At 52.9% G+C, this 57671-nt stretch carries 42 protein-coding genes (1 of these 42 running past the window's edge); 24 read left to right on the top strand and 18 right to left on the bottom strand.

What is annotated here, in order from left to right; all coding sequences use genetic code 11:
• Nucleotides 1-748, bottom strand: the 5' portion of a protein-coding gene (locus CX650_RS16025) for a PfkB family carbohydrate kinase (protein ID WP_039033251.1). 344 nt of this gene lie to the left of the window's left edge; only the first 748 of its 1092 coding nucleotides appear in the window; its start codon is at nt 746-748; its stop codon lies beyond the left edge, outside the window.
• Between the two features lie 713 nt (nt 749-1461).
• Between CX650_RS16025 and CX650_RS16020 the strand changes: the two genes are divergently transcribed.
• Nucleotides 1462-4053 (top strand): PDC sensor domain-containing protein, encoded by a 2592-nt coding sequence (locus tag CX650_RS16020; RefSeq protein WP_101096395.1) that lies wholly within the window; start codon nt 1462-1464, stop codon nt 4051-4053.
• A 219-nt stretch (nt 4054-4272) separates the two neighbouring features.
• Here CX650_RS16020 and fadR read toward each other — a convergent pair whose 3' ends face one another.
• Nucleotides 4273-4992, bottom strand: a complete 720-nt coding sequence (fadR, locus tag CX650_RS16015) for a fatty acid metabolism transcriptional regulator FadR (protein ID WP_101096534.1) — start codon at nt 4990-4992, stop codon at nt 4273-4275.
• 303 nt (nt 4993-5295) lie between these two features.
• On the opposite strand from fadR, the gene nhaB reads away from it, so the two are divergent.
• Nucleotides 5296-6885 carry a sodium/proton antiporter NhaB gene (nhaB, locus tag CX650_RS16010; RefSeq protein ID WP_101096394.1) on the top strand — a complete coding sequence of 530 codons (1590 nt, stop codon included), beginning with the start codon at nt 5296-5298 and terminating at the stop codon, nt 6883-6885.
• A 138-nt stretch (nt 6886-7023) separates the two neighbouring features.
• Nucleotides 7024-7536, top strand: a complete 513-nt coding sequence (gene dsbB, locus CX650_RS16005) for a disulfide bond formation protein DsbB (protein ID WP_039033253.1) — start codon at nt 7024-7026, stop codon at nt 7534-7536.
• An 81-nt stretch (nt 7537-7617) separates the two neighbouring features.
• Here dsbB and CX650_RS16000 read toward each other — a convergent pair whose 3' ends face one another.
• The 3 genes from CX650_RS16000 to CX650_RS15990 are packed head-to-tail and all read right to left on the bottom strand — an operon-like array spanning nt 7618 to nt 9386.
• Nucleotides 7618-8058 carry a YcgN family cysteine cluster protein gene (locus tag CX650_RS16000; protein WP_101096393.1) on the bottom strand — a complete coding sequence of 147 codons (441 nt, stop codon included), beginning with the start codon at nt 8056-8058 and terminating at the stop codon, nt 7618-7620.
• A gap of 47 nt (nt 8059-8105) precedes the next feature.
• Nucleotides 8106-9083, bottom strand: coding sequence for a lytic murein transglycosylase (locus CX650_RS15995; RefSeq protein WP_101096392.1), 978 nt, complete (start codon nt 9081-9083; stop codon nt 8106-8108).
• 15 nt (nt 9084-9098) lie between these two features.
• Nucleotides 9099-9386: a YcgL domain-containing protein gene (locus CX650_RS15990; protein WP_039033317.1), complete on the bottom strand. Its 288-nt coding sequence runs from the start codon at nt 9384-9386 to the stop codon at nt 9099-9101.
• 122 nt (nt 9387-9508) lie between these two features.
• Here CX650_RS15990 and minC point away from each other — a divergent pair, with 122 nt between their 5' ends.
• The 3 genes from minC to minE are packed head-to-tail and all read left to right on the top strand — an operon-like array spanning nt 9509 to nt 11274.
• Nucleotides 9509-10174, top strand: coding sequence for a septum site-determining protein MinC (minC, locus tag CX650_RS15985; protein WP_101096391.1), 666 nt, complete (start codon nt 9509-9511; stop codon nt 10172-10174).
• A gap of 26 nt (nt 10175-10200) precedes the next feature.
• The gene (gene minD, locus CX650_RS15980; protein ID WP_039033257.1) at nt 10201-11010 is read left to right on the top strand and encodes a septum site-determining protein MinD; all 810 of its coding nucleotides are present in this window, start codon (nt 10201-10203) and stop codon (nt 11008-11010) included.
• 3 nt (nt 11011-11013) lie between these two features.
• Nucleotides 11014-11274: a cell division topological specificity factor MinE gene (minE, locus tag CX650_RS15975; protein WP_039033258.1), complete on the top strand. Its 261-nt coding sequence runs from the start codon at nt 11014-11016 to the stop codon at nt 11272-11274.
• Between the two features lie 256 nt (nt 11275-11530).
• On the opposite strand, the gene CX650_RS15970 is transcribed toward minE, so the two are convergent.
• From CX650_RS15970 to CX650_RS15960, 3 genes are read right to left on the bottom strand one after another with little or no spacing between them, the layout of a single operon-like run.
• Nucleotides 11531-12070: a BsuPI-related putative proteinase inhibitor gene (locus CX650_RS15970; RefSeq protein WP_101096390.1), complete on the bottom strand. Its 540-nt coding sequence runs from the start codon at nt 12068-12070 to the stop codon at nt 11531-11533.
• Nucleotides 12070-13905 carry an AsmA family protein gene (locus CX650_RS15965; protein WP_039033259.1) on the bottom strand — a complete coding sequence of 612 codons (1836 nt, stop codon included), beginning with the start codon at nt 13903-13905 and terminating at the stop codon, nt 12070-12072. Before CX650_RS15965 ends, CX650_RS15970 begins: the two co-directional genes overlap by 1 nt.
• Nucleotides 13906-13945: 40 nt before the next feature.
• On the bottom strand, nt 13946-14440 hold the full coding sequence (locus CX650_RS15960) for a putative 4-hydroxy-4-methyl-2-oxoglutarate aldolase (RefSeq protein ID WP_101096389.1): 495 nt from the start codon (nt 14438-14440) through the stop codon (nt 13946-13948).
• A 222-nt stretch (nt 14441-14662) separates the two neighbouring features.
• Here CX650_RS15960 and CX650_RS15955 point away from each other — a divergent pair, with 222 nt between their 5' ends.
• The 3 genes from CX650_RS15955 to CX650_RS15945 all read left to right on the top strand — a co-directional run bounded on the left by CX650_RS15955 (nt 14663) and on the right by CX650_RS15945 (nt 17676).
• Nucleotides 14663-14980, top strand: a complete 318-nt coding sequence (locus CX650_RS15955; protein WP_039033261.1) for a hypothetical protein — start codon at nt 14663-14665, stop codon at nt 14978-14980.
• Between the two features lie 375 nt (nt 14981-15355).
• A complete protein-coding gene (locus CX650_RS15950; protein ID WP_039033262.1) occupies nt 15356-16354 on the top strand; it encodes an ABC transporter substrate-binding protein in 999 nt (332 codons plus the stop codon).
• Nucleotides 16351-17676 (top strand): GGDEF domain-containing protein, encoded by a 1326-nt coding sequence (locus CX650_RS15945; RefSeq protein ID WP_071476060.1) that lies wholly within the window; start codon nt 16351-16353, stop codon nt 17674-17676. The genes CX650_RS15950 and CX650_RS15945 overlap by 4 nt, the downstream gene beginning before the upstream one ends.
• A 26-nt stretch (nt 17677-17702) precedes the next feature.
• Here the strand turns inward: CX650_RS15945 and msrQ are convergent, their stop codons facing one another.
• Together msrQ and msrP are read right to left on the bottom strand one after the other, a co-directional pair.
• Nucleotides 17703-18317, bottom strand: coding sequence for a protein-methionine-sulfoxide reductase heme-binding subunit MsrQ (gene msrQ / locus CX650_RS15940; protein ID WP_101096388.1), 615 nt, complete (start codon nt 18315-18317; stop codon nt 17703-17705).
• Complete coding sequence (gene msrP, locus CX650_RS15935; protein ID WP_101096387.1) at nt 18314-19309, bottom strand: protein-methionine-sulfoxide reductase catalytic subunit MsrP; 996 nt, start codon at nt 19307-19309, stop codon at nt 18314-18316. Before msrP ends, msrQ begins: the two co-directional genes overlap by 4 nt.
• Before the next feature lie 280 nt (nt 19310-19589).
• On the opposite strand from msrP, the gene rmuC reads away from it, so the two are divergent.
• From rmuC to CX650_RS15880, 11 genes are all read left to right on the top strand, one after another.
• Nucleotides 19590-21086, top strand: coding sequence for a DNA recombination protein RmuC (rmuC, locus tag CX650_RS15930; RefSeq protein ID WP_039033265.1), 1497 nt, complete (start codon nt 19590-19592; stop codon nt 21084-21086).
• Nucleotides 21087-21130: 44 nt separating this feature from the next.
• Nucleotides 21131-23080, top strand: a complete 1950-nt coding sequence (locus CX650_RS15925; protein WP_101096386.1) for a transglycosylase SLT domain-containing protein — start codon at nt 21131-21133, stop codon at nt 23078-23080.
• A gap of 170 nt (nt 23081-23250) precedes the next feature.
• Nucleotides 23251-23967 carry an EAL domain-containing protein gene (locus CX650_RS15920; protein WP_039033267.1) on the top strand — a complete coding sequence of 239 codons (717 nt, stop codon included), beginning with the start codon at nt 23251-23253 and terminating at the stop codon, nt 23965-23967.
• 13 nt (nt 23968-23980) lie between these two features.
• A complete protein-coding gene (locus tag CX650_RS15915; RefSeq protein WP_039033268.1) occupies nt 23981-24883 on the top strand; it encodes an AAA family ATPase in 903 nt (300 codons plus the stop codon).
• Complete coding sequence (locus CX650_RS15910) at nt 24771-25871, top strand: DUF58 domain-containing protein (RefSeq protein ID WP_229799922.1); 1101 nt, start codon at nt 24771-24773, stop codon at nt 25869-25871. Before CX650_RS15915 ends, CX650_RS15910 begins: the two co-directional genes overlap by 113 nt.
• Nucleotides 25868-27931, top strand: coding sequence for a transglutaminase TgpA family protein (locus tag CX650_RS15905; RefSeq protein WP_101096385.1), 2064 nt, complete (start codon nt 25868-25870; stop codon nt 27929-27931). Before CX650_RS15910 ends, CX650_RS15905 begins: the two co-directional genes overlap by 4 nt.
• A gap of 51 nt (nt 27932-27982) precedes the next feature.
• Entirely contained in the window at nt 27983-31612 is a 3630-nt protein-coding gene (recC, locus tag CX650_RS15900; protein WP_101096384.1) for an exodeoxyribonuclease V subunit gamma, read from the top strand.
• A gap of 1 nt (nt 31613) precedes the next feature.
• Nucleotides 31614-35267, top strand: coding sequence for an exodeoxyribonuclease V subunit beta (gene recB / locus CX650_RS15895; protein ID WP_101096383.1), 3654 nt, complete (start codon nt 31614-31616; stop codon nt 35265-35267).
• On the top strand, nt 35264-37267 hold the full coding sequence (gene recD, locus CX650_RS15890) for an exodeoxyribonuclease V subunit alpha (RefSeq protein WP_101096382.1): 2004 nt from the start codon (nt 35264-35266) through the stop codon (nt 37265-37267). Before recB ends, recD begins: the two co-directional genes overlap by 4 nt.
• Nucleotides 37268-37463: 196 nt before the next feature.
• Nucleotides 37464-38474 carry a D-alanine--D-alanine ligase gene (locus CX650_RS15885; RefSeq protein WP_101096381.1) on the top strand — a complete coding sequence of 337 codons (1011 nt, stop codon included), beginning with the start codon at nt 37464-37466 and terminating at the stop codon, nt 38472-38474.
• A 151-nt stretch (nt 38475-38625) separates the two neighbouring features.
• A complete protein-coding gene (locus CX650_RS15880) occupies nt 38626-39018 on the top strand; it encodes a VOC family protein (protein WP_101096380.1) in 393 nt (130 codons plus the stop codon).
• A 110-nt stretch (nt 39019-39128) separates the two neighbouring features.
• On the opposite strand, the gene CX650_RS15875 is transcribed toward CX650_RS15880, so the two are convergent.
• Genes CX650_RS15875 through CX650_RS15855 form a run of 5 tightly spaced genes read right to left on the bottom strand, consistent with a single transcriptional unit; the run spans nt 39129 to nt 43170 of the window.
• The gene (locus CX650_RS15875; RefSeq protein WP_025009645.1) at nt 39129-39716 is read right to left on the bottom strand and encodes a cytochrome c3 family protein; all 588 of its coding nucleotides are present in this window, start codon (nt 39714-39716) and stop codon (nt 39129-39131) included.
• A gap of 8 nt (nt 39717-39724) precedes the next feature.
• Entirely contained in the window at nt 39725-40207 is a 483-nt protein-coding gene (locus CX650_RS15870) for a nitrate reductase cytochrome c-type subunit (protein WP_101096379.1), read from the bottom strand.
• 13 nt (nt 40208-40220) lie between these two features.
• Nucleotides 40221-42710 (bottom strand): nitrate reductase catalytic subunit NapA, encoded by a 2490-nt coding sequence (gene napA, locus CX650_RS15865; protein WP_101096532.1) that lies wholly within the window; start codon nt 42708-42710, stop codon nt 40221-40223.
• A 2-nt stretch (nt 42711-42712) separates the two neighbouring features.
• Nucleotides 42713-42970 carry a chaperone NapD gene (locus CX650_RS15860; RefSeq protein WP_101096378.1) on the bottom strand — a complete coding sequence of 86 codons (258 nt, stop codon included), beginning with the start codon at nt 42968-42970 and terminating at the stop codon, nt 42713-42715.
• Between the two features lie 38 nt (nt 42971-43008).
• Nucleotides 43009-43170, bottom strand: a complete 162-nt coding sequence (locus CX650_RS15855) for a nitrate reductase (protein ID WP_039033272.1) — start codon at nt 43168-43170, stop codon at nt 43009-43011.
• A 620-nt stretch (nt 43171-43790) separates the two neighbouring features.
• Here CX650_RS15855 and CX650_RS15850 point away from each other — a divergent pair.
• A complete protein-coding gene (locus tag CX650_RS15850; protein WP_229799941.1) occupies nt 43791-45104 on the top strand; it encodes an ammonia-forming cytochrome c nitrite reductase subunit c552 in 1314 nt (437 codons plus the stop codon).
• A gap of 213 nt (nt 45105-45317) precedes the next feature.
• Here the strand turns inward: CX650_RS15850 and hrpA are convergent, their stop codons facing one another.
• The 3 genes from hrpA to CX650_RS15835 form a co-directional block, all read right to left on the bottom strand.
• On the bottom strand, nt 45318-49193 hold the full coding sequence (hrpA, locus tag CX650_RS15845) for an ATP-dependent RNA helicase HrpA (protein ID WP_101096376.1): 3876 nt from the start codon (nt 49191-49193) through the stop codon (nt 45318-45320).
• 109 nt (nt 49194-49302) lie between these two features.
• Nucleotides 49303-49719, bottom strand: a complete 417-nt coding sequence (locus CX650_RS15840; protein WP_039033326.1) for a CBS domain-containing protein — start codon at nt 49717-49719, stop codon at nt 49303-49305.
• 198 nt (nt 49720-49917) lie between these two features.
• Entirely contained in the window at nt 49918-50952 is a 1035-nt protein-coding gene (locus CX650_RS15835) for an isoaspartyl peptidase/L-asparaginase family protein (protein WP_071476073.1), read from the bottom strand.
• 127 nt (nt 50953-51079) lie between these two features.
• On the opposite strand from CX650_RS15835, the gene CX650_RS15830 reads away from it, so the two are divergent.
• The 3 genes from CX650_RS15830 to CX650_RS15820 all read left to right on the top strand — a co-directional run.
• Nucleotides 51080-52936 carry an autotransporter assembly complex protein TamA gene (locus CX650_RS15830; protein ID WP_101096375.1) on the top strand — a complete coding sequence of 619 codons (1857 nt, stop codon included), beginning with the start codon at nt 51080-51082 and terminating at the stop codon, nt 52934-52936.
• 44 nt (nt 52937-52980) lie between these two features.
• Nucleotides 52981-56925, top strand: coding sequence for a translocation/assembly module TamB domain-containing protein (locus CX650_RS15825; RefSeq protein WP_157823060.1), 3945 nt, complete (start codon nt 52981-52983; stop codon nt 56923-56925).
• Between the two features lie 185 nt (nt 56926-57110).
• On the top strand, nt 57111-57671 hold a 561-nt coding region (locus CX650_RS15820), incomplete at its 3' end, for an IS4 family transposase (protein WP_208622117.1).

Raw genomic sequence — 57671 nt, 5'->3', positions numbered from 1 at the left:
TGCCGGAGAGGTGTTCGGCTTCCTTGAGGTTGGGTTTGAGGGTGTGGATGGCGTTGAGATAAGGCTTGATTTTCATCGCCTTGACACAGGAAACCGTGTCAATAAATACCGGAACTTGAGGAAAGTTGCTCAAAAGATAGGATAAGGCGGCTTCAGAAAGGTTGGTATCCAACACCAGAAGTTCGGCGCGGCGCAGCATATCTTCCAGCCCTTTGAGCACTTCAGGGCCCAATCTTTCAAGAATGGCCATGTCATTGATGGCTACATGCATATCGGCGTCGCCATCCAATACCGAAAGATAGGTGGAGGTCACCGCGTCTTCAAACTGCAAGCTGTTGCCCATATCGACGCCGGCCTGACGACACTGGGCGGTAATCATCTCACCATAAGCGTCTTTGCCTATCGCCGTCACCAATCGAGTATCTGAACCCAGGCGCGCCAGGTTTTCGGCAATGTTGCGCCCAACACCGCCGGGTGAGCAACTGACGCTGCCAGGATTGGAATCCCCTACCCTTAGCTTGGAAGTCGGCCGACCAAGAATATCCATATTGGCACCGCCTATCACGACAGCATAGGGGTTCTCCACCAGGATATAACCCTTACCACGGATCACACCTTTATGAGTCAGGTTCATGATATGACCTGCGACTGCCGAGCGGGTTATGCCCAATTGATCAGCTAGTTTTTGTTGTGGGATCAATGGGTCAGCTTTAATCAGGGCCAGAATTTCGAGTTCACGTTCTGTCATTGGCGCGCTCCTGCACAAACATTTGTTTACGTGACAAACTTTTGTTTGCACAATAAACACTATATGAAGTGTAGGCAAGTAAAATTTAACCCTGAATGATAACTTCGTGATCCACCCAACAAATCCCAACAAATAGGAAACAAGGTTTAACCACTACATATCAGTGAGTTGCGTTATAAATTACACCTAAGATTAACAAGTGCTTTGGGGGGCAAAGTTAACCGCAACAAATTAGAGGCTGAGCTATGCTGTTGATTAAAGAAACTCAACAAAATGGGAGACTTCGGCGAGTAAAATAAATTGCCGGACAGCCTCTTCCGCCAAAGAGTTGGTAGTTCCATTGCTGCAGAACTCAACTCGCTTTCATTCAGATACCTTGACAGCCATTTGGAGACAACCAAAGCCGGTGACCCTTTTTCGCATCAAAGTAACAGAGCTCTGATGAGACATAGAAAAATGGCGGGTTTTCTCAATAGGTTATACTATACCTTTCCATATCAGGGTTTATTCAGTCACGAAAATGATGAACATATATACACCTTTTACAGATCGCGTCGGCTACACGTCAGCCGTCTGATTACACGCCCATAGTCTTGTTATAACCCTCAGACACTAAACGATATAATTTAACTGGGGGCAAGTTTCCGGGAAGGCTAAGCTCCCATCAGGAATTATATTAAGCAACTGATTTAAAGGCTTATTACTGAGGATATATGCAAGGGAACCAGGCGAAGCAACAATCCAACCCATTACCTTGGCTTCCCGGCTGGTTGAAACGCCTGCCGGTTAAATTTGCCCTCAGCCAGTTAATTATCAGCGCTCTTATCGTTATCAGTACTGTACTTGTACTGCTCAGCATCCAACGTAACCAGTTGCTTAGCCAACAAAGAGCATTGAATCAAAGTTATGGTCAAGTCGTTACCGCAAGACTGCAGGAAGTCACCTCCCAAATAGAAAGCCTGGTCAGTACCATGGCGAACCTCGGAGCTCTGTATCGTGGCAACGAATTTGAACTTCAGGCCAGTATCAAATCCGTGTTGGAATTAGATACCCAAAAGGAAATGATTACCGGCGGCGGTATTTGGCCCGAACCAAGAGCTTTTGAACCGGGAAAAATTCTTGACAGCCTCTTCTGGTATCGAGACGATTATGGCGAATTGCAGCAACTCAACAGTTATAATGAACAACCCCAACAAGGTTACCATAACGAAGATTGGTATAAACCGACACGCTTTTTCCCGGCAGACAGAACCTTCTGGTCAAGTGCCTATCGTGATCCTTACACTGCAGAAGCCATGGTCACAGCGTCTGTTCCTATTTGGCAAGATCATGAATTTATTGGTGCCGCCACTGTAGACATTAGCCTGGGAGGCCTGAACCGTTTCTTTAGAGGCGCCCTGAAAGATCTTAGTGGTTATGTGTTTGCCCTTGATTATCGCAACCACTTACTCGCATCCCCCTGGGAAGATGAGTTTCAAGACAATACTCGAGAAAAGCCGCTGAGTTTAGATGATTTTCAACGTTTGGAACGCCTTTTCCCAGAATTCCAATTCGTTGGTGAAGCGCTTCGCAGTGCGGATCAAGTACTTATCCAACAGGCAAACCAACACAAAGCCTTTAGCAATCAACAATTGGCATCCTTGTTGGGGGACCGTGATGAAACAGACGCTGCGTTACTCAATACTATAATCAATAACTCTGCCAGAGAATGGCCAGCAAATGCCAAACTTTTGTTAACTCAAGAGCTTAATCAAGACCCCTTACTCAAGGAACCTGCACTGGTTTCGGTATTTTTGATGCCAAAGACCTATTGGAAAATAGTAATAGTTACGCCACTGTCCTCGCTCAAGAAAGATGCAACCTTAATAGCCGGTAAAGTGGGTATCTATCTTATTGCAATTCAACTGCTGGCGCTGTTACTGCTGTTTCTGGTTCAACACAGGTTATTTATTAAACCTATTAGCCGTATGGCCGAGGCGCTCAGAGAAAACAACCCTGCCCGTTTGGAGTTGGATGCCAGAGATAGAGAAGATGAACTGGGGATATTAGCCGGCAGCTTTATCTCCCGTACCCGGCAGTTGGAAACAACTATGGCTAGCCTGGACGCCAGTAACCTGGCGCTGGAGCAACAGCTGGAAGTACAGTATAAGGCCCAACAAGTCCTAAAAATACGTACCGAGCAGCTGAACGCCTTAATGAATCACTCACAAAATATAATATATATCAAAGATTTGACTGGTAAATACACACTAGTTAATGATAAATACTGCGAAATAACCGCCCATGAACGCAATCAATTTATCGGCGCCAATGATACTCAGGTATTTCCGCTTGGTTTGGCGCAAATATACCAGGCCAATGATAAAAGAGTGATAAACAATCACAGTCCGTTCTGCTCTGAAGAACCCATAGCAACCCCTCTGGGAGATGTGACATTTCAAGTAACCCGCTTCCCAATTCGGGATGAATTTGCCGAGATCTGCGGCATAGGCGCCATAGCATTTGACCTTTCCAGTCACAAACGACAAGAGCGACAACTGGAACAGGCCCTGGAATTGCAAGTTGATCTCAATAAGCGTAACAAACGTACCATCCAACAACAGCAGCAACAGCTTGAGCAGTTGGAAACCATGTTGCAACAAGCACAAAGCAAGTCCCAGTTACTCAGCCTCAGCACAACATTGATGCAGGAACAGGAATTACAACTCCCCAATTTATTTGGTCAGCTCATCTGTGAGCTATCTAGCGCTTTTGATCACTTGGGATCCCGACTGTTCGAGCCTGACATAGGCGAAATACAACAAGAGTCCAAAGAGCTTATCTTGGCTGAGTCCGCCAGATTACGCCATCTTTTGGCCTTGGTTAACCATCCTCAAACAGAAATCAAAGCGCTCTACTTCGACGAGTTTGTCTTCCATATGCAGGCTCTGTTGGCATCTGCATTTACTGAAGCCAATGTTGAAATGAGAATAATTATTGAAGAAAAGCTTCTACCTGGCGCCAAACCATGGCAATTATTATTGCTCTTCTACCCTTTGTTGAGACAAATATTACATGATACTCCCCAAGGTTCATGCATCACGCTCAACGCCACCAAAATAGATGAACATCATTTCGAGACTAAGCTAACCAACAGAAGGGAAACAAATCCTGAGCATGTAGCGAAAGAACACAGCGCAACAGATTCCCTTGTCAACTTGCAAGATTACGTTAGATTAAAGTTGCTTGGGGAGATGACCATAAGCGTCGATGATGACAAATACAGCCATATAAGGCTGGTTATTCCTTTAGAATCAATGAGCTAAAACATAAGCTGTATATTGAGAAGTTGATATTAACTCAAAGTATTTAACCAAGCACCCTGAGTTAACAAAGGTCACTTATCATATCAGACAAGTAACATAGCAAGTGTTTACAGGAACCCAAACTTAGGGAAAAGGATAGGCCATTTGCTGATTACACTGCTTGCATCCAGCCCTGCAAGCAGTGCATACATGGGACTTATTCGCACTTTCTTTAAATATTTATTGATTATCCTGAGCCATTTCCAACGGCATAGCATCACGTAATTTTTGCCACATGATGCCACTATCAATACCATAAGATCGCATCAAGGCCGGTACTTGAGTATAATTTTTGTCCTTGGCCAGGATTTCAAGTTTTTGATAGAAAGCCAATGCCAAGGCCCGAGCCTCGGAGCTGCTGAAATAGTAGCGTCCGACTCTGGCATACAACCCTTTGAATCCGTTTAGGATAAGCACATACAGAGGGTTCCCCGATGAAAACGCTAGGGTGTGATGCAACTGGTAGTCAAACTCGGCATAAGCCTCTGCTTCATCTTCCAGATCATGGATTTTAGACAGTGCCTCGACCGCAGTATCCGGGTTATGCCGTAGCGCTCCACGAAAATAGATGGCACTGACATTAGTTCTGGCGGACAAGAGCTGATCAACCAGTACAGGAAAACCTTCCGGGTTGAGATCGGCAATCGTCTCCAAAATGTTAAGTCCTGAGGTTTCCCAGAAATTATTCACTCGGGTGGGTTTGCCATGCTGAATAGTCAACCAACCGTCGCGGGCCAAACGCTGTAACACTTCTCTTAAAGTCGTACGGGTAACGCCAATAAGCTCTGATAATTCCCGTTCCGCAGGAAGTATGGAGCCGGGGGGAAACTTATTTTCCCAGATTGAACGCACTATATATTTCTCTGCAAAACTTGCAGGTCCTTTGGCATTGATTATCATCAGCCCGGTTTTCCGATTGTTAGCATTATTCTGGCCACAGATCATACCAGAGCGACGAAAAATGAAAACCATCAGATCACAGATGGGAAATCCAACCCTGTAGAGTTCTCAATAATTGCTATAAAAGTGACCAAGTTCAAATCAGCAGTCACTGAATTTTGCGCTCGAGATCCGCTTTTTGAAATCCCTGTATACCCTAATCATTACATTGAGTTTATCTTTAGGCTAGACTGAACTACGCAAATTTTACCGTTCGTCAAACAATGACGTTACAACCACTTATAACAGATTAGAGAGGAAGACATGCCTGCTACACCGATTCAGGCTTTTATGAGTAACTTCTTGGGTAACTCACCCAAGTGGTACAAGCTTGCAATACTGATTTTTCTTGTCATCAACCCGATACTCTTCAGTATCAATCCCTTTGTTGCGGGCTGGTTTTTGGTCGTGCAGTTTATCTTCACTCTGGCCATGGCACTTAAGTGCTATCCTCTGCAACCAGGCGGTTTATTGGCGATTGAGGCCGTATTCATCGGAATGACCAGCCCCAGCCAAGTGTTACACGAGATTGAGGCCAACCTCGAAGTATTATTATTGTTGGTATTTATGGTGGCCGGTATCTACTTCATGAAGCAGTTACTGCTTTATGTATTTACCAAGATGATCACCAAGGTGCGTTCCAAAACAGTTGTATCCTTGATGTTCTGTGTCGCCTCTGCCTTCTTGTCGGCGTTCCTCGATGCCTTGACGGTTATCGCAGTGATCATTGCCGTGGCAATAGGCTTCTACTCCATTTACCATAAAGTGGCGTCCGGTAAAGACTTCAGCGCCGATCATGACCATACCTCGGATGGTAGTGAGCAACTCAATGCCCAAGAATTGGAGGCCTTTCGTGGTTTCCTGCGTAACCTCTTGATGCATGCCGGGGTTGGTACTGCCCTCGGTGGCGTGTGCACCATGGTGGGTGAGCCACAAAACCTGATCATAGCCGCTCAGGCCAATTGGCAATTCTCCGAATTCGCCCTGCGGATGTCGCCTGTGACTGTGCCAGTGTTCTTTGCCGGTATCATTACCTGTATGCTGGTAGAAAAATTCCGCATCTGTGGTTATGGCGCCCAACTGCCTGAGGCTGTGCACAAAATTCTGGTGGAATTTGCTGCCCACGAAGATGCCCACAGAACCAGTAAAGATAAGATGAAGCTGGTTATCCAAGCTCTGGTTGGTATTTGGCTGATTGTCGGTCTAGCCTTCCACCTGGCATCAGTTGGTCTCATCGGTCTGTCAGTGATAATTCTGACCACGGCCTTCAACGGTATTACCGATGAACACGCCCTGGGTAAAGCCTTTGAAGAAGCCCTGCCATTTACCGCACTGCTGGCGGTATTCTTCGCCATTGTGGGTGTGATTATCGATCAAGGCCTGTTTGCCCCTGTCATCCAATGGGCTCTCGGCTTTGAAGGCAATATGCAGCTGGTTATCTTCTATGTGGCCAACGGCTTGTTGTCCATGGTCAGCGATAACGTGTTTGTGGGTACTGTCTATATCAACGAGGTGAAAGCCGCGCTGATTGATGGCCAGATCACCCGCGATCAGTTTGACCTGCTTGCCGTTGCCATCAACACTGGGACCAACCTGCCCTCTGTAGCGACTCCTAACGGTCAGGCGGCCTTCCTGTTCCTGCTGACCTCAGCTCTGGCTCCGCTCATCCGTCTCTCATATGGCCGTATGGTTTGGATGGCCCTGCCATACACTATCGTACTGTCCATTGTTGGTGTACTGACCATTGAGTTAGGCTTCCTGGAGCAGATGACCCAATACTTCTACGACTCAGGTATGATCCTGCACCACAGCGCTCAAGAAGTGCTGGGTAAAGGTGCTGCTGTAGGTCATTAGTCGATTATTGACTGAACCTTTGGGTTTCAGTAGAGTCCAAAAAACGCCCCTTGGTGGGCGTTTTTTTATGGGGTTGGCACCCATCTTAGGAATTATCCCACCTCACCCCGGACTGATGGTCATCAATGGAGAATAGATTTGACTGCAATGATACGTTTCGCCCACTCCCGCATAGCTTGGGGAGTTCTGGCGCTCAGCGCCCTGTCTCTGGAGCTTGCTGCACTGTACTTTCAGCACGTAATGCAACTCGAGCCTTGCGTTATGTGTATCTACCAGCGCCTGGCGGTGTTGGGTTTACTGCTGGCCGGCATCATAGGTTTTCTGGCGCCGGGAATACGTACCGTACGACTGCTTGCCGCCTTGCTATGGGGGTTTAGCGCCAGTTGGGGACTGAGGTTAGCCATTGAACTCAATGATATGCAGCAAAACCCTTCACCCTTTTCCACTTGCTCATTTCTGCCGGACTTCCCTTCCTGGATGCCACTGCATGAATGGCTCCCTTCGGTATTTATGCCAACAGGCATGTGCACCGATATTCCCTGGAGCTTTATCGGCATCACTATGTCGCAGTGGATGATTGTTGCTTTTGCCACCTACCTGTTGGCACTACTGCTCTACGCTATGCCAATTCTGAGCAAGAGACGCAACTGATTGCTTCCACAATAAAGCTTTCAGGTTTTCTAAATATAAAAAAGCCAAACATGATTTGTTTGGCTTTTTTATATAAATAGTTTAATCCAAATCTTTCAGCGGCCAAAGCACAATATGCTCTTCCAGATCCCTGACTTTAGTTTCACTCAATGTCTTATCTTTCACCGACATCCCCACTTCATGCATAGCATTCTTGGAACCGGTCAAAAGCGGATGCCAGGCGGGTAATGGTCGTCCCTGATACAAACGCCGGTAAGCACAACTATCCGGTAGCCAGTCCAGCTCCCCGATATTATTCGCCGTCACCGCAGTACATTGGGGAACAAATTCAAAGCGCTTTTCATAATGAATACAGCTGCAATCTTTATCAGACAATAACTTACAAGCCGCATTGGTATAGTAGAGTTCATCGGTTTCATCATCAATGAGCTTGTTGAGACAGCATTTGCCACAGCCATCACAGAGAGACTCCCATTCATCGGGAGTCATTTCGGCCAGGGTCTTGGTTAACCAGAAGGACATAAACTTGTTGATTCGTTCTTGAAAACTTGCGTAACCGCTATTTTACACTATTTTGAGGATGGATACTTGATCCGTTCGGAAAGATAGGCCGCTGCCAAAGCGAAATAATCTGAATCCTGCCAGCTTCGCAAGGCACGATAATTCTGATACACGAGATAGTGACGACCACGTTTGCCATCAGGCATGATCAGTGACACTTGCATATCAGTTCGGCCTGGTAGATCACCACCATCGTAACGACGAACGCCCAACTTCTGCCAGTGACTGAAACTCGCCTGATAACCTACACCCAATTGGTCATTCTTTATCGACTCGGGTGCTTTAACCTGACGTCCCCAGGTTTGCGTGTCATCCCAGCCTGCTTGCCGCAAATAGTTAGCCACAGATGCCAAACCATCAGCAAAACTATTCCAGATATCGACCTTGCCGTCGCCATCGCCGTCGCTGCCATATTGAAGGTAGGTACTTGGCATCAGCCCCAAAGACCCCATTGCGCCGGTACTCGAGCCTTTAAGCTCGTTAAAGTCGACCGATTGTGACGCGAGAATTTTCAGTGCCGAGATGAACTCTTTGCGATAAGCCTCTTGCCCCTCATAGGCCAGTGACGCTGTCACAGACAGCACAGGATAACTACCCTGCTGATTGCCAAAATCCGACTCGAGTCCCCAAAGGGCCAGAATAAACCTGGGTTGCACCCGGTATTGTTTTCCCAGCCCAAGCAACAGCGGCCGATACTCTTCAGCCAATACCCGTCCCTTGACCACCATCTCTTCATTGATAATCCGGGGGATATAATGTTCCAAATCCTGTGGAGGCTTTGGAATGGCCTTGTCATCATTTGAGGCCTTTTTAAACAGCTTTATTTGACTGAAGGCCTTATTCAAGGTGAATTGATCTATCCCTTTCGCTGCCGCGTCCTGTTTTAATATATCAAGATACTGCTCGAAACTGCCCTCGGTGGCCACGCAGACCTTGGTCAGCGACGCGCCCAGCAGCGAAATAAACACCAGGGAAAGTCTATCCATAAAATGCGTTATTCCTTAAGCAGAGTGATCATCCAGGCCCTTGCTAAGTCTCAGCTCCTTCAGCATATCTACCGGAGGCGGCGGTAATTGCAAATAATAGCCCTTTTCCGCCAGTTCTGCTTTTACCTTGTTAATATCAGCGATGCCCAGTTGCCGCCTCTTTTGCAACGGTAACAACATGACCAATTGTGGTGGTCCAAATACCTGCATCAAGGGTGCTGGTACATCATCAAACTGATCTTTCTTGTTGACGAATAAATAGGTGTCGGCTTTTTTCAGGCTTTTATAGACAGCACAGATCATAATTGTATCAATTTCCATGGGTTCAAACTTGCCACTTATCAGGGCACACTATAACATGGACGCCTTGGAATATAACGCTGTCACGCAATCTGACTGCTCATTTTCTGGAGAATGATGCCGGGATGCCAAAACCTAGTCTAGAGCTAAAAGGCTCTTCTTTTACGCTCTCTGTACTTCACATCAACACCCCTGATCTGGACGCCCTTTTCAAAGAGCTCGATGGCAAGCTCGCCCAGGCTCCGCAGTTTTTTATTAATGCTCCATTGGTGCTAAACCTGAGTCAAGTTAATGGCACAGATATAGATCTCCAAGGACTGCGCCAGGGACTGACCGACAGACAGTTGGTGATAGTTGGGGTAACTGCAGCCGATAAGGCTCTCAATGAAGCCGCCAAAGCCCAGGGGTTAGCCAGTATCAAGGCAGGAAAGCAATCCGAACTGCCACCGCCTCCCCCGAGGGTCACCAAGATCGTCAAACAAAACGTGCGTTCAGGGCAACAAATCTACGCCAAAGACGGTGATTTAATCGTTTTTGGTGCAGTAGGGAATGGCGCTGAAGTCATTGCTGATGGTAGCATTCATGTATACGGGGCACTGCGTGGTAAAGCCATGGCGGGAGCCAACGGCGATAAGCATGCCGTGATCCTGGCCCAGTCCATGGAAGCTGAACTGGTTTCGATTGCGGGACAGTACTGGTTGACTGAAAACCTGCAGCAACACTGTACCGCCAAGAGTGGTTGTATCAGGCTCAGCGGTGAGTCATTAATCGTTGAATCGCTGCCCGGATAAGGCAGATGGAAAGGATAAAATAGAACATGGCACAAATTATTGTTGTCACCTCAGGTAAAGGCGGTGTGGGCAAGACCACATCGAGCGCGGCTATCGCCACCGGCTTGGCGCTCAAAGGACATAAGACAGTCGTTATCGATTTTGATATTGGCCTTCGAAATCTGGATTTGGTCATGGGCTGTGAACGCAGGGTTGTTTACGACTTTGTCAATGTCATCAATGGTGAATCCAATCTAAATCAAACACTTATCAAAGATAAGCGCTGCAATAAACTGTTCGTTTTACCTGCATCCCAAACCCGGGACAAGGATGCCCTGACCCGGGAAGGTGTCGGCAAGGTACTCGATGATTTGAGCAAAGACTTTGATTACATCATCTGTGACTCCCCTGCAGGTATCGAAACCGGCGCTATGATGGCACTCTATTTTGCCGATATAGCCATAGTAACAACCAACCCTGAGGTCAGTTCGGTCAGGGATTCAGACAGAATTCTAGGCATGCTGCAAAGCCGTAGCCGCCGTGCCGAACAAGGGCTTGAGCCTATCAAGGAGTATCTGCTGCTGACCCGCTACTCCCCTGCCAGGGTGAAAACCGGCGAAATGCTCAGTGTGGAAGATGTGCAGGAGATCCTGGCAATAGATCTGCTTGGAGTTATTCCTGAGTCCCAGGCAGTGCTCAAGGCTTCCAACTCTGGTGTGCCGGTGATCATAGATCATGACAGCGATGCAGGGCAGGCCTATGAGGATACTGTGGCTCGTCTGCTGGGTGAAGAGCTTCCGCTACGCTTTGTCGCGGAAGAAAAGAAAGGATTCCTTAAACGAATATTTGGTAGCTAAATTATGTCATTACTCGATTATTTCAGAAGCAGCAAGAAAAGCAGCACCGCGGCAACTGCCAAGGAACGTTTGCAGATCATCGTTGCCCATCAACGCGGTGAGCGCGGGGCACCGGATTACTTTCCGCAGATGAAGCAGGAGATAATTGAAGTGATCCGCAAGTATGTGCACATCTCTGAAGAGCAAGTATCTGTGCAGTTGGATCAGAACGATGACAACCTGTCGGTACTCGAACTCAATGTGACACTGCCGGAACGCCCCTGATTAAAGGGCAAACCAATGTAAATAATGCCGTTTCTGTAAAGAGACGGCATTTTATTATCTGGTCATTGCCAATACAATTCCCTCTGCCAAGCGCTGTTTGCAGGCCACTCAAAAAGCTATTTAATGATGGTTTCAGTAAAAAGCAACTTTGGAGAACGGCCGACAACACCCATAAAAAATCCGATGAGTCTGTATCATCGGATTTTGGATTTCAGTTTCAGCTTTGCCAGAGCTGCATTTGATTTATCCTAGGGGATCAGCGCCTGGCCACCGGCACTTCCAACATAGCCATAGCGGCCATACTGGATTCCAGAGGTTTACCTTCAAAACGTGCCTGGAAACTGTACCCCTCAGGACCAATACGCTCAAGCGCCTTGGCAGGCACCTTGAACATCACCTTCAGTGTCTGCCCCGGCTTGACGCTGGTATCTCTGATTGCTTGAGTGAACATCATTTCGTCTGACCAAGCCCAGACTCGCTGTTCCTTATCATCCACCAACCAAAGATCAGCTGTCATCCCAGAATTGAAGCGGAGCCCAATCGCGTATTCTTTGGGATTGTGGATCTCCAACATCACCTGCAAAGGTTGCTTATCAACCACATCGCTAAACGTCAGCTTACCTTCAAACAGTGCCGGTGTAGGCGCTTTCTTGATGGTACCAAAGTGCAGTGTCGGCATTCTGAGTTCCTCCATCCCTGTCGGGCTCTTTTGAGGCACAGGCTGAGTAGTTGCGGCATTGGAGCCGCTGCAACCAGCGAGTGCCAAGACCGCTAGCAAAGGCAAAACGGCGCGCATCAATTACCTCCTCCAAGTTTTTTGAAGATGCTGTCTTTAAGCTTGTCTTTCACCTTCTCGGTCTCTTCCTTGAGCTTGGAATCAAACAGCGCCTGAGTATCGAGTGCAAATTTGGGTTCCTGGAATGAACCGGAAATCATCAGCGGAATTTCGACACCGGCCAGATCATTCTTGCCTTCACCGCCCTGGCCCTTGAGGCTGCCGACTACTGAGGTTTTCAGCTTATAGTCCAGCTGCTCACTGATAAGGTTGGCACTACCTGCACCCGCCAAACGAATGAGTGGTGATGCCATCGCCAGATCCGGGTTATTGGCCAGACCATTTTTCAGACTGAAACTGCCGGTCAGGCTGGAGAAATCTGTCTTGCGTTCGCCCTCTTCCTGAGCCGACAAATCACCTTTAAGCTTGGCTTGGGCACTGCGGATCATATAAGGGATATTCACCCCATAGAGCGCACCATCGCTGATTTCAAACTTGCCGTTGGCGTCCAGGTTCTGCTTGATGTTATCCGGAATTAGGCTCTTGCCTTTACCTTTGACATTAAAAGCGGTGGCCCCGGCCAGAATTTTCAAGTCGGCCGCATCCTTGAGTAAAGGTTGAATTTTGACGCCATTGAGCTGAGTATCAAAATTGTAGCTGGCAACCTTATTGCGACCGTCAAGCTGTGCCTTGGTCATCAGTTTGCCCTGATACAAGTCAGCACTGAGCTGCTTCATATTCAGCACGCCATTGTTCAGTACCAGATCCATCTGCCAGTTTTCAGTGGTCAAACCGGCAACTTTAATGGCCTTAACCGTTAAATCCATGGCGAAGTTGACCTGCTTCATTGCACTCAAGTCAGGTTCACTGCTGGCCTTGGCGGCCGTTGCCGATTCAGTGGTTTTGGCTGCGGCTTTGCCTTCCTCACTGGCCGGCAGCAACTTGTCGAGATCAATTTCTCCCAAAGCCAAGTTGGCTTTCACATCCGGTATCTTGCCGCCGAAAGCCACTTTGAGATCCCCTTTGCCTTCAATATCAGCCACCTTGAGGCTACTCAATACCAACTCGGCATTTTGACGATTGAGATCCAATTTCACATCAGCATTCAGAGCGGCGCTCAACTTACCGCCGGGCATACTCTTGCCTTCGACACGATTGTCAATGGCAAAGCCGGTGATCTCCAACTGCTTCATGTCCGCTGAGATTTTCAATTGCCCTTTACCCTCGCTGACAATTTTCATCTCCGGCATGCTGCCGCTGAACTTATAGGCCAGAGGGGCAAATTTACCCAGCGAAAACTCGCCCAGAGTCAGGGACTCAAGTACAAAGGTTTGGTCACTGCCACTGCGCTTGTCGAGCAGATGAATTTGGGTATTGGTGATATTGATGCCGCCTATATTGAGACTGGCCAGCCCCTGAGCACTGCCTTCGGTATCCTTGGGTTGCTCTTTAGCCGTACCTGTGTCACCACTGAGCCCATCCAGACTGGTACGGCCGTCCTTCTGGGTAATGAGATCCAGTTTCAAACCATCGAGGTTTAATTGGGCAATTTCCACTTCTTTACGAAACAGTGGCATCAAGGCCACTTCAGCGACAACCTGGTTGACCGCCAACATCTGTTTTTCATCAAATCCATCAGGGTTACTCAGGCTGATACCGCCCAATTCAATTCCCAGAGTCGGGAAAAAAGTCCAGTTGAGATCTTGACTGATGACCAATTCACGCCCTGTCTGTTTTTTTACCGCATCGACAATCTGAGGTTTAAAGTCGTTGGGATCAAACAACAAGGTCAAATACAGAACCAGACCGAGAAACAATACCGCGAAAATACCCAGTATCCACTTAACCACTTTCATAATAGTTTCCTTGTTCAACAATAAGGACTAAGGCGCTTGTTCAACTGATAAAGGCCATATTCAGGGGATTTTGACTAATTGCGATGCCATTATCGTCAGCATAAAGCATCATTCCGGGGGTTATATGCACATCTCCGATGTAAAGTGCACAGTTTATTTCTCCTGCTCCCTTGCGCTCGGTTTTAATGGGGACTGGCGCCAGAGCCTTTACCCCTAGCGGCATAGTTGCCAAGGTGGCAACATCACGCACAGCGCCGTAGATCACCACTCCCTGCCAACCATGGTCAATAGCACTCTGGGCAATGAGATCCCCCATAAGGGCCTTGGCGGTAGAAGCGCCACCGTCCACCAACAGTACTTTACCCGTACCATCGGTTGCCAACAGCTGTTTCACCTTGGAATTATCCTCGAAACACCTGACGGTAACGATTTCGCCCCAAAAAATCGATTTGCCACCAAACTGACAAAAGACAGATGGCAGCAACGTGAGATCATTTTCATAATGATCAAAGAGATCCGGTAACAAATCCAGCATAGAGGCCTCCGTGCAAATACTGCTTTCTAGGTTAACGCCCTTATCCTGTCACCACAAGTTCCATGATAGCAGAACAGCTGTCTCCAGATTTATCTCATCCAATAAACGGTGAAATGCTTGAGTAATTTCAGAAATATACTATAGACTATTATAGGTGACAGCTTTGCGTTCCCTTTATCCTGTCCCCCCTTTCGGGCAAAACTTCGTTTTAAGTGAACATACATGACAAAAGATCTCGATTTGCAGAGTGCTATTGCGGCACTCGATGCATATGGATATGAAAAAAAACACTCAACGGATCTTGAGCAAGCCAGAAACAAACAGCAGATGACCCGCTATTTGAAGTCTTTGGACTTTAGCCTTAGGCGTCTGAAGCTTCTTCAGGAAGCGGTCAATGAATTGGTTGAAGATACGCAAAACAACTTGCATAAACAGGAGCAAGTACAAACCTTTAAGACCAAGGTCATCAATTTATCCCGCGAACTCAACATGTCCTATGATGAAGTATTGGTCTATATGGCCAATCAGGGTAGTAAGTAAGGATGTGAGTTTAATATCGATTACAATATTGTTCGATATACCAGAGTTGTTCGATATCAGAGAGGCGCAGACAATATCTGTGCCTCTCTTTTTATGGGACAAGGATGTGCGTTATCAACCCAAATAATATTTCACAACTTATTTCACTTTTTGAATTCCATCGCGTTATTGTTCGCTTACTACACTTAACCAAAGAAATAACTGTCTTCCGCGATCGGTTTCACTTTCCAACCGAATACCACAAATAATCCCATGAAAAATATGAGCCTTTTTATAGCACGCCCTTCTGTTTGCACTACACTTAAGAAAGTTGAAATCACCTGATTGAACAAAACCAGGGCTTCAGACTATGACGAATGGAGGACAGCAATAACCATGGGAAAAATGCTAGTGCCTTTGGCTCTATTGCTATTCTTGTTTATCTGGCTCAGCATACCCAGACAGCCAAACTCCCCAATTTTGCTCAACCAGACTCCGGTTCGCATCGCCGTATCCACCTCACTGCTTTCAGCTCCTGTCATTATTGCCGACAAGCTCGAACTCTTTGCCCGCGAAGGCGTCTATGTAGTGCTGCAACCACTTCAAGGAGGCGATCTTTGCTTCGAAGCTCTGCTCAATAACAGGGCTGATCTGGCCACCAGCTCTGAATCCGTAGTGATGTTTAATAGCTTCAAGCGAACCGACTTCACCGTGCTGGCAAGCTTTGCCGAATCGGATAACGACATCAAACTGTTAACCCTACATAAGAGCGGTATCACCACTCCGACCCAGCTGGATGGTAAGCGCGTTGGCATCGTCGCCGGCAGCGCCAGCGAGTATTTTCTTGATACCATACTCAACATAGCCGGACACCCGTCCTTGGCGCCGGTTCGGGTGGATATCCGCCCGTCTGCTTTGGCGTCGGCGCTGCTTGCAGGCGATGTGGATGCAATTTCGGTTTGGGAGCCATACGGATTTCAGCTATTGCAACATCAACCAGGCAAGATAAACGAATTTCCCAGTCGCGGTTTGTATAGCCTGTCTTTTAATCTCATCAGTCGTAAGGGCGACAATCAGACGCACTACGAACACCATGTTCGGATCCTTAAGGCGCTGAAACTCGCCAGTGAATTTATCGTCCTGCATCCACAGGAAGCCCGTCAGTTGGTTGCCGAATATCTGCACCTACCCACTGAAGAAGTCGTCGCTCTATGGCCGGACTATCTGTTTCGTCTGTCATTGGGTAATAGCCTGCTCAGTAATCTGCAATCACAGGCTCGCTGGGCCATGACCAGCGGCACCATAGAAGCCCAGCAGTTGCCCGACTTCAGAAATGTTATCGCTCCCAAAGCACTGGATCAGATACAACATATGTCATTGGTGGAACAGAGATGAAATTATCCAGCCGCCTCAGCATTCTGGTCATTCTCTGCATCACCCTGACACTGGTACTGGCGCTGTCACTGTTGCAACAACGTCATTTCTCCCAGCAGACGTTTCAACAGATGCACAAACTGGTTGAACTGCAACTACACCTGGATCTGCTCAGGTCCAACTTATGGCTGCTGCAACAATACCGGGACACCCAAGCTGTGGAAAACACCCAAAGGGATCTGCTGCGCCTAAACGCCCTCTTGACTACCACTCAGGTCGATGATGAACAGCAACAACAGCTATTGGCTAACCTCAAACGCCAAAGCAACAACATCAGCACCCTATTGGAGCATTCTCTGCCCAAGCTGTCTCTGATAGCAGATGATCAGTTGGTCAGTAGTATGTTGCTGTCAAGATACAATATGAGCATTCAATCCATGAGCGAAGATCTGTTTCGCTTTCAACATCACACTATGGACAGAGCCCGTGTGCTGCAGCTCAGCCATCTCTATCTCAACGGTGCCCTGCTGCTGGCCATTGCCCTGTTGGTGACAGGCTTTACCCTGCATACTCTGAGACGTTTTCGGCGCCATTTGGGCAGTTTAAAACGCGGCATACGCGATCTGGCCAAGGGCGATCTTCATAGCCGTATCAGGCTGGAACAACAAGATGAACTCTCTGAACTGGCCCATGAATTCAACAATATGAAACAGGCATTGATGGAAGCAACCGAACGAAAAGAGCAATTGCAATTAGAGGTAGAAGTGCAAACCCAGCAGTTGCAACTACAGCAAGACAGGTTACGATATCTGGCAGATCATGACGATCTCACCGGCGCGCTCAATCGCGGCGCCGCCACCACTGAACTGGAACACGCCATAGTACGTTGCCAACGTCAACAGCTTAAGGCTGCGTTGCTATTCATTGATCTGGATAAATTCAAACCCATCAACGACAATTTTGGCCACAGCGCCGGTGACGCAGTGCTGGTGGAAATTGCCAAAAGGCTGAAGGAGACATTAAGACGCTCGGATTTGGTGGCCCGTATCGGCGGCGATGAATTTATCATCTGGCTGGAGCCGATAAATAGCCGCGAAGAAGTCTGTGCCGTGTTGGAAAAGATTCATGCCTTGGGTGCCGATATCCCCTGGCAAGGGCAACAACTTCAGGTTGGCCTGAGTACCGGCATCAGTCTCTATCCCGAACATGGCGACACCCTGGCCGAACTCATCGGCGCTGCCGACAGTGCCATGTATCAGGCCAAGCAGGCACAACCTCAGGCTTCCATGGAACTGGCACTAAAGAAGCGCTACAGCTTTGCCTCACCCAGTGCCGATGCCTGACTTGCCCGGCCACACACGCCTGAACTTCAAACTGTCGGCCAGAGGCGCCTAAACCAGTTGAATCTCGGCAGTCTTATCGCCAACAACAGCAACATGGCAGCAAGGTAAAGACTGGGCTCAATGATTTCAGACTTCACCGACCAGTAATAATGCACAGGTACCAACAAGGCTATGGCATAAATACTGTAATGCAGTTGCTGCCAGCGCCGCCCCATACGGCGCTGCAATGCCTTGAACGAGGTCAGCGCCAGCGCAGCAAGCAACAACCAGGCGCTGGCCCCCACCAAAATATAGGGACGCTTGATAATTTCACTAAATAGCAGCTCCCAGGCAAACAGCAGATCCAGGCTGAAATAGCTGAGAATATGCAAGCAGGCCCAGGCAAATATCCAGAGTCCGAGCAAACGCCGAGTCTGCATCAACAACCCCAATTTGAATTTTCTGGCAACTGGCGATACCAACAAAGTGGCCACCAAAGCATTGAGCGCCCCCTTGCCGGTGAAATGGATAATATATTGCACAGGATCGCCACCGGCCCTGTCTGTCACCACTTGCAGGACCAAATAAAGCAGGGGCAAACCGGCGGCCAGATGCAGCAACGCCTTTAACCAAGGCAGTTGCTTGGGAGCTAGACGCATCAATAGTATTTCCTTAAATCCAGATCCCGGTACAGATGCGCGACCTGCTCACCATAGCCGTTGAACATCTGGGTCGGGATCCGTTTGGCAGAGAAGATCCCGCCTTCGGCAATCCGCCGCTCTGTCGCCTGTGACCAACGAGGGTGATCCACTCCTGGGTTCACATTGGCATAAAAACCGTATTCATGGGGTGCCAGTTGATTCCAACTGGTCGGCGGCTGTTTGTCCAAAAGCCTAATTTTCACGATAGATTTAATGCTCTTGAAACCATATTTCCAGGGCACCACCAAACGCACAGGAGCCCCATTTTGCGGCGGCAGCGTCTTGCCATAGAGGCCGACCGACAGGAAGCTCAACTCGTTCATCGCCTCATCGAGTCTTAATCCCTCCACATAGGGATAATGAATGCCGCCGCCCATCAAGCGATTGCGTTGCCCCGGCATCTGCTCGGGATCAAAAAGGGTTTCAAAGGCCACATGAGTCGCAGAGGATTTGACTCCGGCCCTGGCCAGCAAAGCCGCCAGCGGAAAGCCAACCCAGGGGATCACCATGGACCAGGCCTCGACACAGCGCAAACGATAGTGGCGCTCCTCCAGGGGAAGCAACTTGAGCAGGTCGTCATAATCCAGCGTTAAGGGGCGCTCGACCTCGCCTTCGATTTTAAGCACCCAGGGATTGACCTTGAGGCTCTGACTATTTTCGAAGGGATCTTGTTTGCCGGTGCCAAACTCGTAAAAGTTGTTATGGCGGATCACCTTGTCAAGGGGTGTCAGGCTCCCAGGTAATTGAAAGTCCGGGTTGCTGTGATAATTGAGATTTGAGGTGACAAATGCCTCGCTCTCACGCTTGTCACCGAAAAGGTCAAACAAGCCGGCCTGAACATGGCCGGGAATACTGGCACCTATAACGCCGAGCCCCAACGCCTTGACTATGTTGCGCCGATCGCGAAATACGGCTTCCGGCGTGACTTCAGTTGCCGGCAACTCCCAGGGCATTTGCCTGCCAATCCCTAGTTTAAATTTTTTATTGCTCACAGTGACCTCTCAATAGCTGCAGTCAATTCAGTTTATAAGACCCAGGCAGGCAAAGAAAAATTTCCTGCTGGAATAATTCCTGCAACTCCATTGGCTGAACCTTAACTGACAAGAGGTACAAAATGGGCAACTCTTAGCCATTTATCCTGAGTCTACACGTCCTAGCCCTTGAAGGCCCTGACTCATTCTGCGACTCTATTCGGGTTTTCCGCTCCTCTTTTTTGCACTCAAGGGACATGATATGGACTTGGCCACTACAATTTCCGCGCCTCAACTCATTGCCGCCGCGGCCCTATTACTGCTGGGTATCTTGCTTGGCGCCCTCTTTAATCAGCGCATGACCCGCGGCCGCTGGCAACAGATCAAAGACCAGTTAGTGCTGCAACATGAACAAAGATGCAGCGAACTCAACGAACAACTTGGCAGCAGCCAGGAAAAAGCCGAATGGCTGGTGTCCCAGCTCGGTAAAGCAGAAGCCATTGCCGAGCGGGTGCCCGACCTTGAACAGCAACTCAAGGATGCTCAGCGCAAGCAATTGGAAACTCAGTTAAACCTGTCAAAGTCCAATGCCATGCAGCAGACAATCAGCGCTCGCTTCGACGCCGAGCAACAGGCGCTCAACGATAAAATCGAACTGCTTGAGCGCAGTGAAGCCCGCTTAAAAGAGCAGTTTGAAAATCTCGCCAACAAGATTTTTGAAGACAGAAGTGAAAGACTAAAATCCCAAAACCTATCGCAGCTCGATGGTGTTCTCGGACCACTGAAACAACAACTTGAAGGTTTCAGAAGGCAAATTCATGAATCCTACTCACAGGAGCAGAGTGAACGTTCATCATTGAAACACCAACTGGAAGATCTCAAGCAACTCAACCTGCGCATGAGTCAGGATGCGGTCAATCTCACCAAGGCGCTCAAGGGCGACAACAAACAGCAAGGCAACTGGGGCGAAGTGATCCTGGAGCGGGTACTGCAGGAAAGTGGTCTCAGACAAGGACATGAGTATGACGTGCAGCAGGATCTGAAAAATGATGCCGGCAAGCGCTTTAAACCCGATGTCATAGTCCATCTGCCGGCCAATAAGGATGTGGTAATAGATGCCAAAATGTCACTGCTGGCCTATGAGCGCTACTACAATGCCGAAACCGATGAAGAGCGCTCCCTGGCGCTGCGTGAACATATCAACTCTATTCGCGGCCATATCAAAGGCCTGAGCCAAAAGGACTACCAGCAACTGCACGGCATCAAGAGCCTGGATTATGTATTGATGTTTATTCCGGTGGAACCCGCCTTCCTGCTGGCACTGGAACAAGAGCCGCAGCTGGTGAATTTCGCGCTCGAAAACAACATCATGCTCGTCAGCCCAACCAATCTTTTGGTAGCACTGCGCACCATCAATAACATCTGGCGCTACGAATACCAAAACCAACACGCCCAAAGGATCGCCAAGCAAGCCGGTAAAATTTACGATAAACTCTGTGGCTATCTGGAAGATATGGACAAACTCGGGCGCGCGCTGGACAATGCAGAGAAGTGTTTCAACGGCGCCATGAATAAACTGGCTACCGGCAGGGGTAACCTTGTCCGCCAGGCTCACCAGATGCAACAGTTGGGCGTTGAAACCAGTAAACAACTGGATAAACAATTACTTGAAAAGGCGATGACAGAAACGCCCTTGCCAATAGGCAAGGAGGTTAATGCCATAGAAAATACAGAGAAGGACGGCGAACTAACCTCCTGAATTCAGCCTCTCAAGTGAAACAGGCCATCAACAAGGAGTTTTAGATGCGCAAAGCCTTGACCCGAATAGCCCTCGCCGGCAGCGTTGCCTTGAGTGCAGTGACAATATCCACCCCTTGGATACTGTTTCCCGGGATAAGCCATGCGGCCAAGGCGCCTACCTCTTTGGAACAACAACGCCAAAATTACCTAAAGGCCAGAGAGGCGCTGGATAAAGGCCAACTTGACGAGTATCGCAAGCTCAGGGCCCAACTCAAGGATTACCCGCTCAATATCTATCTGGATTTTCACGCCGAACTGGATGACATAATGGCGCTTGCAGGCCCAGAGGCACAAAAGGCAATAGACAAATTTGAGCATTCGCCCCTGCATGGCAGCGCTCGTCACAGGTATCTGCTGCGAGCCGGCGGCGACAAACGCTGGCAGGATTTTCTGGCCATTTCCCCGGAACTGCCCAGAGCCACTGAGCTGCAATGTTACTTTTACCGGGCCCAGCTTGGCCAAGGGAATAAACAGCTAGCCTGGGACGGTGCCCGTCAACTCTGGCTCTATGGTCGCTCCCGTCCCAAGGAGTGCGATCCCCTGTTCAATGCCTGGAGCAAGGCCGGGCACCGCACTCAAGAGTTGATCTGGTCGCGGATGATGCTGGCCTTTGACGCCGGACAAAGCGGTCTGCTGCAGTATCTGGGACGCAAAGTTACCCAACATCAGAATCAGGCCAAAATGCTGCAGGCGGTCTATAAAGATCCCAACCGCCTCAGGCACATGAATCAGTTTGATGGCGATGCCCCCATCTACAGTGATATCGTTTCTGCCGGACTAAAGCGCCTGGCCCGTAGAGATCTGCGTCAGGCGGTGCGTTTGTACGTCAAGTATGAAAAGGCCGGCAGATTCAGCGACTTCCAGGGGCGGCAACTAAACCGTTATCTGGTCAGGCGAGCGCTTATCGTCGAGGACGAGGGGCTGAGAGATCATATCGACACCATGCTGCCGCTGCTCAAGGCTGACGATCTGACCGAGCGCCGTTTGCGCTGGGCGATTGCCGAGCAAAATGATGCCGATATCCGCCGTTTTCTCCCCTTACTTAGCGATCAAGGCCGCAACGATGCGCGCTGGCGCTACTGGCACCTGAGGGTCAATGGCCGGGACGATGCTATGCTCGAAGCACTCAGCCAAGAGCGCAATTTTTATGGTTTCTGGGCCGCAGCCGAGTTAGGCCTAGCCCCCAACCTGGCACATGTGCCGACTCAACCCCAGGCGCAAATGCAGGCAAGACTCGCTGATGACAAGGCGCTTGCCCGGGTATCTGAGCTGCTGGCACTGGATAAACTGGTCGATGCCCGCATCGAATGGAGCCAAATGCTCGCCCGCCACAACAAGCAGATGCGCGCCCAGTACGGCGTCTACGCTCAGCAGCAAGGTTGGGACGCGCTGGCGGTTGAAGCCAGTATTCAGGCCCGGCTATGGAATGATATGGAGATGCGCTTTCCCTATGCAGCAGACCCTTTCTTTACCCGGGCAGGCAAAGACTTCAAGGTCAATGTCAATGAAATTCGGGCTATTTCCCGCCGCGAAAGCGCCTTCTACCCTTATGCGACTTCGTCAGTGGGCGCCAGAGGCCTGATGCAGCTGATGCCGGCCACCGCCAAGCAAACCGCAAAAGAGTTCAAACTGGCGTTCAACGGCAGTCGCAGTCTGTACGACCCGGCCATCAATGTGCCACTCGGTAGCGCCTACTACACCAAGCTGCTGGAACAGTTTGACAACAACCGGGTGCTGGCCGTTGCCGCTTACAATGCTGGCCCCCACAGGGTAAAGCGTTGGTTGAAGCAGAGCGATGGCAAACTGGATGTGATGAGCTTTATCGAAACCATCCCCTTCAGTGAAACCCGCTCCTATGTGCAGGCCGTATTCACCTACCGGCAGATTTATGAGCTGCGTCAACAGCAAGCTCTGCCACAGTTCAGTGAAACAGAACTGGGCCGCCGCTATTGAGGCGGCGGTGAATTGGCACTGAGTCAAATTCCCAACACTTTGATATTAAAGAGCTTGTTCCTAGACGTATTTTTCAGCGCTCGATGCTTTAATGGGGTAAATTGACTTGTTATCTTGACACCATAATGGGAATAATTAGCATTCATTTAGCTAACTCCGTTGATAACTGCATGGATCTTTCCCCTCCGCGACACATTGCCTGTGAATATCAGCCGCTTGTCTGTCCCCGAACTTTGGCCATTCAGGGTTATGAAGCCCTGGCCCGCTTTTACGATCACCAAGGCGCCTCCTTGGCACCTAATCTGGTATTCGACTGGCTGCATAAAGACAGCCGTGCTCTGGCAGCGGTAGAGTTGCAGGCCAAACTATTGCAACTCAGTCAAGCGCCCAAGACCCCCAGACTCAACGTCAACCTGGATCCTCACGCGCTGGACAGCGCCAATTGTCAATGCATGATGCAAGCGCTGGATAAGTATCAGCAGCAAACCGGAGGCTTAACTGTGGAGCTGATAGAAAACACCTGTGTCAACGATGCCGACAAGGCACAAACATTACTCAAAGAGCTGCACCGGCGCGGAATTACCGTAGCCCTTGATGATGTCGGCGCACCCCATGCCATGGTATCACTGCAACTGCTGACCGCCGTAGACTGCATCAAGCTCGACCGTCACTGGCTCAGTGCCATCCAGGTACCACTCATGGCTAAGCTTCTGGAAAACTTGCTTAATTTTGCCAAGTCCTGCCAAAAAATAACTATACTCGAAGGAATCGAAACCGAGCAGCAGCTGTCTCAGGCACTGGCGTTGGATGTGGATTTGGTGCAAGGTTTCTACTTCAGACCTCAGTTCATCCAAACCGAGCCGGAACTGATTTCAGTGACCATCTAACAAGGAAGCCAATGTGTCCAGGAGCCAGATAATCCAGGTACTGCAGCAACTCGAGCAAGTTTTGATAGGCAAGCCCAGGGTAATACGGCTGGCGCTGGCCTGCATTCTGGCTCGCGGCCACCTGCTGATTGAAGATCTACCGGGTATGGGCAAAACCAGTTTGTCCCATGCACTGGCGCAAACCTTAGGCCTGAGTTATCAGCGGGTACAGTTTACCAGCGACATGCTGCCGGCGGATATTCTCGGGGTTTCCATCTTTGATAAGCAGCAATCTGAGTTTGTATTCCACCCTGGCCCTATCTTCAAACAGATGGTGCTGGCCGACGAAATCAACCGTGCCAGCCCCAAAACCCAGAGTGCCTTACTCGAGGCGATGGCAGAGCGACAGATCACAATCGATGGTATAACCCACAGACTGCCGCATCCTTTTTTCGTGGTCGCCACCCAGAACCCCACCGATCAATCAGGCACCTTTCCACTGCCGGAATCCCAGCTGGACCGCTTTATGATGCGCCTCTCCATTGGTTATCCCAGCCAGGATGCCGAGTTGGCCATGCTCAAAGGACAGGAACGCAACCAACCCCTGCCCCAGTGTTTGAGCGCGCTCGAGCTGGATCAACTGCAGCAGGAGTGCGAACAGGTGGCGGCTTCCGATGCCCTGCTTAACTATATTCTGGCACTGGTGGAAGCTTCCCGCAGCCAAAACGAAGGCTATGGCCTTTCCCCCAGAGCCACCAAGGCGCTGCTGGCGGCAGCCAAAGCCTGGGCCTGTATCCAGGGGCGTCAATATCTGGTGCCCGAAGATGTGCAAGCTGTGTTTGGCGCCGTTGCCGAGCACCGCCTGCGACATTCGAGCCAACTTCAGGGCGAGCAGTTATCGACCAGGTTACTCGGCACCATCAATCCCATTCGGTGACGGCGAGATGGCCTCTGTGACCGCCCTGTTCTCTGCCCGGCTCAACCGCTGGTTGTCACGGCGTATTCCCGCCGCCAAAGAGCAACGTTTGAGTCACAGAAGCATCTTTATTCTTCCCAGCGGCTTCGGCGTTATCTGGCTGGCGCTGGTGCTACTGCTGTTTCTGTTCGGCACCAACTATCAAAACAACCTGGTGATAGGCCTGGCCATAGTATTGGCCAGCGTGTTTCACACCTGCATCATTCACAGTTACCGCAACTTAGCGGGACTGAGACTCAGTGCCCGTAAGCCTCCCCAAGCCTACGCCGGCGACAGTCTCTCCTTCCCTGTGACCGTCAGCGCCGACAGAAGCCTGTTTCGGCTCGGTTTCAGCTACCCGGGAGAGCGGCAAGTCTTTGTCTCCCGTGTCGATAACCAGGAGCAGACGGCTCTGGTGCCCATGCAGCCAAGGCCCAGGGGCCTATGGCATCCAGGTAGGCTCAAGGTGGAGTCATGCTACCCTCTGGGGCTCTGCCGTGCCTGGTCTCATCTGGATCTCGACACCCGTCAATGGGTGTTTCCAACGCCCGTGGTCAGCACGCCTAAACTGGGGCGCAGTGAACACGCCCCCGGATCCCAAGACAGTGGCGAGTGGCTCAGCGGCGTCGATGAATACGCCGGGCTTAAAAGCTATGTCCCAGGCGAATCGCTCAAACAGGTGGCCTGGAAACAGTGGGCTCAGGGCCGAGGCATGCTCAGCAAGGAGTTTGCCGAGCCTCAGGGGCCGCCTTTGTGGCTGGAGCTTGATAGCAAATTAACCGGCGATGAGTTGGAACAGCGCCTGGGTGAGCTGAGCTATCAGGTCAATCAATTGGCCCATTCCGGCCAAACCTGGGGGCTTAAGTTAGCGGGCAGAACCATAGCGCCTTCTCAAGGCGAAGCTCAGCGTCAGGAGTGCCTCAAAGCCCTGGCACTCTATCCGGCCAAGGCTGAAGGTACCGGCCGATGAAAGCCGCTCGCTTGCAAACCGCGCTCAAGGAGTCCTCGGAGGAGATCATCGCCCGCCGCACCTTGCTTTGGCTGCTGTTCACCAATCTGGCAGTGCTGGCGCCGCTTGCAGGCAAAATCACCTTGGGAACCCTGGGGATCTGCGCCATCTGTTTTGTCTGGCGCTTGGGGATCTATCTTGGCAAGGTCGCCAGGCCCCCCAGAGTGCTGGTGACTGTGCTGGCCATTGCTGCGGCGCTGACGCTGGCGCTGGTGAGTCGCGAACTTGGCCTGCTCAATGCCTTGGTCAACTTATTGATCCTCGGCTATTCCCTTAAATATATCGAAATGCGCAGTCGCCGCGATGTCAAAGCCGTGGTACTAGTGGGCTACTTTCTTATCGCCCTCACCTTTATCGACCATCAGCAGATGCTCAACGCCCTGCAACTCTCGCTGGTGGCGGCGCTCAACACCTGCGTGTTGGCAAGCCTCTACCACGAACAGGCCTCGTTCAATCGCCAGATCAAGCTAACCCTGGTGCTGCTGGCACAGAGTCTGCCGCTGGCGCTGCTGCTTTTTGTGGTGCTGCCGCGTTTCAGTCCGCTTTGGATGGTGCCGCAGATGAAAAGCAGTACCACAGGGCTGTCCGATGAACTTAGCTTTGGAGATATCTCGCGCCTGACCAAGTCCAACGAGCTGGCATTTCGCGCCAGTTTCAAGGGCCAGATACCGGCTCCCGAAGACAGGTATTGGCGCGCACTGGTATTGGAGGAATATGACGGCAAACGCTGGCAGCAGTCGCGGGGGATAAAGGCGCTGCAGCAAGACAGCTTTATCATAAATCGCCGCCCCGAACCCGGCGTCCCCAAAGGGCCTTTTATCGATTACAGCATCATAGCCGAGCCGAGCGGCCAGCATTGGCTGTTCGGCTTGGATCTCGCCTACAGCATGGATCCGCGCCTGGTGAATCTGCCGGACTTTCGCCTCTATGCCATAAGGCCGGTAGAACAAAGGTTGCAATACCGGGTGATGAGCTATCCGGATGCCCCCCTGGATAACCGCTTGAGAGCGCCACTGCGGCAGCTCAACCTGAATCTCCCCGATGAAATCAACCCCCGCAGCCGCAAACTTGCCGCCGATTTTGCCCGCCGTTACCCGCAAACCGAGCAGCGCTTGACGGCCATGATGCAGTATTTCAACAGTCAGCCCTTTTTCTACACCCTGACACCCCCGCCGGTGGGGCCGCAGCAACTGGACGACTTTTTGTTTGAAAATCGCGCCGGTTTCTGCGTTCACTACGCCTCGGCATTCACCTTCATGGCCAGAGCCACCGGCTTGCCCGCCCGCATTGTCACCGGTTATCAGGGCGGCGAATACAACCCGCAGGCCGGTTACCTCAGCGTGTATCAATATATGGCCCACGCCTGGAGTGAGGTCTATCTCGAAGGCAAAGGCTGGGTACGTTACGACCCCACCGCCATGATAGCGCCCGAACGAATTGAGCAGGGTTTCGACTCCCTGTTCAGCCCGGAAGAAAGCTACCTTTCCGACCGTTCTTTTGCCGGGGTGCGGGCCAGCAACTGGTACAACAGCCTGAGACTCAGGCTCGCCAGCCTGGATTACTACTGGAGCGTCTGGGTGCTGGGTTTTGACAACGAGCGCCAGCAAGAAGTGCTCTCCAAACTGCTGGGAGAAGTGAGTATCGGCCGTCTGGCAACCTTGGTACTCGCGGTAATGGCTCTCACCTTTATCGTCATTTTGTTCACTACTGGCCTGCTGCGGCTTAAAAGAGGCCCGGACAGCATCAACCGTCACTATCTCAAGGTATGCCGCCAGGCTGCCAGGCTCGGGCTGCCAAGGCCAGCCTCTCTGGGGCCTATGGATTACGCCGCGGCGCTGGCCGCACGCTGGCCGGCGCTGACAGAGGAGATCGAGAGCTGGACCTCACTCTATATTCAGCTCAAGTATCAAGGCGCTTCCAAGGAGTCGGCGAGACTTAAACGCCGCTTTATCCGTCAGTCCCGCGCTTTGTGGTTCAAACTGCTGAAACAAGATTTGCAACCCGATAAATCAAGCACCTAGAATAGAGCACCAAAGCAATAAACGGCCCAAAGCCAGGTAACCCTGCTGCCTATGTTTACTCTTATCCAGTCCAACAAGATGGAATTGCTGTCGGCCACGCTGGCAGACCGGCTTCGCGATGGCGTGCCCGGCATGTCGCCGCTGAGCTGTGAGCAAATTCTGGTGCAAAGCCCCGGCATGTCCACCTGGCTCCGCCTGGAGCTGGCGCGTCACAATGGTGTGGCGGCGGCGCAGGAGTTTCCGCTGCCGTCCAGCTTTATCTGGCAGCTCTGTTATCTGCTGCTCGATGACGTGCCCAAGGAAAACCCCTTTACCAAGGCGGCGATGACCTGGAAACTGATGGCGCTGTTGCCCTCCCTTCTGGATAGAGACAATTTTGCACCGCTCAGACATTATCTGGGCGACGATGTTGAGCTCAAACTGTTTCAACTCAGCGGCCGTATCGCCGATATTTTCGATCAATATCTGGTATACCGTCCGGAATGGATCCTCGGCTGGGAGCAAAATGAATCCCCGCTGGAGATAGCGCCGCAGCACGCCTGGCAACCCGAACTTTGGCGCGAGTTGGTACGTTACAACAATCAGGAGTTGCAACAGAGCCATTACCACAGGGCCAATCTGCACCAGGCGCTGATCGAAACGCTGACAGGCGGCAGCGATCATGCCTTGGAAGGCCTGCCGCCCAGGTTGTTCGTGTTCGGGATCTCCTCGATGGCGCCGCAAACCCTGGATGTACTCTATGCGCTCGCCAGTCGCATCGAGGTAGTGATGCTGAGCCTCAGCCCCTGTCGTCACTACTGGGGCGATATCATAGAGCCCAGGGCGCGGGCGCGAATGGCACTGGCTTTTGAGGGCAAGAAACAGTTGCCCGAACTCTGGGAAGACAAGCTGGAAGTGGGCAACCCCATTTTGGCCAATAACGGCCGTCTCGGCCGGGAGCTGCTGGATATGGTGCTGGAGCTGCCACCCGAGCGGCTGGAACTGGAAGAACTGTTTCACCCCGGCAACACAAATACCCTGCTCGGCGGCATTCAAAATGACATTCTGGAGATGGAAACCTTAGGCGAGCCCCTTGGGCCGGATGTCAGCAAATACCTGAATATCGCCCGGCGCAGGCCCTTGGCCGCCAACGACGACTCCATCACCCTGCGAAGCTGCCACAGTCCGCTGCGGGAGGTGGAAACCTTACACGATCATCTGCTGCATCGCCTGCGCAGCGACCCTTCGCTTGCCGCCAAGGACATCATGGTGATGCTGCCCGATGTGGCCGCCTACGCCCCCTATATCGATGCGGTGTTTTCCGCCAAGAGCGGCGATCATTTCATCCCCTATGCGATAGCCGATCGCGGCGCGGCCCAGGAATCCCCCTTAATTGCCGGTTTTCTCAACCTGCTGGCGCTGGACAAGAGCCGCTTTGGCCTGACAGACATCATCAGTATTCTCGAAGTGCCCGCTGTGCTGGCTCGCTTTGGCATAGCCCAAGAGGAACTGGAGCAGCTCAAGGGCTGGCTCAAGGCCGCCGGTATTCGCTGGGGCCGCGACAGTCACAACCGTGAAGAGCTGGGCTTGCCCGGGTTTGACAAACACTCCTGGGCCTTTGGGATCCGTCGCATGCTGCTGGGCTATGCCCTGGGCGATGATGCCGAGCTGTATCAGGGCGATCTGCCGCTGGCCGGTATTGAAGGCCAGTCGGCGCAGGCGCTCGGCAAGTTGTTGAATTTTATCGAAGCACTCGATGACTTCAGGGAAGAGCTCAAGCAGCAAACCCCACCGGAAGAGCGGGTGGCGCAGCTTAACGCCCTGCTCGATGCCTTTTACCTGGCCCAGGAAGACGATGCCAGGGAAGAGATCAACGACATTCGCCAGGCCATAGACAGATTCGCCGAGGAGCTGCGACTGTCGGGCTTTAGCGGGGTATTGCCGCTGACAGTGGTTTGGCAATGGTTCAACTCAACCTTGAGTGAGTCCAGGGTAGGTCAGCGTTATCTCGCCGGCAGCGTCAACTTCTGTACCCTGATGCCGATGCGCTCCATCCCTTTCCGCCAGGTGTGTTTGCTGGGGATGAACGATGGCGTCTACCCCAGGGTGCAACATCCTGTGGGATTCGATCTCACCGCCCATGAAAAACCAAGACGCGGCGACCGCTCAAGACGCCTGGATGACAGATACCTGTTTCTCGAAGCCTTGCTGTCGGCCCGGGATCAGCTCTATATCAGTTACATAGGCCACAGCGAGCGCGATAACAGTGAGCGTATTCCCTCCATGCTGGTATCGGAATTGCTGGAATACATTCAGCTGTGTTACCGCCCGGAAGAGGCGCAATTTACGCCGCCCGCAGTGCCCACAGATGCCGATGAGATTGCCGCCCTTGGCGATTTGGCGGCCGATGCGCTGATGCAGCACCTCATCATTCAGCAGCCGTTGCAACCCTTTGATGCCCGGCTCTACAGTAACAGCGAGCTGCCCGGCAGTTTTGCAACCCAGTGGTGCCCGCGGGAGATGTTTGCCGCTCAAAGCCCGGCGCCTTTTATTGAGCATCAGCTGGGCGAGGAAACCGGCCTCAAGGAGCCGGAGCTTGAACTCTCGGCGCTGATCCGCTTTTTCCGCAACCCGGCGCAGTATTTCTGCCAGCGGGTGCTGCAGCTGGACTTGAGGCTGGATATCGACAGTCAGGACAATGATGAGCCGTTTGAGCTCAGCGCCCTGCAACGCTATCAGCTGCAGCTGCTGATGATGCAGGATGCGCTGGAAGACGAGCACGGAGAGCTGGATGAAACCCTGCTCGACAAGCTCAAGGCCGAAGGTCTGCTGCCGATAGCGCCGTTTGACGATCTGCTGCTGGATCAATATCGCCGCGATATCGCCCCGGCGGTGGAGCGTACCCGTTTTCTTCGCGCCGAATTGCCCAAGCCGGATGCCGTTGAAATAGCGCTCAAGCTCGAGGTCAATGGCCGCGAGATGCTGCTCTGTGGCCGCATCGAAGACTGCTATCCCAAGGGGCTGGTCAACTTAAGGCCGGGTACCACCAAGCCCAAGGATCTGTTGAGCCTCTATATTCGCCATCTGTGCCTCAATGCCAGCGGCATTCACAGGCACAGCTATCTGCTGGATGCCGGTCACTTCCACGCCATGGCGCCGCTCAAGGCCGAGTCCGCCAAGGCCTTGCTGGGTCAGTTGGCCGCCTTGTTTGAGCTCGGGCAACACAGGCCGCTGCCCTTTATGGCGCAAACCTCCCTGGCGTACTTCAGCGCCGAGGTAGAAGATGGCTTAAGCGTTGACACTGAACATCAGCTGCGGCTTGTTGAGGCCGAGAGCGCCTGGTTGGATGACGCCGGGTTCGGTGACGGCCAGGATCCCCATAACGCCCGCCTGTTCCGCTTTCCGGAAGATTTTGGTTTAACCCTTGATGACAGCGCCTATGCTGGCACGACGACGGATTTTGGGCGCAAAGCCTGCGAACCTAAGTTAAGTGAAGATGAGTTGAGTGAAAATGAGTTGAGTGAAGATGAGTTTACCCTGAGCAACATGAGTGCAGGGTTGCCAGGCGGTTGGCAACTCAGACTCCAGCAGAGCCTGAGTTTCCCGGCGTTGGCCGAGGGGATTTTGGCGCCGCTTATCAGCCTTTACCACAAAGACAAACTGGCCGCCCTGGCCGATTTTACCCAGATGGGACAGGAATAATATGCAAGCACTGGAGCCATTGAGTTTACCGTTGAGCGGCCGGCGCCTGATTGAGGCCAGTGCCGGAACCGGCAAGACCTACACCATTTCCGGCCTCTATCTGCGCTTATTGCTGGGTGATTTTGAGCGCCCGGGCCTTAGCTGTGAGCAGATCCTGGTGGTCACCTTTACCAACGCCGCCACCGAAGAGCTGCGCGACAGAATACGCAAAAGGATCCGCAGCTGTTATCAGCGCTTTATCGGCCTAAGCGTCAAAGACGATTTTATCGAGCAGCTTTATCAGCGCTGCCCGCCAACGCAGCGTGCAACCGCCCTCAAGCAGCTGGATCTGGCGCTCAAGAGCCTGGATGAAGCCGCCATTTTTACCATTCACGGCTTTTGCCAGCGGATCCTCTCGGATATGGCCTTTGAGTCGGCGCTGCTGTTCGAGTCGGAATTTACCCTGGATGACAGCGAATATCTGCGCCAGAGTGTGCGCGATTTCTGGCGCCATGTCTGCTATCGGCTGCCGACAGCGCTGGCGACCGCGATAGCCGCCCATTATGCCACTCCGGATGCGCTGGGGCGCGAATTGAGACCACTGCTCGGCGCCAGTCAAGCGAGCGCCAACCGCGACCCGGGGAAATTCGACCAATATGCAGAGCAGTTGCAGACTCAGCTCGCAAGGCTGCGACTGAGCTGGCCAAGAGAAAGGGACGCCACCGAGGCCCTGCTCCACAGCCTGCCGCTCAACGGCACCAGCTATGGCAAGCAAGCCGATGGCTACCCCAAGCTCACGGCCATGCTGGAGCAGATGGACAACTGGGCCAAGTATCATCAGGGACTGCCGACACCCAAGCTGCTGGACAGCCTGGCTCTCGGGTCACTGAAACTGAGAAAAGGCGGCGAAATCCCCACAGCGCAACAGGCGCCGCTGCTGGCGCAGATAGAAGCGCTCAGAGACAGCGTAGACTCGCTTATTCCGGCATTCCTCTATCAGGCAAGAGCCCAGATAGCCGAGCGTTTTGCCGAGCTCAAGGCCGAGCGCAACCTGCTGAGCCCGGACGATCTGCTGCTGACCCTGGCCAAGGCCATAGGCGGCCTGACCCAGACGGCGCCGGATAGCGGCCTTGCCATCGGCGAGCAGCTCAAGCAGGAGATAGGCAAACGCTTCCCCGTGGCGCTTATCGACGAATTTCAGGATACGGATCCGCTGCAGTTTGCAATTTTCTCCGGCATCTACCCGGCGCAATTGCCACAGCAGGATGCCGGCGCCGAGCCTGAACCCAAGCCCGAGCCTGAGCCAAGTCGAACTCTGTTGATGATAGGCGATCCCAAGCAGGCGATTTACGCCTTTCGCGGCGCCGATATCTATACCTATATCGAGGCCAGGCGCAATACCGCCGATCACTATAATCTGGACACCAACTACCGCTCGGCCAGCAACATGATTGCAGCGGTCAACCGCCTGTTTGCCAACCACAGCGACCCTTTTATCAGCGACGCCATCCCGTTCGAGCCGGTCAAGGCCAAGGACGCCGGCAGCAAACAGCTGCTCGCGCCCGGCACAGACTCGGCGGCGCTGCAGCTCAGGCTGCTCAAGGAAGATCCGGACAAGGGCCTAAACAAGACCCAGGCCCGTAAACTGCTGGCCGAAGATGCCGCCGCCGAAATCGTGCGCCTGCTCAATGCCGCCAACCGCGGCGAGTGTCGCCTCAGTGGCAATGAGCAGCCGCTGCGCGCCCGGGATATCGCCATTTTGGTGCGCGACAGAAACGAAGCCGCCGTCATGCAACAAGCGCTCAATAGTCGCCAGATCGGCGCCGTGTTCCTCAGCCGCGACTCGGTAATGGTCACTGAGGAAGCGCGGGAAATCGCCCTCATCCTCAAGGCGCTCGCCAGCCCCAGGGATGAACGGGCGATTCGCTCGGCACTGGCCTGCCGCTTGCTGGGCTTCAGCGCCAATAAGATCCATGAATTCAACCAATCTGAGACACTGCGCGCCGAAGTGCTCGATACCTTCATGTCGCTGCATGAGCTCTGGAGCCGCCGCGGCATCATGCCGGCGCTGCTCAATCTCGCGGATCACTGGCAGCTGCTGGAACGGCTCGGCCGAGAGGCCAACGCCGAGCGGCGTCTCACCGATTTTCGCCATCTGGCGGAACTGCTGCAGCAAAAATCCACCGAGCTCGAAGGCATGAGCGCCCTGGTCAACTGGTTTGAGCAGGAACTGCTCTCCGGCCAGAGCCGTGAAGAGCAGCAACTGAGGCTCGCCAGCGAACAAAACCTGGTGCAGATAGTCACCATCCACAAGAGTAAGGGGCTGGAATATCCTGTGTGCTTCATCCCCTTTGTCAGCCTGGCCCGCGACGGCAGTCGCCGCCCCTCGCCCATGCTGTACCACAAGGACAATCAATTAGTCTGGGATCTGGACGCCAGTGACGAAGGCTGGGAAGCCTGTAAACGCGAGACGCTGGCCGAAGATCTGCGCCTCTTGTATGTGGCGCTGACCCGGCCCGTATATCGCTGTTATCTGGGGCTGGCCAATCACTGCCGCATGAACAAGACGGGCATCAACAGCTTTTTGAAAGATACCGCCATAGGCTATCTGCTCGGCATTGAAGACAAGGACTGTGACGGCGATAGGTTGCAAAGCGCCGCCGCATCCCTTGCTTGCGAGGCCATCTCCTTGACCGAGATAGGCGATGCAGATCCAAGTCACCTTCAAGGCACTGAAAACCACTCCCAAAGCCCACTTTGTGCCCAGGTGCCGGCGGCGCGTCAAGGCGCGCCCTGGCGGGTCGGCAGCTATTCCGGCCTGGTCAAACATCTGCCCCACGAGCGGGTGTTGCCGGGCGCCGGTGATGAGGAGTTTGAAATCGAGCCCGCCTCTGTCTATGAGCCGCAGGATGTCTTGCAGGCCAACCGCTTCAGCTTCGAGCGCGGCGCCAATGCCGGTTCTTTTATGCACCTGGTACTGGAGAAAATCGACTTTACCCAGGCCGAGGAGGAACTCTTGCTGCATCTGCCCCAGGCGATGCAGCAGTACGGCATCGACAGCGATTGGCAAGATGTGCTTTATGACTGGTATCGGGATCTGCTTAACGCCGAAATCGCTCTGCCCCAGGGGCAGAGTCTGCGCCTGGGCGACCTCAGCAAGCGCCAAAAGCTGGTGGAGATGGAGTTTTATCTGCCCCTTGGCGGCGATACCCATCTTATCGATACCGAGCTCAGCCGCTTGCTGGCCAAGCACGGTTATGGCGGTGAACTGCGCTTCGATGCCTTCAAGGGCATGCTCAAGGGGTTTATCGATCTCACCTTTGAATATCAGGGCCGTTTCTACATTGCCGATTATAAATCCAACCATTTGGGGGATGATTTCAGCGATTACCGCCAGGACAAGATGGCCGCAGCCATCAGCGAGCACAGATACGATCTCCAGTACCTGCTCTACAGCCTGGCGCTGCACAGATACCTGAGCCTCAAACTGCCGGACTATTGTTATCAAAGCCATTTCGGCGGCTGCTGTTATCTGTTTTTACGGGGCATGTCCGCAGCCCATCCCGGCGCCGGGGTGTTTGTGGACAGACCGGATGAAGCGGTGATCCTGGCCCTGGATGCCTTACTCAAGGGCGAGTCGCCCTCGAGCGCCCCTCAGTTGGAGTTGAGTCTATGACAGATAGCCCATCAATACTGCACAGCAGCCAAGCTGTTACTGCGCTGCTCAAGCAATGGGAAGAGCAGCGGCTGCTGACGGCGCTCGACCGCCACTTTGCGCTGCAGATGGCCGCCATTCACCGGGAGCCATCGCCGCTATTTCTGCTGCTGTGCGCCCTGCTGAGCCGCCAGTTATCATCGCAGCACGCCTGCCTGCCACTGGGGAGCATAGCGTTTGATAATCCGCTGGCAGAGCCCCACCCCAGTGTGCGCCTCAATACCGACCCGGCAAGCCTTGAGCTGGCGGTGGCCAATTTTGCCGCCGTCGGCGCCCCGGGTGAAGACAAACCCTTGATCCTCGACGCTGGCCGCCTCTACCTCAAACGTTATTATGATTTTGAGTGCCGGGTCGCCCGGCGACTCACCGCCATGGCCGCCACTGAATACCCCGCCACCGACGAGGTGCGACGCGCGCTGGATTGCCTGTTTTTGCCGCCCGCCAGCCATACAGGCCAAGCGACTAATGAGGCAGCTCAAACTAATAGTGAAGCTCAAGCTAATAGTGAAGCTCAAACTGATAATGAAAATTCCGGCAAACGTGATTGGCAAAAAGTCGCCACCGCCACCGCCTATTGTCGCCAATTGGCGGTGATCACCGGCGGCCCGGGCACAGGCAAGACCACCACAGTCACCAAGCTACTGATGCTCCTGTGTCTCGGCAGTGAAATGAACATACGTCTGGTGGCCCCCACGGGTAAGGCGGCGGCGCGCCTGACCGAATCGATAAAGGCCTCAAAACAGCGCCTGGCAAAAGAGCTTATGCCCTTTGCCGCCGAGCTTGACCTTGGTGCCATAGACAAGATCCCGGAAGAAGCTGCCACTGTGCATCGACTGCTGGGGGTGATCCCCGGCTCGCACAAATTCCGTCATCACCAAGACAACCCGCTGCATCTGGATCTGCTGATTGTCGATGAAGCCTCCATGGTGGACTTGCCTATGATGGACCGGCTGCTCGATGCCCTGCCCGCCAATGCCAGATTGATACTGCTCGGGGATCAGGATCAGCTGGCCTCTGTGGAAGCCGGCGCCGTGCTCGCCGATATCTGCGCCGGTCTGCGCCACCAGCAGGACTGGCGCATGCGTTACAGCGCCGAGTTTGCCGCAACACTGACAAGGCTCACCGGCTTTGACCTCAGCGATTGCGTCAATCTCGCCCCCGGCATAGGCAATAATCTTTGTATGCTGCGTCACAGCCACAGATTCCGCGGCGATGCCGGCATAGGCGTGCTGGCCAAGGCGGTCAACCTCAGTGATGGCGCCGCGATGACTGAGGCCTGGAATGGCGGTTATCAGGAGCTTGAGTGGCTGGAAATCGGTAAACAGCAGCAGGGGCTGGCTCAGCTTCTCAGCCAGGCCTGTGAGCACTACCGCGACTATTTGGAAGTGGTGCACAGGCCGGACATCGGTGCCGATGAGATCATCGCCCGTTACAATCGCTTTCGACTGCTGTGCGCCACCCGTGGCGGCGATTTCGGTGTCGAGGGGATCAATCGGCAACTGACGCAAGTGCTGAAACAGGCCGGATTGATCGCCCCGCAGCAGGAGTTTTATCCGGGCCGACCGCTGATCATCCAAAGCAACGATTACAACCTGGGGCTGTTTAACGGCGATATCGGCGTTATTCTGCCCGACCGAGACAGCAACAGGCTGCTGGCGCACTTTATTCAGGCCGATGGCAGTGTGCTCAAGGTGTTGCCGGCGCGTCTTCCCGGCCACGAGACCTGTTTTGCCATGACAGTGCACAAGTCCCAGGGCAGTGAATTTGATTCTGTGGCCTTGGTGTTGCCGCCGAGCCCGAGCCCGGCGCAGCTGCAACTGCTCACCAAGGAGCTGATCTACACCGCCATTACCCGCGCCAAACAGCATTTTTGCTGCCTGGGCAACAGCTCAGTGTTTGACGGCGCCTGTCGTCGCCTCACTCGCCGGGCCTCGGGGCTGGCCGATAGGCTATGGCAGTGATTGTGGCAGAGATTATGACTGTGGCCGGAACTATAGCGAAAGCAGCAACCGGGCCCAATGATTTACGGCCCGTTTCACTCTGGCGGCAAAATAACCAGATGAGAGCCTGCGTCAGCTGCCGTTATACTCAAGGCCTGTCTAAGCAGGCATAATATCGGCCAAGGTTATTTATCAGGCCGCTCAGTCAGGAGAATTCATGAGCAAAACCCATATCTTGTTACTCTGTGGCGGCGGGGCCGCCGAGCACAGTATCTCTTTGATGTCGGCTGACTATATCGAAAGCTGCCTGGCAAATATTCCCGACATGGAAGTGCTCAGGTTGGAGCTGGACGCCGCCGGCCACTACCACACCAAGCAGGGCCAGGTTTGCGAGCTGACCAATCGCCGTGAAGTGCGCTTCGATGAGGCCGAGCCCAGCTGGCCGGTGGACTATGTGATCCCCTGTATTCACGGCTATCCGGGCGAGACCGGCGATATTCAGTCCTATTTCAATCTGATCAACCTGCCCTATTTCGGCTGCGGCTCTGAACCCAGCAGCAACTGCTTCAACAAGGTCACGGCCAAGATGTGGTTCAGTGCGCTCGGGATCCCCAATACCCCTTATCTGTTTCTCAGTGAAGCCGGTGAAGCGGCCAACAGCCGCTGCCGTGAAGCCTTGAATGAATGGGGCTCACTGTTTATCAAGGCAGCATCCCAGGGGTCATCCGTCGGCTGCTACCGGGTGGACAACGGCGATGATATCCCCTCGGTGCTGGAGCAGGCCTTTAGTTACTCCCCCTACGTGGTGGTGGAAAAGACCATCAAAGCCAGGGAGCTGGAAGTGGCCGTATATGAATACCAGGGTGAAGTGATTGCCACAGTGCCGGGTGAAATCATCTGTGCCAACAACACCTTCTACAGCTTCGATGAGAAGTATGATGCCAAGAGCAAGGCGGTGACCAAGGTCGAGGCCGAATTGAGCCAAGCGCAAATCGATACCATACGCGATTATGCCATTCGCGCCTTTAAGGGCATGAAGCTGTCCCACCTGTCGCGTATCGACTTCTTCCTTACCGATGAAGGCGAGATACTGCTCAATGAGATCAATACCTTCCCGGGCATGACACCCATCTCCATGTTCCCCAAGATGCTCAGCAACAATGGCCATGATGTCAGCGAGTGGCTGGTGAGTAACATAAGACGCCAGCTGAGCGAACCGCTCAAGTAAAGCACCCGTCCTGAGCCAAGCTCCAACCGGACCGAAGCACCAACCGGACTGAAGCACCAACCGGACTGAAGCAAAACCACACCCGCCACTCGCGCGGGTGTTTTTTATCCTGCTAAGCTGAAAATAGGTGTGACGGCATGCAGGAGAACTTATGTTCAGTGCGATAGATATAGATCATCTGGTGTTGATCTGCAGCAGTCTGGAAACCAGCCAAGCATTCTATACCCAAGTGCTGGGGGCTCGTTTCGAGCGGCGGCTCGACTCCCCTAGCCTGCTGCAACTGAGATTCGGCGGTGCCCTTATCGATCTGGTGCCAAGAAGCGATCAACCTTTAGGCCTCAATATGGCGCACTTCTGCCTTAATATTGCCGCCAAGGATGAAGCCTCAGTGCTGCAACACCTGGAGCAACACGGCGTGCACCATGAAGGCTTTTCGGAAAAATATGGCGCCCGGGGATACAGCCGCTCTATCTATATTTACGATCCCGACGGCAATCAAGTGGAGCTTAAACTCCTGAGTCGGCAACAGGAAAACTGCCAATAAGGCGTTGCTTAATCGTGGATTTTTACTGGTGATTTAACAGATAAAAAAGCGCGCCGGAAAGTTCGGCGCGCTTTTTCATGAAGCAACAGGCTATGCCCAAAGCTTTGGGCTTAGAAGCCTTCCACTCCCTGCATATCCGGCAGGTGATGGGCTATCCCCTTGTGGCAGTCGATACAGGTCTTCTCACCGCTTGCCAGCGAGGTGGAGTGCATATTGGCCGCTCGCTGTGACTGACGGGTGAAATCCATATACTGGAAGTTATGGCAGTTTCGACACTCCAGCGAGTCGTTGGCCTTGAGTCTGGCCCACTCATGCTCGGCCAGTTCACGCCGCTTGGACTCGAACTTCTCCCGGGTATTGATGGTGCCGAACACCTTGCCCCACACCTCCTTGGAAGCCTGCATCTTACGGGCTATTTTGTCGGTCCAATTATGGGGAACATGACAGTCCGGACAGGTCGCCCGCACCCCGCTGCGGTTCGTGAAATGTATGGTGGTCTTCAGCTCCTGATAGACGTTGTTTTCCATCTCGTGGCAACCGATACAAAAAGCCTCCTGGTTGGTGGCTTCCAGGGCAGTGTTGAAACCACCCCAGAAGATGATCCCGGCGACAAAGCCACCCAGGGTCAGAAAACCCAGACTGAAGTGAACACTGGGCCGGTTCAGCACCCGCCATATCTGTTTCAGTTTCTCAAACATAGCGACTCCTAATGGCTGGATGGGTTCTCAGCCCCGGACTTGAGCAAGTGATCCATATCGACAAAGTCATTCTCCACCATCAATCTGGCGTCCAGTTGCGGCACATGGCACTGGGTACAGAAATATCGTCTGGGTGACAGCTCGGCCAGGAAGTTGTTGTCTCTGTCCATATAGTGAGTCACGCTCACCATAGGCGCCTGCGATTCGCCGGTGCGACTGCGGGCATGACAGGACATGCACTTGTTGACCTTAAGATCCAGCTGGTAGCCGTCTATCTTGTGAGGTATGACCGGCGGCTGCATCGGGTAGTTACGGGTCTGTTTGATATCCGTATTTCTCACCTTCTGCATCACAGGTGGCGTCGGTTGGCTATTGAGCGGCGCCTGACGCAAAGTCGCCACCTTGTCCTCGGGAACACCGGCAGCATTGGCATTGACGGATAGCGCGGTCATCAGTGCAGCAAAGGCCAACAGGGTATGATTCGATTTCATCTTCTTATCCTCCTCAGGCCTTCATCACTTTCACGGCACACTTCTTGAAATCGGTCTGCTTGGACAGCGGATCCGTGGCATCCAGAGTCACCTTGTTGATCAACTGACTGGCGTCGAACCAGGGCACAAACACCAAACCCACCGGCGGCTTGTTGCGGCCGCGGGTTTCCACCCGGGTCAGTATCTCGCCGCGGCGGGACACCACCTTGACCTCATCACCTCGGCGCAGTCCGCGTTTCTTGGCATCATCCGGGTGCATAAAGCACACGGCATCCGGGAAGGCGCGATAGAGCTCGGGTACCCTCTGGGTCATGGAGCCTGAGTGCCAATGCTCCAGCACCCGCCCGGTGGAGAGCCAAAGATCATATTCGGCATCTGGGGATTCTGCCGCCGGCTCGTATGGCAGCGCGAAGATAACCGCCTTGCCGTCTTTTTTGCCGTAAAACTCAAAGCCTTTGCCGGGTTTAACGTAAGGATCCGAGCCCTCACGGTAGCGCCAGAGGGTTTCTTTGCCGTCAACCACAGGCCAGCGCAAACCATGAGCCTGGTGGTACATTTCAAAGGGAGCCAAGTCATGACCGTGACCACGGCCAAAGGTGGCATATTCTTCAAAAAGCCCTTTTTGCACATAGAAACCAAAGTGCTTGGCTTCGTCGTTCAGATACTTGTTATCGCTTTCACTGAGAGGGAACTTGTCAACATTGCCGTTCTGATACAGCACTTCATACAAGGTCTTGCCCTTGTATTCGGGATTGGCCGCCAATACAGCCTCGGACCAGACTTCGTCTGTGGTAAAGCGCTTGGAGAACTCCAGCAACTGCCAGAGATCCGAGCGCGACTGTCCGGGCGCTGTCACCAACTGGTGCCAGAACTGGGTGCGGCGCTCGGCGTTACCATAAGCGCCCTCTTTCTCCACCCACATGGCGGTGGGAAGAATGAGATCCGCGGCCTGGGTGGTAACCGTTGGGTAAGCATCGGACACCACAATAAAGTTTTCCGGGTTACGGTATCCGGGCAAGCCCTCTTCGTTGATATTGGGGCCGGCCTGCATATTGTTGTTTACCTGCACCCAGTAGCAGTTGAGATCGCCATCTTTCAATCGCCGGTTCTGCTCTACCGCATGGTAGCCTGGCTTGGGCGGAATGATCCCGGAAGGGATTTTCCAGATGGTCTCGGCAATCTTGCGGTGCTCTGGATTATTCACCACCAGATCCGCCGGCAAGCGATGGGAGAAGGTGCCCACTTCCCGCGCAGTACCGCAGGCTGAAGGTTGACCTGTGAGTGAAAACGGACTGTTGCCCGGGGTAGCTATTTTGCCGGTCAGCAAATGGATATTGTAGATGAGGTTGTTACACCAAACCCCGCGAGTATGCTGGTTAAAGCCCATGGTCCAGAAGGAGGTCACCTTCACCTCGGGATCGGCGTAGAGTTTCGCCAGCTCCAGCAATTTATGCTCGGGTACGCCCGAGAGCTTGCTGACCTTTTCCAGGCTGTAATCGGCGACAAAGGCCTTGAACTGCTCAAAGTCCATCGGGGTCGATTCACCGGCGGTGGCCACGTTCTTGGCTTTTTGCTGCAACGGATGTGAGGGCCGCAGGCCATAGCCGATATCGGTTGTGCCTCTGCGGAAGTTCACATGCTTGTTGACGAAGTCCCAATTAACCTTGTCATTGCTGATGATGTAGTTGGCGACATAGTTGAGAATGGCCAGATCGGTTTGCGGCGTGAAGACAATCGGCAAGTCGGCCAAATCAAAGCTTCTGTGCTCGAAGGTAGACATCACAGAGACTTTTACATGGGGCGCGCTGAGGCGTCTGTCTGTGACCCGGCTCCAGAGGATTGGGTGCATCTCGGCCATGTTGGAGCCCCAAAGAACAAAAGCATCGGCAGCTTCAATATCGTTGTAGCAACCCATAGGCTCGTCCATGCCAAAGGTACGCATAAAGCCGCCCACGGCTGAAGCCATACAATGACGGGCGTTGGGATCGATATTGTTGGAGCCGAAACCCGCCTTCATCAGCTTGGAAGCGGCATAACCTTCCCAAACCGTCCACTGACCTGAACCAAACATGCCCACCGCCGTCGGCCCTTTGGTCTTGATGGTGTGCTTCCACTTCTCGGCCATGATGTCAAAGGCCTGATCCCAACTGATAGGGGTAAATTCACCGTGCTTGTCGTATTTGCCGTCTGTCATCCGCAGCATGGGAGTCTGCAGCCGGTCATGGCCATACATGATCTTCGACAGGAAGTAGCCTTTAATGCAGTTGAGGCCGCGGTTGACCTCACTGTTGGCATCGCCATGGGTCGCCACAACCCGGCCTTCGCGGGTGGCCACCATCACAGAGCAGCCTGTACCGCAAAAGCGGCACGGCGCCTTGTTCCAATTTAACTGGGTGTGCTCTGAACTGGTGATCAGGTTGCTGGCTGTGGCAGGTAAAGCCAATCCGGCGACCCCGGCTGCCGCCATGGCGGCATTGGCCTTCATGAATTCGCGTCTGTTCATTTTCATTGCTCTTCCTCTTCGAGCTGTTCACACTGGTGATACACCATAGCGGTGGAGATCACGCCCTTGAGGGCATTGATCTTGTCCATGGTGGCGAGGATCGCCTGTTCGGTCGGGCCTTCCAGCACCACAACCAGCTTGCTTTCATCGTTAACCGATAGCTCGGCATTGCCGAACGACAGAATTTGCTGACGAACGCCGGCCATCTTGGATGGCATCACCTGAAGGATCAGGCTGCTGACATGCAATTCCCTACTCATCTCGTTCCCCTGTTTTAAGGACTCTCGTTATGCTGGCGTTAACCGGCTCCCGGTGGGCCGGTTAAGATTTGGCTGAACCAGATGGCAAAGCCCAGACCGCTAACCAGCAAAACCGACAATAGCGGCGCCAAAAAAACCGTCAGGAAGATAAATATCTTCAGCTCCAGACGTTTTTCATCAGTATTCGGTGTCTCACTCATGGCTCCTCCCTAGGCGCTATGAAGATGGCTTGCTGCTGTGCTGTTTCAGGGCAACGGCCGCCAAGCCCGGCAGATTAAAGCCGCCTTTTAAATGCAACTTGTTTTCGGTTTTGATCATAAAGCCAAAGTGTTAACAAACTGTATACCCCCAAGTTGGTAAACACCTGATGCCGTTGATCTGGATCATAAAAATAGCCGCCAAAAGACGGATATCACCCATTTCAACCGTCTCAATCGATTGTAATTTCGACATTTTCCGCTTTTAGCTATTCAGGCTTACATGAAATACAGCAAAGAAGTGGCCATTTCGCCAATAAAGAACGGTCAAAAAAACAACGAAATAAGCAAAATATCTCTTAGGGAGTAGAGCCCAGACAGGGCGGGCTTTAAAGCGATAAAACGGCTATAAAAGGAGAAACTGAATCCTGTTTCAGGTCACAGAATTCAGTAAAAACAATATCTTGCGGTTGCAACGACTAACAGAGCTCCTTAGCATTATCATGCATTTTATTTGTGTCTTTTTTTGTTTTCAGGGACCAAACTTCAAACGCCTGTTTGTGCGTCGTCCCAATCTAGGAGAGCCTTTAGTGAACCCCTTTACCCACCCTACTACACTACCCATTGTGCTAGGTCTGAGTCTGTCATTTTCCGTTGTCGCAGCAGACAAAACATCAAGCCTGCAATATCAGACCTGGGCCCAAACCTCAGAGGAGCAACAGCGGGAAGATATGCTTGAGAAAAACCCCGCCAGCATCATCCTCTGGGCAGGCTCGGCTTATGCCAAGGAGTACCATAGCCCCAGAGGGCATCACTTTGCCGTCGCCGATGTCAGCCACAGCCTACGCAGTGGTGTTAGCCCCAAGGCTGGTGAAAAAGGACTGTCGGCCAGCTGTTGGACCTGCAAGACACCGGATGCACCCAGGCTGATGAAAGAGCTGGGCGTCGAAGGCTTCTCGGCCAAGAACTTTGCCGAGCTGGGTCCGGAAATCCAGAACCCTGTGTACTGCTCCGATTGCCATACCCAAGGCTCAGCTGAACTGACACTGCCAAGACCTCATGCCCAGGACGCCATGGCCAAAGTGCACAAACCCTTTGGTGAACAAAATCATTCGATGCAGCAATCACAGATTTGCGGCCAGTGCCATGTCACTTACTACTTCCAGCCTGAGCGTCAGGACAAGGTCAATATCCCCTGGATCTTCGGCAACAGCGCCGATGAAATAGAAAAGTATTATGATGCCCGGCAGTTTTTCGAGTGGGTGCACCCGGTATCGAGAACGCCGCTGGTGAAAGCGCGCCATCCCGAGTTTGAGCACTGGAATCGCAGCGCCCACGCCAAGGCTGGTATCAGTTGTGTCACCTGTCATATGACCCAGGAAACCAGCGCCGACGGCAAATCTTTCACCAACCACAAGATAACCAACCATCTGCCGGACTTTGAAGCGGCCAATTGCAGCAGTTGTCACCAGAGCCAACAGCAAATTACCCAGCTGATTGCCGACAATAAAGCGCTACTGGAGACCAAGGCGCAGCTGTTACAGGAATTACTTATCAAGGCCCACTATGAAGCCGGCGCCGCCTGGAAGGCCGGTACCCAGTGGCAACAGATAGGAGACGCCATTATTGGGATACGCCATGCACAGTGGCGCTGGGACTTTGCCATGTCATCCCACGGTATTCACGCTCACAACGCCAAAGAGGGTGAAGCCTTGCTGGACAAGGGCTTAGAGCAGATCCGCGCTGCCAGAGAGATATTGCGCAAGCTGAATGCCGATCTTGGCATCACCCGAGTCGATTATCCGGACTACAGCACCAAGGCCAAGGCGCAGGCAGCCATAGGCGTAGAGCTGGAGAAACTGACCGAGGAGAAGCAAACCTTTATCGAGACCGAAGTGAAAAAACATTGGTCCAAGGCTGCAAACTTCGGCTATTGAGCGGCAAAGTGAACAACAGCCGGAATAAGAGCCAAGCCTTAATCAAAACATGTAATTTTGATTGGGGAATAAGTGGCGTTCGACAATAGCCACCGTGAGAAAAATGGCCGCGTACCAGGCGGGCACCTGCAGGCACTGTATGTGTTCTGGCTGTGCTCTGGGCCCGCCTGGTTTTTATCGCGTCCACTTTAGGAGCCAGCTGCAGCTGTCCAGTTAAAACTGCTGCAACTGGTTAAGGATGCGCTTTTCCGATATCGGATAAGCAGTGCCCAGACTCTGGGCAAAACAGCTGACCCTGTACTCTTCCAGCATCCAGCGCACCTCGGCCAGCGCCTCCGGTACCGCCTGGCTGCGTGGCACCTTGGCAAGCGCGGCCTTGAACTCTTTTTCGGCGTTGTGAATGCTGTGCAGGTGCAAACGGTCACGGTTGGGATCCACCGGCAGCTTGTCCAGGCGCAACTCAATCGCCTTGAGATAGCGGATCAGATCCCCAAGACGGCGCCAACCGGAAGCTTCAACAAATCCCTTGAACACCAGGGCGTCCAATTGGCTTTGAATATCACTCATGGCAAAAGCGATATCCAGGCTGATTTTACCCTTGAGACGCTTACGGATCTTCTGGTGCAAGGTCAAAATCTGCTCCACCTTGAGGGCGATGGCCGCTGCGGTTTCATTGAGCTCGGCCCTGACAATCTCCTTGGCTTTGGCAAAGTCATCGGCGCTGCGGACATCCAACTGCTGCTTATCCAAAAGCTGTTGAATTGCCGCGGCAATAATGTCATCTATCAGTATCTGTACCTGGCCGAACGGATTGAAATACATCGCCAGTTTGGCCTTGTTGGGCAAGGCCTGCTGTAGATGTTTCACCGGCGATGGAATATTGATAAGCAGCAGCTTTCTCAGCCCTTGTCTGTGGTGGGAAAGCGCCTGCTGTTCGTCATCAAATAATTTGATGGAAACTGTATCACCGGCATCCACCAAAGCGGGGAACGCCTTCACCTCATAGCTGCCTTTGCGGCTTTGATATTCTTTCGGCAGGTCGCCAAAGCTCCATTCGGTCAGGGCGTTTTGCTCTATGCCCTTGTCGGCAACCTTGCGTATCGCTTGGTTCACCTGTCCCTGCAATGATGCCTTGAGACTGTCGAGATCCCGGCTCTGGGCCAGGAGTTTGCCGTTGTCGTCTTCCACCTTGAAGTTCATCTTCAGATGGTCGGCAATGGCGTTGAGATCGAAATCCTCCGGATTGACACGGGTGCCACTCATTCTCAGCAGCTGTTTGCACAGGGAGGGCAACAAAGGCTGGGCAAAAGGTTCCATCGCCTGCACACAGGCGCGGGCATAGTCCGGCGCCGGCACAAAATTGCGCCGCAGCGGTTTGGGCAAGGACTTAATCAGGGCAACACACTTCTCTTCCCTGAGCCCCGGCACCTGCCAGTCAAAATCGGTTTCATCCAACTGATTGAGCAGCGCCACCGGAATAAGCACAGAGACGCCGTCATCCTCGGCCGCCGGTTCAAAATGGTAACTCAGCTTAAGGCTGAGATTGCCCTGCTGCCAACTGTCGGGGAAGTCCAATGCCGATACATGGGTGTCATCCCTTTGCATCAAGAGTTCGCGGCTGAAATTGAGCAGCTCAGGGGTCTCTCTTCTGGCCTGTTTCCACCAGGTGTTGAATTTGGGCTGATTGTATATCCCTTGTGGAATGCGCTCATCGTAGAAGGCGAACAAGGCATCGGTATCCACCAGAATGTCGCGCCGCCGCGATTTGTGTTCGAGATCTTCCACCTCTTCGAGCAACGCCTGGTTAGCCTTGAAGAAGGCTTCATTGCAGCGCAGCTCACCCTCGGCCAGAGCCGAGCGAATAAAGATTTCCCGAGCCTTAACCGGCTCCAGCGGGCCAAACTGTACCCGGCGGCGGTTGACTATGGTGAGGCCATAGAGCACCTGATTTTCCAGGGCGATCACACTGCCCTGTTTGGCTTCGAAATGGGGCTCGTTGTGCTGCTTCTTGACCAGATGCGCCGCCAGAGACTCGAGCCATACAGGATCTATGCGGGCGCAGGTACGGGCGAACAGGCGTGATGTTTCGGTAAGCTCGGCCGCCATAATCCACTTGGGGCCCTTCTTGGCCAGTGGCGATCCGGGAAACACAAAGAAACGTCGGTTGCGGGCCCCCAGATACTCGTTGTCTTTATCCTTGAAACCGATATGGCTCAGCAAGCCCGAGAGCAGCGCCTGGTGCAGTGGCTCATATTCGGCGGCCTGACTGTTGAGGCGCCACTTGAGGTCGTGCACACTCTGACGCAGCTGGGCATAGAGATCCTGCCATTCGCGAATACGCAAATAGGCCAGATACTCGGCCTTCACCTGCTTGCGGAACTGACTGGATGACAGGCTCTTCTGTTGCTCTTTGAGGTACTGCCACAGATTGAGCCAGGCGACAAAGTCGGAATCTTTATCGGCAAAACGGCGGTGGGCCTCATCGGCGGCCTGTTTCTTCTCATGGGGCCGCTCACGGGGATCCTGAATCGATAATCCGGCGACAATCACCATCACTTCATGCAGACAGCCCAGCTTATTGGCCTCAAGCACCATGCGGGCCAGGCGGGGATCGACCGGGATCTTCGCCAGATCGCGCCCGAGCGGGGTCAGTTTCAGCGCCCCTTTGTGCTTGCTCACCGCCTGCAACTCTTCGAGCAGCAGGAAACCGTCGCGGATATGGCGCGGATCCGGTGGCTGAATGAAGGGGAAACCCTCAATGTCACCCAGGCCTATGGCCAGCATCTGCAGGATCACGGATGCCAGGTTGGTGCGCAAAATTTCAGGATCGGTAAACTCCGGCCGATTGATAAAGTCCTGCTCGTCATAGAGGCGAATACAGATCCCCGGCCCAACCCGGCCGCAACGTCCCTGGCGTTGATTGGCACTGGCCTGGGAGATGGGCTCAATCGGCAAACGCTGCACCTTAGTGCGATAGCTGTAGCGACTTATCCTGGCAGTACCTGGGTCGATAACATAGCGGATCCCGGGCACAGTCAACGAGGTTTCGGCCACGTTGGTGGCCAATACAATACGCCGCCCTGGATGCGACTTGAATACCTTGGACTGCTCGCCGTATGACAAACGGGCATAAAGCGGCAAGATCTCGGTATCGCGCAGGTTACGCTTTCTAAGCTGCTCGGCGGTATCGCGGATTTCGCGCTCGCCGTTCATGAAAATCAGAATGTCCCCCGGGCCTTCGCGACAGAGCTCATCAACGGCGGCAAAGATGCCGTCCATCAGATCCAAGTCGGCGTCGTCATCCTGCAACAGGGGGCGATAGCGGGTTTCCACCGGATAAGTGCGGCCGGACACTTCCACCACGGGCGCATTGTCAAAATGCTTGGAAAAGCGCTCCACATCTATGGTGGCCGAGGTGATGATCAACTTGAGATCCGGGCGCTTTTGCAAAATTTGCTTCAGATAACCCAGAATAAAGTCGATGTTGAGACTGCGCTCATGGGCCTCGTCTATGATGAGGCAATCATACTGACTGAGCCATTTATCCGATGCCAGTTCTGCCAGCAGGATACCGTCTGTCATCAGCTTGATATAGGAGTCCTGGGAAACCGCATCGGCAAAACGAACCTTAAAACCCACCGCCTGACCCAGCTCTGTCTTGAGTTCATCGGCAACCCGGCTGGCCACGCTGCGGGCCGCCAGGCGCCTGGGCTGAGTGTGGCCAATCAGACCACGGCTGCCAAGCCCCAAGTCGAGACAGATTTTGGGCAGCTGAGTGGTCTTGCCCGAGCCGGTCTCACCGGCCACTATCACCACCTGATGATTGATGATGGCCGAGGCGATTTCATCGCGCTTTTGTGACACCGGCAGCTCATCCGGATACTCGATGACAGGTCTGTCTGCCAGCCTTTGCTGCGCCCTTTCATAAGCCTGCACCGCAGCTTCACTGAGCTCGGCGAGTTTTTGCTGTTTGGCTTCTGAGTCGGGGCTTTTTTTCAAGCGGAACAGGCTGCGGCGAATGCGCGCCGCATCGGCCTGAAAGCAGAGATCCAGATATTCGCGGGAGAGAGGGTGCAGCTTAGCGTTCAAAACCTGTGTCCATTGGGGATCAAAAACGGCGATCCTAACAAGGATACGCCGTCTTGGGTATGCTTACTGACTGATAACGCCCAAATTTCAGTCAAATCAAGCGCAGTTGTCAGGCCGGGGTCAAATAACACTGCTGCATATAGCTGTTCATGGCCTTGAGCACATTGGTACGGTTGATGGTGCCCACCACCTTACCATCTTCCAGCACAGGGTATATTTTCGGTTTCTGCCCCAGCATCTGCTCGGCCAACTGCAACATGCTGTCATCCGGCCTGACCCAAAGGACATCGGCGCGCATGCAGTCGCGCACCACGGCGGTCAGATCGCAGTGATAACTGCTCTTGAGCATGGCGGCCATGCAGTCTTGCTGTGACAAAAAACCCACCAGGCTTCCTGCTGCATCCACCACGGGCGCCCCGCCCTTATTGGCCTCAAGCAGTTTTTCCACCGCAGTGGCTATCGACATATCCGCCTTCAACAGCACTGGCTGACGGTCCATATGATCACGTATTTTTATTGAATCCATAGCTTTCCCCAAGTTCAAAACGGCTTCATTGTTCAGTGTAGCCAATATTTTGCCCTTGGGGTTAAAGCCAACAGCGATTGCCTCAATCCAAAATTTTATGCTTCTTGCACAGGACTTGGGCCATTTACTGCGAACCACGCCTTGCTTCCAGGCCTGTAAGCCGATGCGGTGCACAGATGGGACTTGCTCACACCTTCCTTAGTTATCTCGCCAGATCATCACTTCCGCCGCTTGATTGCTCTTGCGCCAGGCACGGTACATGCCTTCGGTATTGAACGGCGTTGCCACATTGCCTCTTTGGTCTATGGCTATCACCCCGCCACTGCCGCCGGCAGAGATCAGCCGCTGATTGATCACTTCATCGGCGGCCTGCAGAATCGATTTTTGCTGGTACTTGGCCCTGGCACAGATATCACCGGCCACATGGAAACGGATAAAGTACTCACCGTGACCGGTCGCCGAAACGGCGCAGACCCCATTCTCGGCATAAGTGCCGGCACCTATCACAGGTGAATCACCGATACGGCCATAACGTTTGGCTGTCATGCCACCAGTCGAGGTCCCTGCCGCCAGATTGCCCTGCTTGTCCAATGCCACTGCGCCGACGGTGCCGAACTTATAATCGAGATCCAGAGGACTCAGGCGCGCCTGAAAGTCTTTATTGGCTTCGGCGGCGTTGATTTTGGCCTTGGCATCGAGAAGCTGTTGATAGCGCGCCTTGCTGTCAAAACGGTTGCCGGGCACCAGCTCCATTCCCAAAGTCAAGGCGAACTCCTCGGCGCCCGCTCCCGAGAGCATCACATGTTCTGACTTGTCCATCACGGCTCTGGCAAGATCGATTGGATGAAGTATATGTTTAACCCCGGCAACGGCACCGGCATTCATACTCTTGCCATCCATGATGGAGGCATCCAGTTCATGACTGCCATCAAAGGTATACACAGCGCCAATACCGGCATTGAATAAAGGGCTGTCTTCCAGCACTCTGATGGCGGCCTGCACCGCTTCCATGCTGGCGCCGCCCTTATCCAACACCTTATAACCGGCATTGACGGCTTCGGTAAGTTTGTCACGGTAGGCTTTTTGCTGCTCTTCAGTCAAAGCCGCCTTGGATATGGTGCCGGCGCCGCCGTGAATGGCAATTGCAAACGGCACCTCTGCAGCCTGAACCGACATCATACCTCCCAGCAGGAGTCCCAGGCTCAGACTTAGATTTTTTATTTTTGTTTTCATTGTATTGCTTCCATATTAACGACTGCTGTCTTTGTAACCATTTTAGGTCGGGATGGCAATCTGTTACTTGCCTGAGCCGAGATCTGAGGCGACAATAGCAATAATGTAACGCTAAACAAAAGTTCTGATTTCCTTGACCAAAAACAGTCGCTTTCCCGCATATATCCTGAGTTTTGCGTCGATCATACTGGCCAGCCCCCGGGCAAATGGCGCCGATGATCCTCTGCTTAATCTCCGCATCGAAGGGGTATCGGGCGAGCTTGAGAAAAATATCCGCGCACACTTGGGTAACTTTCCTGAATCCAAGGTGCAACGCCGTGCCTATCTGTTTAATGTCAGCGACAGTGTCGAGGCCGCGCTGGAATCCATGGGCTATTACCATGGCAGGCTGGAACAGGAAATCAAGGAAAACGAACAAGGGCCGTGGGAGCTCAAGCTTACAATTACCCCAGGAGAAGTCACCCGTTTGCAATGGGTCGATATCCGCCTCGAAGGTGAAGTGCTCAACGACCCCTGGATCAATCGCTGGCTCAGCCAGATCAAGATCAAACCAGGCGATCCCCTCAACCACGACGATTATGAACAGATAAAATCGCAGCTAATATCGCTGGCGCTGGCTCGCGGCTATTTTGACGGCCATTATCAGCAATCGGAGATCCGAGTGAATCGCGATCTCAATCTGGCACAACTCAACCTGTATTTTGACTCGGGCAAGCGTTACCAGTTTGGCGAGGTGAGCTTTGAGGGCCACAGCCTGCAGCCGCAATTGCTCGAAGATTTGGTGCCATTCCAACCCGGCGCCCCCTACAGTACCCGCAAAGTCACACAGCTTAATCAAGAATTGTTGGATACCGGCTATTTTTCCAATATCAAAGTGTTACCTCAAATTGACAAGTTGACTGAAGACAGCATACCTGTGCGGGTCGAACTGAGCCCAAGACCGGATCATTCTATAGAACTGGGTCTGGGTGCCGATATCGGCTCCAGTACAGACAGTAATCTGGATCCCAGAGTCAGAGTGACCTGGCGTACTCCGCAGCTCAACAGTTACGGCCACTCTCAGGAAACCAGCATAGAATGGTCGAGAGACAGACCCAAATTCCTCTCGACTTATACCATCCCCCTGACTCACCCTTTGGATGACCAGCTCAAGATCCGTGTCGGTCTGCTGAGGGACAAATACGGTGTGACCCAAGACTATGTGCCAGAGAATAGGGACTTTAGCAACACAGGTCAGTTGGAATCGACCAAGAAGCTTTTCGGAGTTGGCCGCAGCAAGCGGCTCAATAACGGTTGGCTTCTCAATTACTCGCTGGAGGCAATCCAGGAAAGCTATACCCAGTCGGGCGTTGATTATGACCCACAATTCCTGTTGTTTGGCACCACGCTATCGAAGACCAGCCGCGGCGACAATAGCCTGGATCCCAAGTCGGGTTTCAGGCAACTTTATAGCATTGAATATGCCGATCCTTCGCTGGGTTCAGATGTTCGCCTGACCCGGATGCAGGCCAAGTTCAAATGGATTGAGACTTTCTTTGACAAGCACAGATTTGTCTCCCGGCTCGATCTCGGGGTCAACCTGGCAGCCGAAGGCGATCTGGCAATCATTCCTCCCTCATTGCGTTATTTTGCCGGTGGCGATCAGAGTATTCGTGGTTACAGCTACCAAGAACTCGGCCCCCACCTGGATTACACCAATGACAAAGGCGGCCTGTCTCGGGAAGTTGTCGGTGGCCGCTACCTGGCAGTCGGGAGCCTGGAGTATCAATATTACCTGACCCCAAGCTGGCGCGTGGGCACCTTTGTCGACGCAGGTAACGCCTTTGATGTCAATCAATTTGATCCTGTGGTTTCTGTAGGTGGTGGTATTCACTGGATATCCCCCATAGGTCCCATCAAACTGGATCTGGGCTTTGGCTTGCACGAATCCGATGCCGAAGACAGACCCTGGCGTATTCACCTTACCATGGGGACAGAATTATGAGCCAACCCCCGATGCAACAGGAACCCAACTCAAGCAACAAACAAATGGCAAAGAAACCGTCTCCCCGTTGGCTCAAGTGGCTGAAGTGGTCTACCCGTACCCTCTTGTACATTCCGCTCGGCTTGCTGGTGCTACTGGCACTCTTGCTGGGCACGGCGCCCGGTAGCCATCTGGCGATATTTATTGCCAGTGCTCTGGTGCCGGATCTGGAGCTGGAATATGCTTCCGGCACCCTGAACCGGGAGCTGCAACTCAAACAGCTTCATTGGCAGATGGATGGTATCAGTGTCGGTGCGGATGCCTTGACCCTTGCCTGGCAACCGGCCTGCCTTTTGCAAAAACAGTTATGTGTCGACACCCTGGAGTTAACAACAACCCGGGTCAACATAGACACCCAGGCCTTAGCCTCAGAGGCAGAGGAAGAAACGCCAAGCTCGGAAGAGCTGATACTGCCCTTTGGCATCAGCCTGAAACAAGCAAGCCTCACGGATATTCAAGTGCGGGTCGATGAGATGCACTTTGATGCTGCGGCATTGAATACCGCAGCCAATTGGCAGGAAAGTGGATTACAAGTCATCCAGCTTGAGAGCCGCGGGCTCAGCGTGCTGCTCCCGGAGTCAAATTCGGCAGAAGCGCAAGCGGCAGACAAAGACAAATCAGCCGCCGCGGCTAAGCAACAAAAAGCGGCGCAAAAAACCGAGACTGAACAATGGGTGCTGGCGAACATGCCAAAGGTTGCCATGCCTTTCCCCATCTATTTAAAACATGCCGAATTGCTGAACTCGCGTCTGCAAATTATGGGTAGAGATGACAACTTCCAGGAGCTGCGTCTCAGCGCCAGCTACATAGACGCCGAGCTGCGAGTCAACGAGCTTTATGCCAAACACACAGATGCCAGTCTGTCGCTGGAAGGTGAACTGACTCTGGATAAGCACTGGCCCATGGCAATGACGGCGCAACTGGAGTTACAGCGTTTACCTGAACTACCGGGACTCGAGCAGCAACAGCTGGATCTCACCCTCAAAGGTGATTTCAGCGACTTGCAGCTTAAGGCCAAACTCAGTGGCAAGCAGAGCCTGGCGCTCAATGCCAGTGTCAACCTCACCAAACCGGAACTGCCCTATTCACTGAATATCTCAGAAGGAGAACTGCACTGGCCCTTTGACCTTGCTCAGTACAGTGTCAACGGACTAGAGCTGGAAAGTCGCGGCGACCTCAAGCAACAAACCGCCAGCCTGGTTACACAACTAAGTACCCCCTTCTACCCCGAACTAAACCTCAATACCCGCCTGGTACATCGAGGCCAAAGACTCAAGATTGAAGAGTTCAGCGGTGACAGCAGTGCCGGTAAAGTAATGCTTCTGGGGACGCTGGATTATGCCCAAGCCATAGCCTGGGATGCAAAGCTCGAACTTTCACATTTCAACAGCGGCGCGATAACTCTGCCGACAGCGAAGGAAACTGCCAAAGAAAAAGAAGCAAATAGCCAAATCACCCAAAATAATAACACCAGCGACAGCGAAGCAGTCAGTGCACAAAGCCAAGCTGACGAAAGCAAATCTGATGAAAGTCAGGCTGAAGATACGCCGGTGATCCCATCCAGCGATATTAGCGGCCAGCTTGCCACTCGTGGCAGTTGGCAGGACGGCAAATGGCGAGTGAGTCTCAAACAGGCTCAACTTCATGGCTTATTGGACCGCCTGCCCTTTGAACTGACTGGCGATCTGGAGATAAATGATTCGCTTGAGCTCAGCAGCCAGGGATTATCGCTACGGGCACTCAATACCCGCCTGGACCTTTCCGGCAGCGCCAAAGAGCAATGGGATCTCAGTGCCACATTGGACGTGCCCGATTTCAATCTCTGGCATCCCGATGTGTTTGGTGCGTTAACTGCCGATATCCAAGTGGTGGGAGATGCCAAACACCCACAGGTACAGCTAAGGGCCGAGACCAAGAGCATCAGATTTGGCGATCTCAACCTCAGTGGCAGCCAACTCAAGGCGCTCTATGCACCACTGGATCTGCATGAGTTTGCCTTGTCGCTGAAAACAGGTGAGTTTGACGGCGCAGGAATTCATCTTGATGGCATCACTCTCAGGGCCAAGGGCAATGAACAGCGGCAGAAACTGGGACTGGAAACCCGGGGCGATTTGCAACTGGATACTGCCATCCACAGTAAACTGGATCTCACCAAACAAAAGGCCAACATAGAACTTAGCAAATTCAACTTGGGATCCGTTCTGGGACTCTGGCAACTTGAACAAACTGCGTCACTGGACTGGGATCTCAAGCAAAGCCGAGGCGAGCTCAGCGCCTTTTGTTTAAGCCATCCATCCAGCCGACTCTGCCTGACCGATAATGTCAGCCTGACCGACAAGGGGGAAGCCAAGTTGCACTATCAAGGGCAACCTGGGCAACTGCTGGCCAAGCTGTTACCCGAGCGCTTCACTTGGCAGGGCGACGCCTCGATGGATGCCGCCGTCGCCTGGAAACCCGGCGCGCGTCCACAGGGCCAGCTCAACTTCCAGCTGGCCCCCGGAACGGTAAGCCTTAAACGCAAACAGCAAGCCAGCGCCAGCATCGACTATCAGGCACTTACACTCAAGGCCACCTTGGACGATGATGCACTGAGAAGCCATATTCTGTTCAATTCCGATGCTCTAGCCCGCTGGGAAAGCCAGTTGGATATCAAGGTAACTCCGGATAGAAGCCTCAGTGGTTACGTCAATATTGACCAGGTCAACCTGCAACTGCTTGGTCAGTTTATGCCGCAGCTCGAAACCATTGAGGGTTTACTCGCAGCCAACTTAACATTGGCTTGCAGCCTTAACAACCCCGAACTCAGCGGCCAGCTCAGTCTGCGTGAAGGTGCCCTGGCTAGCACAGCCAACCCGACTAAACTGGAGCAAATCTCCCTGGACCTGGCTTTTGTCGGCCAAACCGCCGAGCTCCAGGGCCAATGGATGATGGGCAGCGGCCAAGCCAATCTCAGTGGTCAGTTGCGCTGGCCACAGGGTCAATTCAGTGGCGATATCCAGCTCAAGGGACAAGAACTCGGCGTTATTCAACCGCCGCTTGCCATTGTCAATATCAGTCCGGATATTCAACTGCATTTCAGCCCGGACGCGCTCGATATCTCGGGCGAGATAAAGGTACCTTCCGGCAACATCAAGGTGGTGCAACTGCCAGCCGGCGGAGTGAGCGTATCATCCGATGTGGTGTTCAGTGACTCCATTTCGGAGCAGGAAGTCAAAGCATCGCCCATGGCCCTGAGTGCCAATTTGAACATAGATGTCGGTGATAAACTGGCTATCGATGGTATGGGTCTCAAAGGGATGTTGGTGGGTACCTTGCGCATGCAACAAGCGCCCCAGAAACCGCCGCAACTCTTTGGTGATATCAAGGTGGTTAACGGCAGTTATAAATTCATGGGTCAGACGCTGAAAATTGCCACAGGTGCGGTACAGTTTGTAGGGCCTATGCAGATCCCCAACCTCAATATCGAAGCCATTCGGGAGATCCGCGATGAAGATATTACCGCCGGGGTACGGATTACGGGTACCCCCAAAAAGCCAATAGTGACCCTATTCTCCAACCCGGCCAAGGAGCAGGCGGAGATCATTTCCTATATCGTTCAGGGGAAAGGTTTTGGTGCAGGAAACGAACAGAACAACTCACTGATGATGGGCGCCGCGCTGTCGCTGAGCTCCCAGGTTGATGGTGGCGCCATTTCTACCTTGGGTGACACAGCTGCTGGGCTGGTGGAGATGTTTGGTTTCTCCAATGTGCAGTTGGATACCAATGATGATGGTAAAGTCGCCATCAGTGGCTATATAGGCAAAGATCTAATGATCAAATACGGTGTCGGTGTATTCAACCCAGGCTATGAGATGACAGTCCGTTACTATCTGTTGTCGCAGCTCTATCTGGAAAGTGTATCCGGCACTCTGGGCCAGTCTCTGGATATCTACTACAGCTTTGATCTTTAAGCGGTAAACACCTCTCGGCAGCAGATACCAACCTTGCAGGCCGCGGCGACTTACCGGACATAAACATGCGATTCTGACTTAAAAGTTAGAGTACAGACATAAAAAAAGCGCCCTCTGGGTAATGCCGATCAGTTAAGACAGATCGCTTGACGATCTCACTGAAAGGATCAAAATCCGATGACCCCATGTCATCGGATTTTTTTATGCAACTTTCAGAAGCTTTGGCGCGTACTCATATCAATCGTCTTACCGAATTCACCTGTCTGGCCGATGTACTTGAGCCTGAGTTAATTCAGTCGTGCCTTGATTCACATGGTGTGGCCAGTTTAAGGCGACGTAAGTTACCTATGGATGCCATGATTTGGGCGGTGATTGGTATGGCTCTATTCAGAGGCGAGTCCGTCCGCTCTCTCATCAATAAGCTTGATATCGTCTTACCTCAAGAGGTGGATTACGTTGCTCGCAGTGCTGTCACGCAAGCGCGCAAGCGGCTGGGCTCTGACGTTGTTCAGGATGTGTTTAAGCGAAGTGCCAAGACCTGGCATGAGAGAGCAGAGCATCCGCATTGGTGTGGGCTTAACCTCTATGGGGTCGATGGTGTCGTGTGGCGAACACCTGATAGTGAGCAAAACAATCAGGCTTTTGCCAAAACCGCCAACGCTTCTGGTGATGCTGCCTATCCGCAAATTCGTATGGTTTGCATGATGGAGTTAAGCAGCCACTTGGTATTGAACAGTGCCTTTGAT

Origin of the sequence: Shewanella indica, from assembly GCF_002836975.1 — a bacterium.
GTDB classification, from domain to species: Bacteria; Pseudomonadota; Gammaproteobacteria; order Enterobacterales; family Shewanellaceae; genus Shewanella; species Shewanella indica.
Note: the sequence above shows the minus strand (reverse complement) of the source record. Positions and strands in the feature narration are given on the sequence as shown.

Excerpts from the sequence above, each read along its gene's own strand:
- CX650_RS16020 (WP_101096395.1), top strand. The coding sequence starts at position 1,462 with ATGCAAGGGAACCAGGCGAAGCAACAATCCAACCCATTACCTTGGCTT.
- fadR (WP_101096534.1), bottom strand. The coding sequence starts at position 4,992 with ATGATAATCAATGCCAAAGGACCTGCAAGTTTTGCAGAGAAATATATA.
- nhaB (WP_101096394.1), top strand. The coding sequence starts at position 5,296 with ATGCCTGCTACACCGATTCAGGCTTTTATGAGTAACTTCTTGGGTAAC.
- CX650_RS16000 (WP_101096393.1), bottom strand. The coding sequence starts at position 8,058 with ATGTCCTTCTGGTTAACCAAGACCCTGGCCGAAATGACTCCCGATGAA.
- CX650_RS15995 (WP_101096392.1), bottom strand. The coding sequence starts at position 9,083 with ATGGATAGACTTTCCCTGGTGTTTATTTCGCTGCTGGGCGCGTCGCTG.
- CX650_RS15990 (WP_039033317.1), bottom strand. The coding sequence starts at position 9,386 with ATGATCTGTGCTGTCTATAAAAGCCTGAAAAAAGCCGACACCTATTTA.
- minC (WP_101096391.1), top strand. The coding sequence starts at position 9,509 with ATGCCAAAACCTAGTCTAGAGCTAAAAGGCTCTTCTTTTACGCTCTCT.
- minD (WP_039033257.1), top strand. The coding sequence starts at position 10,201 with ATGGCACAAATTATTGTTGTCACCTCAGGTAAAGGCGGTGTGGGCAAG.
- minE (WP_039033258.1), top strand. The coding sequence starts at position 11,014 with ATGTCATTACTCGATTATTTCAGAAGCAGCAAGAAAAGCAGCACCGCG.
- CX650_RS15970 (WP_101096390.1), bottom strand. The coding sequence starts at position 12,070 with ATGCGCGCCGTTTTGCCTTTGCTAGCGGTCTTGGCACTCGCTGGTTGC.
- CX650_RS15965 (WP_039033259.1), bottom strand. The coding sequence starts at position 13,905 with ATGAAAGTGGTTAAGTGGATACTGGGTATTTTCGCGGTATTGTTTCTC.
- CX650_RS15960 (WP_101096389.1), bottom strand. The coding sequence starts at position 14,440 with ATGCTGGATTTGTTACCGGATCTCTTTGATCATTATGAAAATGATCTC.
- CX650_RS15955 (WP_039033261.1), top strand. The coding sequence starts at position 14,663 with ATGACAAAAGATCTCGATTTGCAGAGTGCTATTGCGGCACTCGATGCA.
- CX650_RS15950 (WP_039033262.1), top strand. The coding sequence starts at position 15,356 with ATGGGAAAAATGCTAGTGCCTTTGGCTCTATTGCTATTCTTGTTTATC.
- CX650_RS15945 (WP_071476060.1), top strand. The coding sequence starts at position 16,351 with ATGAAATTATCCAGCCGCCTCAGCATTCTGGTCATTCTCTGCATCACC.
- msrP (WP_101096387.1), bottom strand. The coding sequence starts at position 19,309 with ATGCCCTGGGAGTTGCCGGCAACTGAAGTCACGCCGGAAGCCGTATTT.
- rmuC (WP_039033265.1), top strand. The coding sequence starts at position 19,590 with ATGGACTTGGCCACTACAATTTCCGCGCCTCAACTCATTGCCGCCGCG.
- CX650_RS15925 (WP_101096386.1), top strand. The coding sequence starts at position 21,131 with ATGCGCAAAGCCTTGACCCGAATAGCCCTCGCCGGCAGCGTTGCCTTG.
- CX650_RS15920 (WP_039033267.1), top strand. The coding sequence starts at position 23,251 with ATGGATCTTTCCCCTCCGCGACACATTGCCTGTGAATATCAGCCGCTT.
- CX650_RS15910 (WP_229799922.1), top strand. The coding sequence starts at position 24,771 with ATGTGCAAGCTGTGTTTGGCGCCGTTGCCGAGCACCGCCTGCGACATT.
- CX650_RS15905 (WP_101096385.1), top strand. The coding sequence starts at position 25,868 with ATGAAAGCCGCTCGCTTGCAAACCGCGCTCAAGGAGTCCTCGGAGGAG.
- recC (WP_101096384.1), top strand. The coding sequence starts at position 27,983 with ATGTTTACTCTTATCCAGTCCAACAAGATGGAATTGCTGTCGGCCACG.
- recB (WP_101096383.1), top strand. The coding sequence starts at position 31,614 with ATGCAAGCACTGGAGCCATTGAGTTTACCGTTGAGCGGCCGGCGCCTG.
- recD (WP_101096382.1), top strand. The coding sequence starts at position 35,264 with ATGACAGATAGCCCATCAATACTGCACAGCAGCCAAGCTGTTACTGCG.
- CX650_RS15885 (WP_101096381.1), top strand. The coding sequence starts at position 37,464 with ATGAGCAAAACCCATATCTTGTTACTCTGTGGCGGCGGGGCCGCCGAG.
- CX650_RS15880 (WP_101096380.1), top strand. The coding sequence starts at position 38,626 with ATGTTCAGTGCGATAGATATAGATCATCTGGTGTTGATCTGCAGCAGT.
- CX650_RS15875 (WP_025009645.1), bottom strand. The coding sequence starts at position 39,716 with ATGTTTGAGAAACTGAAACAGATATGGCGGGTGCTGAACCGGCCCAGT.
- CX650_RS15870 (WP_101096379.1), bottom strand. The coding sequence starts at position 40,207 with ATGAAATCGAATCATACCCTGTTGGCCTTTGCTGCACTGATGACCGCG.
- napA (WP_101096532.1), bottom strand. The coding sequence starts at position 42,710 with ATGAACAGACGCGAATTCATGAAGGCCAATGCCGCCATGGCGGCAGCC.
- CX650_RS15860 (WP_101096378.1), bottom strand. The coding sequence starts at position 42,970 with ATGAGTAGGGAATTGCATGTCAGCAGCCTGATCCTTCAGGTGATGCCA.
- CX650_RS15855 (WP_039033272.1), bottom strand. The coding sequence starts at position 43,170 with ATGAGTGAGACACCGAATACTGATGAAAAACGTCTGGAGCTGAAGATA.
- CX650_RS15840 (WP_039033326.1), bottom strand. The coding sequence starts at position 49,719 with ATGGATTCAATAAAAATACGTGATCATATGGACCGTCAGCCAGTGCTG.
- CX650_RS15835 (WP_071476073.1), bottom strand. The coding sequence starts at position 50,952 with ATGAAAACAAAAATAAAAAATCTAAGTCTGAGCCTGGGACTCCTGCTG.
- CX650_RS15825 (WP_157823060.1), top strand. The coding sequence starts at position 52,981 with ATGGCAAAGAAACCGTCTCCCCGTTGGCTCAAGTGGCTGAAGTGGTCT.